The organism is Bacillus sp. DE0042 (assembly GCF_007680225.1).
In the GTDB taxonomy this organism is placed as follows: Bacteria; Bacillota; Bacilli; order Bacillales; family Bacillaceae_G; genus Bacillus_A; species Bacillus_A wiedmannii.
The window spans coordinates 1-48432 of sequence record NZ_VEJP01000014.1; the positions used below are offsets into that span (position 1 = coordinate 1).

At 36.2% G+C, this 48432-nt stretch carries 50 protein-coding genes and 2 tRNA genes; 51 read left to right on the top strand and 1 reads right to left on the bottom strand.

Annotated elements, in window-relative coordinates; genetic code table 11:
- The first annotated feature begins 268 nt into the window (after positions 1 to 268).
- The 9 genes from FS802_RS29335 to rsmI all read left to right on the top strand — a co-directional run bounded on the left by FS802_RS29335 (position 269) and on the right by rsmI (position 6773).
- Positions 269 to 448: a sigma factor G inhibitor Gin gene (locus FS802_RS29335; RefSeq protein WP_000647291.1), complete on the top strand. Its 180-nt coding sequence runs from the start codon at positions 269 to 271 to the stop codon at positions 446 to 448.
- 72 nt (positions 449 to 520) lie between these two features.
- Positions 521 to 1942 carry an aminotransferase class I/II-fold pyridoxal phosphate-dependent enzyme gene (locus FS802_RS29340; RefSeq protein ID WP_098707898.1) on the top strand — a complete coding sequence of 474 codons (1422 nt, stop codon included), beginning with the start codon at positions 521 to 523 and terminating at the stop codon, positions 1940 to 1942.
- 1 nt (position 1943) lies between these two features.
- Positions 1944 to 2570, top strand: coding sequence for a dTMP kinase (tmk, locus tag FS802_RS29345; protein ID WP_098707899.1), 627 nt, complete (start codon positions 1944 to 1946; stop codon positions 2568 to 2570).
- Positions 2571 to 2605: 35 nt separating this feature from the next.
- Positions 2606 to 3589 carry a DNA polymerase III subunit delta' gene (holB, locus tag FS802_RS29350; RefSeq protein ID WP_000169570.1) on the top strand — a complete coding sequence of 328 codons (984 nt, stop codon included), beginning with the start codon at positions 2606 to 2608 and terminating at the stop codon, positions 3587 to 3589.
- Positions 3590 to 3594: 5 nt separating this feature from the next.
- Positions 3595 to 4422: a PSP1 domain-containing protein gene (locus FS802_RS29355; protein WP_000272429.1), complete on the top strand. Its 828-nt coding sequence runs from the start codon at positions 3595 to 3597 to the stop codon at positions 4420 to 4422.
- Between the two features lie 14 nt (positions 4423 to 4436).
- Positions 4437 to 4790, top strand: coding sequence for a DNA replication initiation control protein YabA (gene yabA / locus FS802_RS29360; protein ID WP_000412057.1), 354 nt, complete (start codon positions 4437 to 4439; stop codon positions 4788 to 4790).
- A gap of 121 nt (positions 4791 to 4911) precedes the next feature.
- Positions 4912 to 5652, top strand: a complete 741-nt coding sequence (locus FS802_RS29365; RefSeq protein ID WP_001055375.1) for a tRNA1(Val) (adenine(37)-N6)-methyltransferase — start codon at positions 4912 to 4914, stop codon at positions 5650 to 5652.
- Positions 5639 to 5929, top strand: coding sequence for a GIY-YIG nuclease family protein (locus FS802_RS29370; RefSeq protein WP_098655258.1), 291 nt, complete (start codon positions 5639 to 5641; stop codon positions 5927 to 5929). The genes FS802_RS29365 and FS802_RS29370 overlap by 14 nt, the downstream gene beginning before the upstream one ends.
- A complete protein-coding gene (gene rsmI, locus FS802_RS29375; RefSeq protein ID WP_070169266.1) occupies positions 5898 to 6773 on the top strand; it encodes a 16S rRNA (cytidine(1402)-2'-O)-methyltransferase in 876 nt (291 codons plus the stop codon). Before FS802_RS29370 ends, rsmI begins: the two co-directional genes overlap by 32 nt.
- Before the next feature lie 20 nt (positions 6774 to 6793).
- Here the strand turns inward: rsmI and FS802_RS29380 are convergent, their stop codons facing one another.
- Positions 6794 to 7078, bottom strand: a complete 285-nt coding sequence (locus FS802_RS29380) for a transition state genes transcriptional regulator AbrB (RefSeq protein WP_000843036.1) — start codon at positions 7076 to 7078, stop codon at positions 6794 to 6796.
- A gap of 519 nt (positions 7079 to 7597) precedes the next feature.
- Between FS802_RS29380 and metG the strand changes: the two genes are divergently transcribed.
- The 42 genes from metG to lysS all read left to right on the top strand — a co-directional run bounded on the left by metG (position 7598) and on the right by lysS (position 48055).
- Complete coding sequence (gene metG, locus FS802_RS29385; RefSeq protein WP_098655259.1) at positions 7598 to 9580, top strand: methionine--tRNA ligase; 1983 nt, start codon at positions 7598 to 7600, stop codon at positions 9578 to 9580.
- Positions 9581 to 9745: 165 nt separating this feature from the next.
- Complete coding sequence (locus tag FS802_RS29390; protein ID WP_000895824.1) at positions 9746 to 10513, top strand: TatD family hydrolase; 768 nt, start codon at positions 9746 to 9748, stop codon at positions 10511 to 10513.
- Between the two features lie 195 nt (positions 10514 to 10708).
- Positions 10709 to 11266 (top strand): ribonuclease M5, encoded by a 558-nt coding sequence (gene rnmV / locus FS802_RS29395; protein WP_000692830.1) that lies wholly within the window; start codon positions 10709 to 10711, stop codon positions 11264 to 11266.
- Positions 11263 to 12141 (top strand): 16S rRNA (adenine(1518)-N(6)/adenine(1519)-N(6))-dimethyltransferase RsmA, encoded by an 879-nt coding sequence (rsmA, locus tag FS802_RS29400; protein WP_000651555.1) that lies wholly within the window; start codon positions 11263 to 11265, stop codon positions 12139 to 12141. Before rnmV ends, rsmA begins: the two co-directional genes overlap by 4 nt.
- A 110-nt stretch (positions 12142 to 12251) precedes the next feature.
- Positions 12252 to 13115, top strand: a complete 864-nt coding sequence (yabG, locus tag FS802_RS29405) for a sporulation peptidase YabG (protein ID WP_001173738.1) — start codon at positions 12252 to 12254, stop codon at positions 13113 to 13115.
- 238 nt (positions 13116 to 13353) lie between these two features.
- On the top strand, positions 13354 to 13614 hold the full coding sequence (veg, locus tag FS802_RS29410) for a biofilm formation stimulator Veg (RefSeq protein WP_000044349.1): 261 nt from the start codon (positions 13354 to 13356) through the stop codon (positions 13612 to 13614).
- Between the two features lie 91 nt (positions 13615 to 13705).
- Positions 13706 to 13885 (top strand): acid-soluble spore protein SspF, encoded by a 180-nt coding sequence (gene sspF, locus FS802_RS29415; RefSeq protein ID WP_001985066.1) that lies wholly within the window; start codon positions 13706 to 13708, stop codon positions 13883 to 13885.
- Positions 13886 to 14081: 196 nt separating this feature from the next.
- A complete protein-coding gene (gene ispE / locus FS802_RS29420; protein WP_000772096.1) occupies positions 14082 to 14951 on the top strand; it encodes a 4-(cytidine 5'-diphospho)-2-C-methyl-D-erythritol kinase in 870 nt (289 codons plus the stop codon).
- 54 nt (positions 14952 to 15005) lie between these two features.
- Positions 15006 to 15854 (top strand): pur operon repressor, encoded by an 849-nt coding sequence (purR, locus tag FS802_RS29425; RefSeq protein ID WP_000702481.1) that lies wholly within the window; start codon positions 15006 to 15008, stop codon positions 15852 to 15854.
- 124 nt (positions 15855 to 15978) lie between these two features.
- On the top strand, positions 15979 to 16353 hold the full coding sequence (locus FS802_RS29430; RefSeq protein ID WP_144525657.1) for a RidA family protein: 375 nt from the start codon (positions 15979 to 15981) through the stop codon (positions 16351 to 16353).
- 152 nt (positions 16354 to 16505) lie between these two features.
- Complete coding sequence (gene spoVG, locus FS802_RS29435) at positions 16506 to 16799, top strand: septation regulator SpoVG (RefSeq protein WP_000454042.1); 294 nt, start codon at positions 16506 to 16508, stop codon at positions 16797 to 16799.
- A gap of 325 nt (positions 16800 to 17124) precedes the next feature.
- On the top strand, positions 17125 to 18504 hold the full coding sequence (gene glmU, locus FS802_RS29440) for a bifunctional UDP-N-acetylglucosamine diphosphorylase/glucosamine-1-phosphate N-acetyltransferase GlmU (RefSeq protein ID WP_000071047.1): 1380 nt from the start codon (positions 17125 to 17127) through the stop codon (positions 18502 to 18504).
- A gap of 18 nt (positions 18505 to 18522) precedes the next feature.
- Positions 18523 to 19476 carry a ribose-phosphate diphosphokinase gene (locus FS802_RS29445; protein ID WP_000107420.1) on the top strand — a complete coding sequence of 318 codons (954 nt, stop codon included), beginning with the start codon at positions 18523 to 18525 and terminating at the stop codon, positions 19474 to 19476.
- 72 nt (positions 19477 to 19548) lie between these two features.
- The gene (pth, locus tag FS802_RS29450; RefSeq protein ID WP_078183735.1) at positions 19549 to 20109 is read left to right on the top strand and encodes an aminoacyl-tRNA hydrolase; all 561 of its coding nucleotides are present in this window, start codon (positions 19549 to 19551) and stop codon (positions 20107 to 20109) included.
- 70 nt (positions 20110 to 20179) lie between these two features.
- Positions 20180 to 20404, top strand: a complete 225-nt coding sequence (locus tag FS802_RS29455; RefSeq protein WP_000399441.1) for an anti-sigma-F factor Fin family protein — start codon at positions 20180 to 20182, stop codon at positions 20402 to 20404.
- Positions 20405 to 20509: 105 nt separating this feature from the next.
- Positions 20510 to 24040: a transcription-repair coupling factor gene (mfd, locus tag FS802_RS29460; protein ID WP_064475156.1), complete on the top strand. Its 3531-nt coding sequence runs from the start codon at positions 20510 to 20512 to the stop codon at positions 24038 to 24040.
- A gap of 136 nt (positions 24041 to 24176) precedes the next feature.
- The gene (gene spoVT, locus FS802_RS29465; RefSeq protein ID WP_000648312.1) at positions 24177 to 24713 is read left to right on the top strand and encodes a stage V sporulation protein T; all 537 of its coding nucleotides are present in this window, start codon (positions 24177 to 24179) and stop codon (positions 24711 to 24713) included.
- Between the two features lie 232 nt (positions 24714 to 24945).
- A complete protein-coding gene (locus FS802_RS29470) occupies positions 24946 to 26547 on the top strand; it encodes a putative polysaccharide biosynthesis protein (RefSeq protein ID WP_000444149.1) in 1602 nt (533 codons plus the stop codon).
- 12 nt (positions 26548 to 26559) lie between these two features.
- On the top strand, positions 26560 to 28020 hold the full coding sequence (gene yabN / locus FS802_RS29475; RefSeq protein ID WP_098655261.1) for a bifunctional methyltransferase/pyrophosphohydrolase YabN: 1461 nt from the start codon (positions 26560 to 26562) through the stop codon (positions 28018 to 28020).
- Between the two features lie 14 nt (positions 28021 to 28034).
- Positions 28035 to 28310, top strand: a complete 276-nt coding sequence (locus FS802_RS29480; protein ID WP_001234878.1) for an RNA-binding S4 domain-containing protein — start codon at positions 28035 to 28037, stop codon at positions 28308 to 28310.
- Between the two features lie 58 nt (positions 28311 to 28368).
- A complete protein-coding gene (yabP, locus tag FS802_RS29485; RefSeq protein ID WP_001059106.1) occupies positions 28369 to 28677 on the top strand; it encodes a sporulation protein YabP in 309 nt (102 codons plus the stop codon).
- Positions 28674 to 29327: a spore cortex biosynthesis protein YabQ gene (gene yabQ, locus FS802_RS29490; RefSeq protein WP_000059766.1), complete on the top strand. Its 654-nt coding sequence runs from the start codon at positions 28674 to 28676 to the stop codon at positions 29325 to 29327. The genes yabP and yabQ overlap by 4 nt, the downstream gene beginning before the upstream one ends.
- On the top strand, positions 29324 to 29683 hold the full coding sequence (gene divIC, locus FS802_RS29495) for a cell division protein DivIC (protein WP_001208737.1): 360 nt from the start codon (positions 29324 to 29326) through the stop codon (positions 29681 to 29683). The genes yabQ and divIC overlap by 4 nt, the downstream gene beginning before the upstream one ends.
- A gap of 87 nt (positions 29684 to 29770) precedes the next feature.
- On the top strand, positions 29771 to 30259 hold the full coding sequence (locus FS802_RS29500; RefSeq protein WP_000021454.1) for a S1 domain-containing RNA-binding protein: 489 nt from the start codon (positions 29771 to 29773) through the stop codon (positions 30257 to 30259).
- Positions 30260 to 30419: 160 nt separating this feature from the next.
- Positions 30420 to 30493: transfer RNA gene (locus FS802_RS29505), tRNA-Met, on the top strand.
- A gap of 13 nt (positions 30494 to 30506) precedes the next feature.
- Positions 30507 to 30578 (top strand) — tRNA-Glu (locus tag FS802_RS29510).
- Positions 30579 to 30838: 260 nt separating this feature from the next.
- Complete coding sequence (gene spoIIE / locus FS802_RS29515; protein ID WP_001123525.1) at positions 30839 to 33310, top strand: stage II sporulation protein E; 2472 nt, start codon at positions 30839 to 30841, stop codon at positions 33308 to 33310.
- A gap of 233 nt (positions 33311 to 33543) precedes the next feature.
- The gene (tilS, locus tag FS802_RS29520; protein WP_000655444.1) at positions 33544 to 34974 is read left to right on the top strand and encodes a tRNA lysidine(34) synthetase TilS; all 1431 of its coding nucleotides are present in this window, start codon (positions 33544 to 33546) and stop codon (positions 34972 to 34974) included.
- Positions 34971 to 35513 carry a hypoxanthine phosphoribosyltransferase gene (hpt, locus tag FS802_RS29525; protein WP_000981845.1) on the top strand — a complete coding sequence of 181 codons (543 nt, stop codon included), beginning with the start codon at positions 34971 to 34973 and terminating at the stop codon, positions 35511 to 35513. Before tilS ends, hpt begins: the two co-directional genes overlap by 4 nt.
- A gap of 85 nt (positions 35514 to 35598) precedes the next feature.
- The gene (gene ftsH, locus FS802_RS29530) at positions 35599 to 37500 is read left to right on the top strand and encodes an ATP-dependent zinc metalloprotease FtsH (RefSeq protein WP_001079657.1); all 1902 of its coding nucleotides are present in this window, start codon (positions 35599 to 35601) and stop codon (positions 37498 to 37500) included.
- Between the two features lie 224 nt (positions 37501 to 37724).
- The gene (locus FS802_RS29535; protein ID WP_000578367.1) at positions 37725 to 38513 is read left to right on the top strand and encodes a type III pantothenate kinase; all 789 of its coding nucleotides are present in this window, start codon (positions 37725 to 37727) and stop codon (positions 38511 to 38513) included.
- A 6-nt stretch (positions 38514 to 38519) separates the two neighbouring features.
- Positions 38520 to 39395 (top strand): redox-regulated molecular chaperone HslO, encoded by an 876-nt coding sequence (hslO, locus tag FS802_RS29540; protein ID WP_144525659.1) that lies wholly within the window; start codon positions 38520 to 38522, stop codon positions 39393 to 39395.
- A gap of 113 nt (positions 39396 to 39508) precedes the next feature.
- A complete protein-coding gene (cysK, locus tag FS802_RS29545; protein ID WP_001261726.1) occupies positions 39509 to 40432 on the top strand; it encodes a cysteine synthase A in 924 nt (307 codons plus the stop codon).
- Between the two features lie 220 nt (positions 40433 to 40652).
- The gene (pabB, locus tag FS802_RS29550; RefSeq protein ID WP_144525661.1) at positions 40653 to 42050 is read left to right on the top strand and encodes an aminodeoxychorismate synthase component I; all 1398 of its coding nucleotides are present in this window, start codon (positions 40653 to 40655) and stop codon (positions 42048 to 42050) included.
- Between the two features lie 5 nt (positions 42051 to 42055).
- The gene (pabA, locus tag FS802_RS29555; protein WP_000602298.1) at positions 42056 to 42643 is read left to right on the top strand and encodes an aminodeoxychorismate/anthranilate synthase component II; all 588 of its coding nucleotides are present in this window, start codon (positions 42056 to 42058) and stop codon (positions 42641 to 42643) included.
- Complete coding sequence (gene pabC, locus FS802_RS29560; RefSeq protein WP_000909866.1) at positions 42637 to 43494, top strand: aminodeoxychorismate lyase; 858 nt, start codon at positions 42637 to 42639, stop codon at positions 43492 to 43494. The genes pabA and pabC overlap by 7 nt, the downstream gene beginning before the upstream one ends.
- Positions 43484 to 44344 (top strand): dihydropteroate synthase, encoded by an 861-nt coding sequence (gene folP, locus FS802_RS29565; protein ID WP_002096157.1) that lies wholly within the window; start codon positions 43484 to 43486, stop codon positions 44342 to 44344. Before pabC ends, folP begins: the two co-directional genes overlap by 11 nt.
- Positions 44345 to 44707, top strand: a complete 363-nt coding sequence (folB, locus tag FS802_RS29570) for a dihydroneopterin aldolase (protein WP_000358076.1) — start codon at positions 44345 to 44347, stop codon at positions 44705 to 44707.
- Entirely contained in the window at positions 44704 to 45219 is a 516-nt protein-coding gene (gene folK, locus FS802_RS29575) for a 2-amino-4-hydroxy-6-hydroxymethyldihydropteridine diphosphokinase (protein WP_001059453.1), read from the top strand. Before folB ends, folK begins: the two co-directional genes overlap by 4 nt.
- Positions 45171 to 45374 (top strand): helix-turn-helix domain-containing protein, encoded by a 204-nt coding sequence (locus FS802_RS29580; protein ID WP_000387029.1) that lies wholly within the window; start codon positions 45171 to 45173, stop codon positions 45372 to 45374. Before folK ends, FS802_RS29580 begins: the two co-directional genes overlap by 49 nt.
- 23 nt (positions 45375 to 45397) lie before the next feature.
- Positions 45398 to 46396, top strand: coding sequence for a tRNA dihydrouridine synthase DusB (dusB, locus tag FS802_RS29585; RefSeq protein WP_000912237.1), 999 nt, complete (start codon positions 45398 to 45400; stop codon positions 46394 to 46396).
- Between the two features lie 159 nt (positions 46397 to 46555).
- Positions 46556 to 48055 (top strand): lysine--tRNA ligase, encoded by a 1500-nt coding sequence (gene lysS / locus FS802_RS29590; RefSeq protein ID WP_000369674.1) that lies wholly within the window; start codon positions 46556 to 46558, stop codon positions 48053 to 48055.
- Positions 48056 to 48432 lie beyond the last annotated feature (377 nt).

Sequence of the window (48432 nt, forward strand, 5' to 3'; positions counted from 1 at the left end):
GAACACGGAAGTTAAGCTCTCTAGCGCCGATGGTAGTTGGGACCTTGTCCCTGTGAGAGTAGGACGTCGCCAAGCAATTAAAAACACAAGTCTTTTGACTTGTGTTTTTTTTGTGTTTTCAAACAGTACGAAAAAAAAGAAGTAATGGTAATACAAACACGTTGCCCAAGGGTTAATCATATTATATAAAAGATGGATGTATATTTTTCTGTAAATTGTTAAGGAATAGAAGTATAAAATATGTCCATTGAAATAGGGAGGGAAGGTTATGAAAGCACAAAATGAGGTTTGTATTGTTTGTGAGACAGAAAGAAAAGAAGGGATATATGTTTATAATAATTTAATCTGTTATGAATGTGAAAAAGATATGGTGAATACGGAGACAAATGATCCGAAGTATATATATTATTTAAAACAGCTTCGGAAATTAGAAGTATCATATTTTTAAATAGGCATATGCCTATTATTTTTTTTGTTCTGTATAATAGATAAAGAATGAAATAATAAGGAAGAGATATAGATGAAGCAAAATCGCATACCTTTATATGAGGCATTAACAGAGTTTAAAGAAAGAAAGCCGTTATCCTTTCATGTTCCAGGTCATAAAAACGGTTTAAACTTCCCTCAGGAAGCTATAGGGGAGTTTAAAGATATACTATCTATCGATGTAACTGAGTTGTCAGGGTTAGATGATTTACATAGTCCGTTTGAATGTATAGATGAGGCACAACAGTTATTAGCTGATGTATATGGAGTGAAAAAAAGTTATTTTTTAATTAATGGTTCAACAGTAGGGAACCTAGCAATGATTTTGTCTTGTTGCGGGGAACATGATATTGTTCTTGTACAAAGAAATTGTCATAAATCAATTATTAATGGTTTAAAATTAGCGGGCGCAAATCCAATTTTTTTAGATCCATGGATTGATGAAGCTTATAATGTACCGGTGGGCATTCATGTTGAAATTATTAAGGAAGCAATTGAAAAATATCCAAATGCTAAAGCACTCATTTTAACGCATCCTAATTATTATGGTATGGGGATGGATCTAGAGGCAAGCATCGCTTATGCACATGCACATAAAATCCCCGTTTTAGTAGATGAAGCACATGGAGCTCATTTTTGTTTAGGAGGGGCATTTCCAAAGTCAGCATTAGCATATGGTGCAGATATTGTAGTTCATTCTGCACATAAAACATTACCCGCGATGACAATGGGATCCTATTTACATATAAATAGTCGCCTAGTGAAAGAAGAAAAAGTTTCTACCTATTTAAGTATGCTACAATCTAGTAGTCCATCGTATCCAATTATGACTTCTCTTGATATTGCACGCTTTACAATAGCACGTATAAAAGAAAAGGGACATGATGAAATTGTCGAGTTTTTACGGGGATTTAAAGACGAATTGTGTTCTATTCCACAAATAGCTATTTTACAGTATCCATTACAAGATGAGTTAAAGGTTACTGTACAGACACGTTGTCAGTTATCAGGATACGAATTACAGTCTGTATTTGAAAAAGTCGGTATATATACAGAAATGGCGGATCCATATAATGTTCTATTTATTTTACCCTTGCAAGTAAATAAGGAGTATATGAAGGCTATAGAGATGATCCGAGGGGCATTGCAATATTATGAGGTGAAAGACAAGAAGGAATCTATTCGTTATACTTATAAAGGAGAATTTTCTCCTTTACCGTATACATATAAACAACTGGAAGGATATGAAACAAAAGTAGTATCTGTAGAAGAAGCAGTTGGGATGATAGCGGCAGAAATGGTAATTCCGTACCCACCTGGAATTCCATTGATTATGTATGGGGAAAGAATTACTTCAGAACATAAAGAGCAAATTATGTATTTAGAGCAATCAGGCGCTCGTTTTCAAGGTAGCACGAAATATATGAAAGTGTATGATATAGAAAGTAGGTTTTAGAATGAAGGGATTATTTGTAACAATTGAAGGTCCAGAAGGTTCGGGTAAAACAACGTTAATTAAAAGTTTATTGCCGTACTTTGAACAAAAAGAACAAAAGGTAATGGCGACGAGAGAACCAGGTGGTATTGCAATTTCAGAGGATATTAGAATAATTTTACATAAACAAGAATATACGATGATGGAAGCACGTACAGAGGCGCTTCTGTATGCCGCTGCACGTAGACAACATTTGGTGGAAAAGGTTATGCCGGCACTTAACGAGGACTACCTTGTATTATGTGATCGTTTTATAGATAGCTCTTTAGCGTATCAAGGATATGCAAGAGGGTTAGGTATGGATAAGGTATTTGAAATAAATCGTTTCGCAACAGAGGACTGTATGCCTAGTTTAACGATTTACCTAGACATTGAACCAGAGATTGGTTTAGCTCGCATTGAAAAAGATGCAGGACGTGAAGTGAATCGATTAGATATGGAAGATATCTCTTTCCATAAACGTGTCCGTGAAGGATATTTACAAGTTGTAGAACGTTTCTCAGATCGTATTGTATTGGTAAATGCTGATCAACCAATGGAAAAACTTATAGAAGAAGTTGTTCAGATTATAGAAGATAAATTGTTATAATAGAAGGAAAGAATGAAATAAGTGAGGTATGCATTATGACGAAGACGTGGGAGCAGCTTTCTGCTATACAACCCATCGGTGTAAAAATGTTGATGAATAGCATTGCAAAAGAGCGTATATCCCACGCTTACTTGTTAGAGGGAGGGAAAGGGACTGGAAAGTTTGCAACGGCAATTCAAATGGCAAAGAGTTTCCTCTGTTCTCAGCGGAACGGGGTAGAGCCTTGTCACGTATGTACAAATTGTAAGCGAATTGATTCAGGTAACCACCCTAACTTACATATTGTAAAACCAGACGGATTATCTATTAAGAAGCAGCAAATTCATGATTTACAAGAAGAGTTTTCAAAAACAGGATTAGAAGCAAATAAAAAAGTATATATTATTGAGCACGCAGATCGTATGACAGCAAATGCAGCGAATACACTTTTAAAATTTTTAGAAGAACCAAGTAGTGATACAACAGCTATTTTACTTACCGAACAAAGTCATCAAATTTTAAATACGATTTTATCTCGCTGTCAAGTTGTTACATTTAGACCGTTACCTACGGAATCTTTAATTAGAAGATTACAGGATGAAGGTATTACGGCATCTTTATCGACACTTGCTGCGCAACTCACGAATAGTTTTGATGAAGCTTTAGCTTTATGTAGTGATGAATGGTTTGCACAAGCACGAGCTTTAGTGATAAAATTATGTGAAGCGCTCGAAAAGGATAAAGCCTCTATTTTTTTTGTACAAGAAAAATGGGGAAAACACTTTGGAGAGAAAGAACAATTACAGCAAGGTTTAGATATGTTGCTCCTTATTTATAAGGATTTATTATATGTTCAACTTGGAGAAGAAGATCGTCTTGTTTTTCATGAGCAGAAAGAGATGTTTGAATCTTTCTCCTATGCTCAGAAGCGCATTGTATCAGCTCTCTTTAATATATTAGAGGCAAAAAATAGAATCAACGCTAATGTAAATGCGCAGCTTGTGTTCGAACAGTTAGTGTTGCGGTTGCAGGAGGGATGACCGTTTTGTATGATGTAGTAGGTGTTCGCTTTAAGAAGGCCGGAAAGGTGTATTACTTCGATCCGAATCAGTTCGATATCTCTGAAAATGAGTTTGTAATTGTAGAAACAGTAAGAGGTATTGAGTACGGAAAAGTAGTTATTACCAAAAAGCAAGTTGATGAAAACGACGTTGTATTACCGCTAAAAAAGGTTATTCGTATTGCAAATGAAAATGATCGTACCATTGTTGAAGAGAACAAACATGCTGCGAAAGAAGCATACCAAGTTTGTCAGCAAAAGGTAGTAGAGCATAATCTTGATATGAAACTTGTAGATGTAGAGTATACGTTCGATCGCAATAAGATTATTTTCTACTTTACTGCGGATGGTCGGATTGATTTCCGCGAACTAGTGAAGGACTTAGCGGCAATTTTTAGGACAAGAATTGAACTAAGACAAATTGGTGTTCGTGATGAAGCGAAGATGCTTGGTGGTATTGGTCCATGTGGTCGTATGCTTTGTTGTTCTACTTTTTTAGGAGATTTTGAACCTGTATCCATTAAGATGGCAAAGGATCAAAATTTATCATTAAATCCTGCAAAAATCTCTGGTTTATGTGGTCGCTTAATGTGTTGCTTAAAATATGAGAATGATGAATATGAGGCAGCAAAGGAACAACTTCCTGATTTAGATCAACGTATACAAACCCCGCATGGTACTGGCCGTGTTATCGGATTAAATATTTTAGAAAGATTAATTCAAGTGGAACTAGTAGACAAGGAACGGATAGTAGAATATACGTTAGATGAGTTAGTGAATAAAGGGGTCGTTTCGAGTCAAACCACAGATTAATGAGGTGGGTGCTTGTGGAGAAAAAAGATATTTTTGCATCGGTTTCTAGTATGGAAGAGCAAATTGGACATTTATACAAACAGTTGGGAGAATTAAAACAACATCTTGCAGAGTTGTTGGAAGAGAACCAACATATAAAAATGGAAAATGAAAATTTGCGACATCGCTTTGAAGAAGTGCAGATTAAAGAAAAACAAAAAACTCAAAAACGTAAAGAAGTGAAGCCAAAGACAACTGATATTGGCGAAGGCTACGATAATTTAGCAAGGCTATATCAAGAAGGTTTTCATATTTGTAATCTGCATTATGGAAGTGTACGTAAAGAGGGAGATTGTTTATTCTGCCTGTCATTTTTAAATAAAAAGTGAAATTACCTTTCCAATGATAATTGGAAAGGTAATTTTTTATACATGAGAGTACAATGAAATATGTTTTTTTATTAGTAGAAGATGAAATAGGGTAGGTTAAGTGTAAGAAAAGGAGTAACATATGAATTTATATGAAGATGAACGTTTAGATTACTTATTAGCGCAAGATATGAAGATTGTACAAAGCCCATCAGTATTCAATTTCTCGTTAGATGCTGTTTTACTTGCAGACTTTGCTTGGGTGCCAATTCAAAAAGGTAATGTACTTGATCTGTGTACAGGTAACGCAGTTGTCCCCCTTTTATTAAGTACAAGAACAAAGGGAAGCATTACAGGTGTAGAAATTCAAGAACGTTTATATGATATGGGAATCAGAAGCGTTCAATACAATAAGCTAGAAGAAAGAATTCACTTAATACATGGGGATTTGAAAGATATGCCGGAGAAACTTGGACGTCATCAATATGATGTTGTCACATGTAATCCCCCTTATTTTCAAACACCTGCAACTTCTGAGAAAAATATGAATGAACATTTAGCGATAGCTCGTCATGAAATTATGTGTACATTAGAGGATGTTGTATCTGCAAGTAGTCAGTTAGTAAAGCAAGGTGGGAAAGTAGCATTTGTACATCGTCCAGGTCGTTTACTAGATATTGTTACATTAATGCGTAAATACAAAATTGAACCAAAGCGTGTACGATTTGTTTATCCTAAGGCAGGGAAAGAAGCGAATACATTGTTAATTGAAGGAATTAAGGATGGAAACGCAGATTTGAAAATATTGCCCCCTCTTTTTGTATATGAAGAAAATAATGAATATACAAAGGAGATTCGTTCAATTTTATATGGAGAAGAATAAGCATTGTTTTTATGTAGTAGAGTGCTCTGACGGAAGTTATTATGCTGGATATACAAATCATATAGAGAAGCGGATTCAGACCCATAATAGTGGAAAAGGGGCTAGGTATACGCGTGCTAGACTTCCTGTTGTTTTAAAATACATAGAATTTCATGAAGATAAGCGTACAGCTATGCAAGCAGAGTATTATTTTAAGCAGTTAAATAGAAAACAAAAAGAAGAATATATGCAAAAAGGAGAACACTATGTGGCAACAAAAAAGCTTTCAACAAAATGAAAAGGGAGTTTTATATTTAGTACCAACTCCTATTGGAAATTTAGAAGATATGACATTTCGTGCAATCCGAATTTTAAAAGAAGCTGATTTAATTGCTGCTGAAGATACGAGACAAACGAAAAAACTTTGTAATTATTTCGAAATTGAAACCCCTGTTATGAGTTACCATGAGCACAATAAGGAAGTAAGTGGGAAGAAAATATTAGGGAAGTTAGACGAAGGAAAGACTGTAGCACTTGTTAGTGATGCTGGTATGCCGTGTATTTCTGATCCAGGTTACGATATTGTTGTAGAGGCTGTAGCAGAACAGTATCATGTTATCCCGCTTCCTGGGGCAAATGCAGCCCTTACAGCATTAATTGCATCAGGTCTTGAAACAAAACAATTTTATTTCTATGGATTTTTACAAAGAAATAAAAAAGAAAGAAAAATGGAGTTAGAGAAGCTTCGTTATGTACAAACTACAATGATGTTTTATGAAGCGCCCCATCGTTTAGATGATACTTTAATCTCGATGCAAGAAGTGTTGGGAAATAGAGAAATTGTATTATGTCGAGAGTTAACGAAAAAATTCGAGGAATTTATTCGTGGAACAGTTGAGGAAGCAATTGAGTGGACGAAACAAAATGAAGTTCGTGGCGAGTTTTGTATTTTAGTAGCTGGTTCAACGGAAGAACCTGCCCCAGAAGAACAATGGTGGGAATCTATTTCGGTATATGATCATATTGAACATTATATAAACGAAAAAGGTATGAATTCAAAAGAGGCAATAAAAACAGTCGCTAAAGATCGAGATTTGTCGAAACGCGATGTATATCAAATCTATCATGTCGATAAAAAATAAGCTTCTCATAATTGAGAAGCTTATTTTGCTGTTTCGATATAATCTTGAAGTTCGTTTAAGATTTGCTCAGCGCCTTCTTTGCTTAAGATAATTTTACCTTCAGCTAAAGATAGGTTACCATCAGATACTTCACCAGTTACTTGGCAAGTCATGTTTGGCTTATATTTTTTTAAGATGATTTTCTCGTCATCAACGTAGATTTCAAGAGCATCCTTTTCTGCAATACCTAAAGTACGGCGTAATTCGATTGGAATTACTACACGACCTAATTCATCAACTTTACGAACGATACCAGTAGATTTCATAATTCTTTTCCTCCTAAAGAAATAGTTTATAAGTTTCGAGTCTATTTTCTAGATTCGTCATTTTTCGACAAAATACCCTATGGACATATGATACCAATCATTTACATTTCCGTCAATTCTTTAATTCTATATTTTTTAAAAAGATTTATAGATTTCTTACTTCTTATATATAATAGAATGAGAGTAATTTCTACTATTATTTCACTTTATTTTCAGAAAAAATTATAGATTGTAAGTAAGGACTGTATATTTTCTTGAAATATGAGCAATAGATGATAAAGATATTAAGTATTAACTCGTTTTTATCCCGCATTAACAAGCAGTAAGATTCTAAATTTAAAATTTGGCTGGAGCAAAGAATTTAAGTTGGAGTCGGATTGCTCGTAAAAGCCTGATTGGTGCGGGCTAATAATCCGCGGGAGTGAACAAAACCCCCACAGATTAAAGTTTCACTTTATATATAAGTTTTTGATATACTATTTATAAATACATATGAGGTTATCCGGGAGGTCCAAAACAATGACAGAGGAAAATAAGTCCTTTTATATTACTACCCCAATTTATTATCCAAGTGGAAAATTACACATTGGACATGCTTATACAACAGTAGCAGGAGATGCGATGGCACGATATAAGCGTATGCAAGGATACAATGTTCATTATTTAACAGGAACTGATGAGCATGGACAGAAGATCCAAAAGAAAGCAGAAGAATTAAATGTTACACCACAAGCATATGTGGATAACATTGTTGCAGGAATTAAAGAGCTTTGGGAGAAAATGGATATCTCTTATGATGATTTTATTCGTACAACTGAAGATCGTCATAAAGATGTTGTTGAAAAAATATTCAAGCAACTAGTAGATCAAGGTGATATTTATCTTGATGAATATGAAGGTTGGTATTCTGTACAAGATGAGACATTCTATACAGAGCATCAATTAGTAGATCCAATTATGGAAGGTGACAAAGTAGTTGGAGGAAAAAGCCCAGATAGTGGTCATGATGTAGAACTTGTTCGTGAAGAATCGTATTTCTTTAGAATGGGTAAATATGTCGACAGACTATTAAAATTCTATGAAGATAATCCACATTTCATTCAGCCAGAGTCTCGTAAGAATGAGATGATTAATAACTTCATTAAACCAGGCTTAGAAGATTTAGCTGTTTCTCGTACTTCATTTGACTGGGGAGTTCGTGTTCCAGGTAACCCGAAACATGTTATTTACGTATGGGTTGACGCATTGTCTAACTACATTACAGCATTAGGTTATGGAACAGAAAATGAAGAGATGTATAAGAAATTCTGGCCGGCTGATGTGCATTTAGTTGGAAAAGAAATCGTTCGTTTCCATACAATTTATTGGCCAATCATTTTAATGGCATTAGATTTACCTCTTCCGAAAAAAATCTTTGCTCATGGTTGGATTTTAATGAAGGATGGAAAGATGAGTAAATCAAAAGGAAACGTAGTAGATCCAGTTACATTAATTGATCGTTACGGATTAGATGCATTACGTTATTACTTACTTCGTGAAGTTCCATTCGGATCTGATGGCGTATTCACACCAGAAGGATTTGTAGAGCGTATTAATTTTGATTTAGCAAATGACTTAGGTAACTTATTAAATCGTACAGTAGCTATGATTGATAAGTACTTTAACGGAGAAATCCCTGCATTTAAAGCAAATGTAACGGAATTTGATGAAACGTTAGTAACGTTTGCAAAAGATACATTGAAAAAAGTAGAAGAGGCAATGGAGAATATGGAATTCTCTGTAGCGCTAAGCTCAATTTGGCAATTGGTTAGCCGTGCAAATAAATATATTGACGAAACACAACCATGGGTATTAGCGAAAGATGAGAAGGATCTTGAAAAGTTAGCTTCTGTAATGGCTCACTTAGCAGAAGTACTTCGTCAAACAGGTATTATGCTTATGCCGTTCTTAACAGTAGCGCCAAGTAAGATGTTTGCTCAACTTGGACTTACTGAAGAGGCACATAAATCTTGGGAAAGCCTATCTACAATTGGCTGCATTCCAGCTGGAACAAAAGTAGAAAAAGGAAACCCAATTTTCCCTCGTTTAGAAATGGAAGTAGAAGTAGGCTACATTAAAGAACAAATGAAAAGCTCTGCTCCTAAAGTAGAAGAGAAAAAAGAAGAAGAACCGAAAGCAGAAGAAATCACAATTGATGATTTCTTTAAAGTAGAATTACGCGTAGCTGAAGTACTATCAGCTGAACCTGTGAAAAAAGCAGATAAGTTGTTAAAAATTCAGCTGGATTTAGGTACAGAAAAGCGTCAAGTTGTTTCAGGAATTGCAAAATTCTATTCGCCGGAAGACCTAAAAGGTAAAAAGGTTATTTGTGTAACAAACTTAAAACCTGTAAAATTACGCGGTGAATTATCACAAGGTATGATTTTAGCGGGTGAAGAGAATGGCGTATTGTCATTAGCATCAATCGACCAAAATCTACCAAACGGTACAAAAATCAAGTAATTAAGACAAGAAAAGAGATGTTTCACGTGTAACATGTGTGAAGCGTCTTTTTTCTTTTTACACTCTCTATTTTTGCATTAAAATTATAGTATTGTTATCGTTAAGTTAGTAAAGAGCTTATTTTTTAGAATAAACTTGATTTCAATATAAAAGGAGTTATGTATTATGTTGTTTGATACACATTCACATTTGAATGCAGAGCAATTTGAAGAGGATTTGCAAGAAGTTATTGCACGAATGAAAGAAGCAGGAGTTACCTATACAGTTGTTGTTGGTTTTGATGAAATAACGATCAAAAAGGCAATGGAGTTAGCTGAAACTTATGATTTTATTTACGCTGCGGTAGGATGGCATCCAGTTGATGCAATCGACATGACAGAAGAACATTTAGCGTGGTTAGAAGAACTTGCTTCCCATCCTAAAGTCGTTGCACTTGGAGAAATGGGCTTAGATTATCACTGGGATAAGTCTCCAAAAGAAATACAGAAGGAAGTATTCCGTAAACAAATTGCATTAGCCAAAAAGGTGAAATTGCCGATTATTATACATAACCGCGATGCAACTCAAGATATTGTTGATATTCTAGAAGAAGAGAATGCAGCTGAAGTGGGAGGCATTATGCATTGCTTTAGCGGCAGCGTAGAAGTAGCAGAGCGATGTGTTGATATGAACTTTTTAATTTCGTTAGGCGGCCCAGTTACATTTAAAAATGCTAAGAAACCGAAAGAAGTTGCCACGGAGATTCCATTAGAGAAATTGTTAATAGAGACGGATTGTCCATATTTAACACCACATCCATTTCGAGGAAAACGAAATGAACCGAGTTATGTAAAACTTGTAGCAGAAGAAATTGCGAATTTAAAAGGAATTTCTTATGAGGAAGTAGCAGAGATAACAACAAAAAATGCAAAAGCTTTATTTGGTGTTGAATAAAAAGGAGTGGGAGAACCCATTCTTTTTTTATTTTTGTGAAAAAATAAGGGCGAATGAGGAAGTGTTACAATAAGGAGAGAGAACAAAGTTTTGGACATTCTATTTTTTAAAATGTAAGAATGGGGAAAATAATAATGGAAAAGTCGTCATTTTTTTGTTTTACTAAGTAGAGACGAAACGAGTGTGGAGGCAAGCATGAAAATTAAAGAGATTATCGTTGTAGAAGGTAAAGATGATACAGTTGCGATTAAGCGTGCTGTTGATGCGGATACAATTGAAACGAACGGTTCAGCAATCGGTGATCATGTTATTGAGCAAGTTAAATTAGCGCTGCAAAAACGGGGCGTTATTATTTTCACAGATCCGGATTATCCTGGAGAGCGTATTCGAAAAATTATTTCTGATAAGGTGCCTGGATGTAAACATGCCTTTTTACCGAAGGAAGAAGCACTTGCCAAAAGGAAAAAGGGTGTCGGGATTGAACATGCTTCTAATGAATCAATTCGCCGTGCTTTAGAGAATATACATGAAGAAATGGAAGCTTACACAAGTGAAATTAGTTGGAGCGATTTAGTCGATGCAGGCTTAGTGGGCGGAGAAATGGCAAAGAGTCGCAGAGAAAGAATGGGTAAGCTATTAAAGATTGGTTATACAAACGCAAAACAGTTACATAAACGTTTACAAATGTTTCAAGTTTCAAAAGAATCGTTTGCAGAAGCTTATAAGCAAGTCATACAGGAGGAAAGAAAATGAAGGATATCGCAACGCCAAATCGTACGAAAGACATTGTTGAAAAGTATGGATTTTCATTCAAAAAAAGTTTAGGACAAAATTTTTTAATTGATACGAACGTATTAAATCGTATTGTCGATCACGCTGAAATTGGTTCAGAAAGTGGTGCAATTGAAATTGGACCAGGTATCGGTGCGTTAACAGAACAATTAGCAAAGCGTGCTAAAAAAGTAGTAGCTTTTGAAATTGATCAGAGATTATTACCGATTTTAGATGAGACGTTAGCTCCATATAGCAACGTTACAGTTATAAATAAAGACGTACTAAAGGCAGATGTACATGAGGTGTTCAGTGAGCAATTTGAGGAAGGGCAAGATGTAATGGTAGTAGCGAACTTACCGTACTATATTACAACGCCAATTTTATTTAAATTGCTGGAAGAGAAATTACCAGTTCGTGGATTTGTTGTTATGATGCAAAAAGAAGTTGGAGATCGTTTAGCTGCTAAACCTGGAACGAAAGAGTATGGTTCTTTATCCATTGCTATTCAGTATTATACAGAGGTAGAAACAGTTATGACTGTACCACGTACAGTGTTTGTGCCACAACCGAATGTTGATTCTGCGATTATTCGTCTCCTAAAGCGCCCGAAACCAGTTGTAGAAGTAACAGATGAGACATTCTTCTTTGAAGTAGTAAGAGCAAGTTTTGCACAGCGTCGTAAAACTTTAATGAATAATTTATCAAATAATTTAAATGGTTTCCCGAAAGATAAAGAGCTGTTGGATCGAATTTTAACAGAAGTAGGAATTGATCCAAAACGAAGAGGCGAAACGCTATCTATCGAGGAGTTTGCAACATTAAGTAATGCATTAGTTCTTCATAAATTGTCATAAGAATAGAAAAGGGACAGTTCAACTTGAACTGTCCCTTTTGTCACCTTTCCTCTCCTACATTCATACTTTAAAAACAGGTAAGATGGCCTAACGAGTTTGGAGGTAGGAGAATGGCTTTACATGTTGGAGAATTAGTGGAACGATATTCTCATAATAGGGATATCCTTTTTCGCATTATAGAAATAAAAGGCGAGATAGCTATATTATTTGGAGAGGAAATTAGACTGGTGGCAGATGCGCCACTTGAAGATTTAATTAGTATAGACCAACGAGAACATAAAAAAAGAGCGAAGCGTGAGAAAGAAACGATGGAGCGTACGTATCGTTTGTTTCAACAAGATTATGTATTAATGAAACAAAGGCATGAACACACTTCAACGGGTGGATATACAAGTGAGGTAAATTATTTTCAAATGCCAGGACGTGTATTGCATATAGATGGAGACCCGTTATATTTGCGCAAGTGCTTAGACTTATATAATAAAATTGGTGTTCCTGTACAAGGTATTCATTGTAAAGAAACAGAGATGCATGAAAAGGTAGTAGATTTAATAGATCATTTTCGTCCGGACATTTTAGTTATTACAGGACACGATGCATATACAAAATCAAAAGGGGTAAAGGGAGATTTAGCAGCATATAGGCATTCAAGGCATTTTGTACAGGCTGTTCGAGAAGTGAGAAAAAAATATCCATCATTGGATCAACTCGTTATTTTTGCTGGGGCATGCCAATCACACTTTGAAGCATTAATTCGAGCAGGTGCTAATTTTGCTAGTTCACCATCTAGAATTAATATTCACGCACTAGATCCTGTATATGTGGTTGGAAAAATTAGTTTTACGTCATTTATGGAAAGAGTAAATGTATGGGATGTTGTACGTAATACGATTACCGGCGAAAAGGGACTTGGCGGTATTGAGACGAGGGGAATTTTACGAACTGGATTACCCTTTCAACATTATGAAGAATAAGCAAGGTACATATGTATCTTGCTTTTTTGTATGGAAAGGATTTAAATCAGCTTGGATAAAAAGAGACAAGAACGCGCAGACTACATAATGATACTTTTACAATATAGTATTTCTTCTATCTATTTGAACGCATGATGCTTTTATAATGATATTGTCTGTGAGTTGCGGTTAATAATTGGGATAGATATATCGTGTTTTAAGTGTTCAATCTAAATTACAGCGAGGTGTAACGAAGTATATGTCAAAACGTTTAGATGAAATTAAAAGCGAATTAGATCACCATCTTGGACAGAGACTGATGTTAAAGGCAAATAGTGGGAGAAGAAAAACAGTAGAGCAATCAGGTGTACTTGCAGAAACGTACCGTTCTGTTTTTGTTGTACAATTGGATCAGCAAGAAGATGCGTTACAACGTGTATCATATAGCTATGCGGATGTTTTAACAGAGACAGTAGAGTTAACGTTTTATGGTGAACCTCATAATGAAGTGATTTTATAATTCATGTATCGTTACATATATTCCCACAAATGAAAAGCTATATTATTTTGCATACTAATTATACCGTAGCAAAATAAGGAGGGACTCTGCATTGAGTAGACGAAGAGGTGTCATGTCAAATCAATTTAAAGAAGAGCTTGCAAAAGAGCTAGGCTTTTATGATGTTGTTCAGAAAGAAGGCTGGGGCGGAATTCGTGCGAAAGATGCTGGTAACATGGTGAAACGTGCTATAGAAATTGCAGAACAGCAATTAATGAAACAAAACCAGTAGTTGTAAGATACTTTCTATGCTACGGTAGCCGAGGAGTGATTCCTCGGCTTTTTGTACTCGAAAAGGTGCCATCATTTTACATAAGTAGTTTCATTCTGAATGCTTTTCGTTATAATTAGGGAAGTGTCATCGTCTTACTATAAATTTATGGTAAAATAAACGATAAAAGATTGAGTACATAGAGTGGGTGAATAGATTGAAGCTACTAGTGAAAGCACCAGCAAAGATTAATCTGTCGTTAGATGTACTGGGAAAAAGACAAGACGGATATCATGAAGTGAAAATGATTATGACAACAATTGATTTAGCGGATCGTTTAGAACTAATGGAATTAGCAGAAGACCGTATTGAAATTTTATCTCATAATCGGTATGTCCCAGACGACCAAAGAAATTTAGCTTATCAAGCAGCGAAATTATTAAAAGAGAAGTTTAATGTAAAAAAAGGCGTATCTATTACTATTGAAAAAACGATTCCAGTAGCAGCTGGATTAGCAGGTGGAAGTAGTGATGCAGCAGCGACATTACGTGGCCTTAATAAATTATGGAATTTAGGGCTTACAATTGATCAGTTAGCAGAGCTTGGCGCAAAAATAGGATCAGATGTATCGTTTTGTGTATATGGTGGGACAGCAATTGCCACTGGAAGAGGAGAGCAAATTGAGCACATAAAAACTCCGCCTTCTTGTTGGGTTATTTTAGCAAAACCCCATATTGGTGTATCTACTGCTGATGTGTATGGAAATTTAAAGTTAAATCGAGTTACACATCCAAATGTAGATAAAATGGTTAACGTCATAAATGCTGGGGACTACAAAGGGATTTGTGATACTGTTGGTAATGTTTTAGAAGATGTAACGTTTGCGATGCATCCTGAAGTTGCACGTATTAAGGCACAGATGAAGCGATTTGGGGCGGATGCTGTATTAATGAGTGGAAGTGGCCCAACTGTATTTGGTCTTGTGCATCATGATTCGCGAATGCATCGTATATATAATGGATTAAAAGGATTTTGTGAACAAGTATACGCAGTACGTTTATTAGGAGAGCGAGAAACGCTTGAATAAAGACGTATAATACGTTATGATTTGTTTAGAATATTCGTGATTTGAGGTGAGAGTATGAAAATTAGACGAAGTACAAGATTAGTCGATATGACGTATTACTTGTTACAAAACCCTCGTCAGCTAGTTTCTCTCACTTTTTTTGCTGAAAGGTATCAATCAGCTAAGTCTTCCATTAGTGAAGATTTAGTTATTATTAAGCAAACGTTTGAACAACAAGGGGTCGGCACATTGCAAACGGTACCAGGAGCAGCAGGAGGAGTGAAATATATACCATATATAAGTGAGGAAGAGGCAGATCTAATTATTGGTGAGCTTTGTAGCTTATTTGAAAACCCAGATCGTATTTTGCCTGGTGGTTACTTATATATGACAGATCTTTTAAGTAATCCTCGCCATATTAATGGCGCAGGTCGTTTGTTTGCTTCTGTTTTTGCTAGGCAACCAATTGATGCGGTTATGACGGTGGCAACGAAGGGGATTCCACTTGCTTATGCGGTGGCAAATTACTTAGATGTACCGGTAGTAATTGCAAGGAAAGATAATAAGGTAACAGAAGGCCCAACTGTTAGTATTAACTATGTATCAGGTTCTTCTAAGCGAATTCAAACAATGACGTTAGCAAAGCGTAGCCTTCCAGAGGGATCAAATGTTTTAATTATTGATGACTTCATGAAAGCTGGCGGGACAATTCAAGGTATGATGAGTATGTTAGAAGAGTTTAAGGCTAATGTTGTTGGTATTGGTGTATTAGTAGAATCCACGGATATTGAAGAACGACTAATTAATAATTTTGTATCATTAATTCGTCTATCAGAAGTTGATGTGAAAGAAAAAGCGATTCAAGTGGAAAAGGGAAATTATTCACTGGCACCATTTGATGAAGGGCTTGTAGAGGCTGAGTAAAAAGGTAAAGCAGATCGCTTTATCTTTTTTTTATTCTGTTTATAAATTATAAAATAGATGGACAAACTGCTTTTCGTGCACTATTTTTAAAGAGTAAAAATAAATAATAAAAGGGTGAAAAAATATGAAAGTTGTTCAAACAAGCAATGCACCACAAGCAATTGGACCATATTCACAAGGGATTATTGTAAATAATATGTTTTACAGTTCAGGACAAATTCCGTTAACTGCAAGTGGAGAGCTTGTAGCAGGAGACGTGACAGTACAAACAGAGCAAGTATTTCAAAATTTACAAGCTGTATTAGAAGAAGTAGGTGCTTCATTTGATACAGTAGTAAAAACAACAGTATTCTTAAAAGATATGGATGATTTTAATGCTGTTAATGAAGTATACGGCTCTTATTTCTCTACTCATAAGCCAGCTCGTTCTTGTGTACAAGTAGCAAAATTACCGAAAGATGTTTCAATTGAAATCGAAGTAATTGCCCTAGTTAAGTAATCTTTTGTAAGCGATAACCTCCACTAATCTCTATATTCAATTAAATTAAAAATTTTTATCTTAAAAATTTTTAAAAAATTAAAGGGAAAATAGAAATTTTGTGGAATTTATACAAATATATCGCTTATTTAGAAAAGGGTGGTGAACACAAGATGGAAGTGACTGACGTAAGATTACGCCGCGTAAACACAGAAGGCCGCATGAGAGCAATTGCCTCTATTACTCTAGACCATGAATTTGTTGTTCATGATATTCGTGTAATTGATGGTAATAATGGATTATTTGTAGCAATGCCAAGTAAACGTACTCCAGATGGAGAATTCCGTGACATTGCACATCCAATTAATTCTAATACACGCTCTAAAATTCAAGATGCGGTTTTAACAGAGTATCATCGTTTAGGCGAGTTAGAAGAGGTTGAGTTTGAAGAAGCGGGTGCTTCGTAAAATTCGAATGAAAAGGGCTTTTTAAAGAAATCCCTATAATTTTGCAACAAACTCCTGTAAGCATTTACAGGGGTTTGTTTTTTTTTGTGGTTTTATCTATTTTTTTGCACGGAAAATTCTGAATTCTTTAAAGTGAAGAGGAAAACTTCTAATTTTTTCAAAATCATTTTAAATAGTATAGCTTATTTCTTAAAAAAGATACTAAAGAGTAAAACATCGTATAAGAATTATGGTAAAATTTAATAGTTAAAATGTGTTTCTTGAAATATATGATGATTTAGGATAATATCGTTAATGGATAAATAGGTTGCGATGGAGGGTCTATATGTCAAACAGATTTGCAGTGATTCTAGCTGCAGGCAAAGGCACACGTATGAAGTCTAAGCTATACAAAGTGCTTCATCCTGTATGTGGAAAACCTATGGTACAACATGTTGTCGATCAAGTAACGCAATTAGGATTGCAGAAACTTGTAACAGTCGTAGGACATGGTGCTGAAATGGTACAAGAACAGCTAGGAAACGTAAGTGAGTTTGCATTACAAGCAGAACAACTTGGTACAGCACATGCTGTAGATCAAGCTGCAAGTGTACTTGCAAACGAAGAAGGAACAACTTTAGTTATTTGTGGTGATACGCCGCTAATAACTGCTGAAACGATGGAATCATTGCTTCAGCAACATAAAGAGGCAGGGGCAATGGCAACGGTGCTAACAGCTTACATAGAAGAACCTGCTGGATATGGTCGTATCGTTCGTAATGAGAATGGTCATGTTGAAAAGATTGTTGAGCATAAGGATGCAAATGATAAAGAATTAGCTATTAAAGAAATCAATACAGGTACGTATTGTTTTGATAATAAAGCTTTATTCGCCTCACTTTCTAAAGTTTCAAATGATAACGTACAAGGTGAATATTACCTGCCAGATGTTATTGAGATTTTAAAAAATGAAGGTCATATCGTATCAGCTTATCAAACAGAGCACTTCGATGAAACGTTAGGTGTTAACGACAGAGTCGCTCTATCGCAAGCGGAAATTATTATGAAAAACCGTATCAACCGAAAGAACATGGTAAATGGTGTTACAATTATTGATCCAAGTAACACGTATATTTCTGCTGATGCGATTATCGGTAGTGATACAGTTCTTCATCCAGGAACAATTATTGAGGGGAATACTGTAATTGGTTCTGATTGTGAAATTGGACCGCATACAGTAATTCGCGATAGTGAAATTGGAGATCGTACGACAATTCGTCAATCTACTGTACATGATAGTAAACTTGGTACAGAAGTATCGGTTGGTCCATTTGCACATATTCGCCCAGATTCAGTTATTGGAGATGAAGTACGCGTTGGAAACTTCGTGGAAATCAAAAAAACTGTTTTTGGTAATAGAAGTAAAGCTTCACACTTAAGTTATATCGGGGATGCACAAGTTGGAGAAGACGTGAATCTTGGTTGTGGTTCAATTACGGTGAACTATGACGGTAAGAATAAATTCAAAACTGTGATTGGTAACGGGGTATTTATTGGATGTAATTCAAACCTTGTTGCTCCTGTAACAGTTGAAGATGGTGCTTATGTGGCGGCAGGCTCTACAATTACAGAGAATGTTCCATCAAAAGCATTATCTGTAGCACGTGCACGTCAAGTTAACAAAGAAGACTATGTTGATCAATTGCTGAATAAGAAAAAATCATAATGTGGAGGGTTAATCTAGATGTCGACTCAATATCTAAATTCTAATTTGAAAGTATTCTCTTTAAACTCTAATAAGGAACTTGCTGAGCAAATTGCAAAGCACATTGGAGTAGGACTAGGAAAATGTTCTGTTGATCGTTTTAGTGATGGAGAAGTTCAAATTAACATTGAAGAAAGTATCCGTGGTTGCGATGTATTCATTATTCAATCTACAAGCTTCCCAGTAAACGAACATATCATGGAATTACTTATTATGATCGATGCATTAAAGCGTGCATCTGCAAAAACAATTAATATTGTTATTCCTTACTATGGTTATGCGCGTCAAGACCGTAAAGCGCGTTCTCGTGAACCAATTACATCGAAACTTGTAGCAAACTTGCTTGAAACAGCAGGTGCAACTCGTGTAATCACTCTAGATTTACATGCTCCACAAATTCAAGGGTTCTTTGATATCCCAATCGACCACCTAATGGGTGTACCGATCCTTTCAGATTACTTTGAAACAAAAGGTCTTAAAGATATCGTAATCGTGTCACCTGACCACGGTGGGGTAACTCGTGCTAGAAAAATGGCAGATCGTCTAAAAGCACCAATCGCTATTATTGATAAGCGTCGCCCTCGTCCGAACGTATCAGAGGTAATGAACATTATCGGTAATATTGAAGGTAAAACAGCAATTTTAATTGATGACATCATTGATACAGCTGGTACAATTACATTAGCAGCAAACGCTCTTGTTGAGAACGGTGCTTCTGAAGTATATGCTTGCTGTACACACCCAGTATTATCTGGTCCAGCAATTGAGCGTATCCAAAACTCAAATATTAAAGAGTTAGTTGTAACAAACTCTATCGTATTACCAGAAGAGAAGAAAATCGACAAAGTACATGAACTTTCAGTTGCTCCACTAATCGGAGAAGCAATCATTCGTGTATACGAAGAAGAATCTGTAAGTGTATTATTCAATTAATTGGATAGAATGAGACGTAACCAAGATTGGTTACGTCTTTTCGTATCGAAAAAAGAAAGTAGTGGTACAAGAATGAAATTGATAGTAGGACTTGGGAACCCGGGTAGAGAATATGAATTAACAAGGCATAATATTGGATTTATGGCGATTGATGAACTTGCAAAGCGTTGGAATATTTCTTTAAATGAACAAAAATTTAAAGGAATATTTGGTGCAGGATTTGTTAATGGAGAAAAAGTAATCTTATTAAAGCCACTTACATATATGAATTTATCTGGGGAAAGTATTCGACCACTCATGGATTACTATAAAATTGATGTTGAAGACTTCGTTGTTCTGTACGATGATTTAGACATCCCTGTAGGTAAATTACGCCTTCGTATGAAAGGTAGTGCTGGTGGACATAATGGTGTGAAATCAACAATTTCACATTTAGGAACACAAGAGTTTCAACGTATCCGCATGGGAATTGATCGTCCGAAAAATGGCATGAAGGTAGTAGATTACGTATTAGGACGTTTTACATCGGAAGAAATTCCTGATGTGAGTCATTCTATTGAAAAAGCAGCGGATGCATGTGAAGAATGGTTAAATAAACCTTTTCTTCAAATCATGAATACCTTCAATAGTTAAGGGTATGATTGGGAATATTTTGTCTTGTTTTTACCCATACTAGTAGTAATTGGATTTTTAGGAGGCTAGTATGGAAGGTTATTATTATTGCAGACATTGCGGGAGTAATGTAGGCTCCGTTACTGCAGAAAAAGTGTATAGCGACGTTTTATTTCAACTAACAGAGCAAGAAGTAGTAGAGATGATTCATTTTCATGAGAATGGAAATATATATATAAAAACGATTTGTGAATCGTGTCAAGAAACGCTCGCATCTTATCCTGAGTATTATGAATATGAAAAATTTCTGCAATAAAATGTTGTCGCTTTGGCGTGTCCAAAGCATTTTTCTGTTTTCTTTTTCCAAAATATTTGCATAAAATATAGTGGCTTGCTCTTTATGTTGAGAGGGGTTTTGAAAATGATAGGTTTATTAGAGCAATTTTATAAAAATGAAGAGATCCAATCGGTTATTAATGGACTAGAAGATGGTTTAAAAGAACAACTTGTATCAGGTATGGCAACCTCTTCTCGTTCGTTATTAATGGCGGCCTTATATAAAAAAACAAAAAAATCACAACTTATTGTGACGCATAATTTATATCAAGCACAAAAAGTGCATGAAGATTTAGTGGCGTTACTTGGTGAAAAAGATGTGTGGTTATACCCAGTAAATGAATTGATAGCATCAGAAATTGGTGTTGCAAGCCCAGAATTGAAGGCGCAACGTATTGAAGTATTGAATCGTTTAGCGGCAGGAGAAAACGGGATTATTGTAGCGCCAGTTGCAGGACTACGTAGATTTTTACCAATGAAAGAGTTGTGGAAGCAAAGGCAAATCGAAATCAATCTAGGGCAAGAGATTGATTTAGATACATTCTTGCATACTTTACATCATATTGGTTATGAGCGTAAGTCGATGGTAGAAGCTCCTGGGGAATTCAGTTTGCGCGGGGGAATATTAGATATTTACCCATTAACTGAAGAGTTACCATTTCGTATTGAATTTTTCGATACAGAAGTTGATTCTATTCGATTATTTGATGTGGATGAACAGCGCTCTCAAGATAAAAAAGAAAGTGTTAGATTTGGTCCAGCAACAGAGTTTTTATTTTCACAGGAAGAATTGAAGTCGGGAATTGAGCATCTTGAGGAAGGCTTGACTAAGACGATGCAAAAACTTTCCGATGATAAATTGAAGACTACAGTGCTTGAAACGGTAAGTCATGAAATTGAGATGTTAAAAAACGGGCAAAGTATAGAACAGATGTTTAAATATTTATCTATTTTCTATAAAGAACCTGCTAGTCTGATAGATTATTTACCAGAAGATGGTATTGTGGTTTTAGATGAGATTTCCCGTATTCAAGAAACAGCATCACATCTTGAAACAGAAGAGGCGGAGTGGTATATATCACTTCTTGGTGAGGGAATAATTATTCAAGATTTATCTTTCTCACACTCGTTTGAGGAATTTCTTCATCATAAAAAAAGAAGTTTTGTGTATTTAACGTTATTCTTACGCCATATAGCACATACACATCCACAAAACATTGTGAATGTGACATGTAAAACAATGCAAGATTTCCATGGGCAGATGCAGTTGTTGAAAACTGAAATTGATAGATGGAACGAAGGGCATTTTACGACTGTTGTGCTCGGCACAGATGATGAACGTGTAAAAAAACTACAACATATTTTAAGTGATTATGATATTGAGGCAGATATCGTAGAGGGCACAGATATATTATTGCCTGGAAGGTTACAAATTGCTGTAGGTGATTTACACGCAGGATTTGAAATGCCGATGCAAAAGCTTGTTGTTATTACTGAAAAAGAGCTTTTTCATAAGAAAGTTAAAAAATCACAACGTAAGCAGAAGTTATCTAATGCTGAACGTATTAAAAGTTATTCGGAATTAAAAGTTGGAGATTATGTAGTTCATGTAAATCATGGTATAGGTAAATTCTTAGGTATCGAGACACTAGAGATTAATGGTGTTCATAAAGATTACTTGAATATTAAATATCAAGGTAATGATAAGTTATACGTTCCAATTGAACAAATTGACCAAGTGCAGAAATATGTAGGATCTGAAGGTAAGGATCCAAAAGTTTATAAATTGGGCGGAAATGATTGGAAAAAGGTTAAAACGAAAGTTGAAAAATCTGTACAAGACATTGCGGATGACCTAATTAAACTATATGCTGAGCGCGAAGCCTCAAAGGGTTATGCATATACACCAGATACGGCAGAACAACAAGAATTTGAATCTTCTTTCCCATATCAAGAGACAGAGGATCAATTACGTTCTATTGAAGAGATTAAGAAAGATATGGAACGTGGACGTCCGATGGATAGGCTTCTTTGTGGTGATGTAGGATATGGAAAGACGGAAGTAGCTATCCGTGCGGCATTTAAGGCAATTATGGATGAAAAACAAGTTGCAATTTTAGTGCCGACAACGATCCTTGCACAACAACACTATGAAACAATTCGAGAGCGTTTTCAAGATTATCCAATCAATATAGGATTATTAAGTAGATTCCGTACGAGAAAACAGCAAAATGAAACAATTAAAGGCTTAAAAGATGGTACGGTAGATATCGTAATCGGAACGCATCGTATTTTATCTAAAGATGTTACTTATAAAGATTTAGGTCTTCTTATTATTGATGAAGAACAAAGGTTTGGTGTAACGCATAAAGAAAAAATTAAACAATTAAAAGCAAATGTTGACGTGTTAACATTAACGGCAACTCCGATTCCGCGTACACTCCATATGTCTATGCTTGGTGTGCGTGACTTATCTGTTATTGAGACACCACCAGAAAATCGTTTCCCAGTCCAAACGTATGTAGTAGAGTATAATCCAGCGTTAATGCGAGAAGCGATAGAACGAGAGCTTGCAAGAGGTGGGCAAATTTACTTCCTATATAATCGTGTGGAGGATATCGAAAGAAAAGCAGATGAAATTTCGATGTTAGTTCCAGACGCGCGTGTAACTTATGCGCATGGGAAAATGAACGAAGGTGAATTAGAGTCTGTTATGCTATCGTTTTTAGAAGGGCAGCATGATGTTCTTGTAAGTACAACAATTATTGAGACGGGTGTAGATATTCCGAATGTAAATACGTTAATTGTATTTGATGCAGATCGTATGGGACTATCGCAGCTGTATCAGCTTCGTGGTCGTGTTGGACGTTCTAATCGTGTTGCATATGCATACTTTGCATACAAACGAGATAAAGTGTTATCAGAAGTTGCAGAGAGGCGTCTGCAAGCCATTAAAGAGTTCACAGAGCTTGGGTCAGGTTTCAAAATTGCGATGAGAGACTTATCCATTCGTGGTGCAGGTAACTTGTTAGGAGCCGAACAGCATGGATTTATTGATTCTGTCGGATTTGATCTATATTCTCAAATGTTAAAAGATGCAATTGAACAGCGTAGAGGAACAGATGGGGTTGAAAATACAGTTAATGTTGAAATTGATTTAGAAGTAGATGCATATTTACCAGATGCTTATATTTCAGATAGTAAACAAAAGATTATGATGTATAAACAGTTTAGAGGTGTTTCTGCAATTGAGGATATTGAAGAGTTGCAGGAAGAGATGATAGATAGATTTGGTGATTACCCGCAAGAAGTTGGTTACTTATTGCAAATTGCAAATATTAAAGTATTGGCAATGAAAGAACAAATTGAGTTAATTAAGCAAAATAAATTTGAAGTGACAATTCTGTTCTCAGAACAAGCAAGTCAAAATATTGATGGCGGAAAATTATTCATGCTTGGAAATAGTTTTGGACGTATGATTGGTCTAGGAATGGAAGGATCGCAATTGAAAATCGTTATGAAAACAAATGGTTTAGAGACATCGAAGTGGTTAACAATTGCTGAAAATTTATTAAAAGGCCTACCAGATGTAAAAAAAGAAGTCATAAATGCCTAATATAAGATAAAAAAATACAATTCGGCGTGCATAGAAGAACTAATGTGTAAAATACTATGTCTAACAGTTGGTGATTTTTACATGAACAGGTAAATTCACCACTTTGATCATCAGTAGAAAGTGAGGCAGCATTAGAATGAAAGCAACTGGAATCGTACGTCGAATTGATGATTTAGGTAGGGTAGTAATCCCGAAGGAAATTCGTAGAACTTTACGTATTCGAGAAGGAGACCCACTAGAAATATTTGTTGATCGCGATGGAGAAGTGATTTTGAAAAAATATTCTCCAATTAGTGAACTAGGTAATTTTGCAAAGGAATATACGGAAGCTTTATACGATAGCTTAGGACATAATGTGCTTGTATGCGATCGTGATTCTATTATCGCAGTAGCAGGTGTATCTAAAAAAGAATACTTAAATAAAAGTGTTGGCGATTTAATTGAGAAGACAATGGAAGAGCGTAAGTCTGTAATTATGACAGATGAAAGCGAAATTTCAATTATTGATGGAGTAACAGAAAAAGTGAGTTCCTATACAATTGGCCCGATTGTTGCGAATGGGGATCCAATTGGAGCTGTTGTTATCTTCTCTAAAGAGGCTATTATAAGTGAAGTAGAGCATAAGTCAGTAAATACAGCTGCAAGCTTTTTAGCGAAACAAATGGAGCAGTAAGGCTATATGGAATTTTAGAAGTAGCAATCTTTCCTAATTATGATATTTCTTCTTGAGAAATCAAATATTTGGAGATATATGTATATTGAATGAAGGTAGCGCTTTGCTACCTTTTTTCGTTGAACATTTCTATCGTTGCGCGAACGTATTATTACTCGTGTAGGCAAGGAAGCTTGTCCTTTTCTTTATGATATAATACGAGGGGTGAGAATAGAAAAAGGAGTTTTCTTGTATGGAATCGAAGAAGTATCAAGCCTTTTGGCGTGGGGCTATTATATTAACAATCGCAAGTTTTGTTACAAAGGTATTAAGCGCTTTTTACCGTATTCCATATCAAAATATAGCGGGTGATATTGGTTTTTATATTTACCAACAAATTTATCCGTTTTATGGATTTTGTTTAATTTTAGCTACTTATGGGTTCCCCATTATAATTTCAAAAATGGTTGCGGAACGATTAGAGCGAGGGAAACAACAAGAAGCAGAAGAAATTATCTGTGTATCTTTTTGGTTTTTATTAGGAATTGGTTTCGTAGGCTTTTTTACATTGTTTTTTGGTGCCGAAGCAATTGCAACAGCCATGGGCGATATACACTTAGATAAGTTATTACGTGTTATTTCATTTTCATTCATATTGATGCCGTTTTTATCTGTAGCAAGAGGATATTTTCAGGGATTCAATAATATGATGCCAACAGCTGTTTCGCAAGTGATAGAACAAACGATTCGTGTTTCTATTATTGTATTTTTATCTCTATTCCTAATTGCTCGCGGATTTGATTTATATACAGTCGGTGCAGGTGCTATGTTAGGTTCAATCGCAGGTGGACTGATTGGGATTATCGTACTTGTACTTTATATGCGTCATGACTTTCGTTCTATATTTTTCAAGAGTGTAAAGAGAATTAAGGGAAAAAAGAGGATCATTAAAATTCTGTTTTGGCAGGGATTGGCGATTTGTGTTAGTAACTTAGTACTTATTTTTATACAAATGGCTGATTCTATTTCCTTCTATTCCTTACTTATTGGGGCAGGAGAGCAAGCTGAAAGTGCAAAGGTATTAAAAGGTGTTTATGACAGAAGTATCCCGCTTATGCAATTAGGTACTGTCGTGACAACTTCTTTCTCATTGTCGCTTATTCCAATTATTACAGCGGCGAAGGAAAGAGGAGATCTTTCCTTTATTCGAGAAAAGGTAAAGTTAGCAATGAAAATAACATTTGTTATTGGATTTGCAGCTGCCATTGGATTAACTTGTATTATTCAGCCTACGAATATTATGTTGTTTGAAAATAGTGATGGGTCAGATGTTTTATCCATTTTATCTTTATCTATTTTATTTAGTTCATTGTCGATTACAACTGCGTCTATTTTGCAGGGGTTAGGACAAACATTAAAACCAGCAATATTCGTTATATTTGGGGGTTGTTTAAAGTTAGCTTTAAATTATACATTAATGCCGTATTTTGGTGTGAAGGGAGCTGCAATTGCAACACTAGTTGCGTTAATTGTAATTTCTGTGCTAAATAGTGCATTACTTATGCAAGCTGTATCCGAATCGCTTATCGATAAGCGGAATATGTTAGGTGTAGTTATTAGTGGTATCGGTATGGGGTTTGTATTAATAATATTTATACGTGTGATGCAACTGTCTGGATTAGTAATTGATACAAGGCATAGAGGAATTGCAACACTTGAGGCATTGTTAGGTGTAGCTATCGGTGGATTAACATATGTGTTTTTAATTTTAAAATTACGTGTATTTACAAAAGCGGAAATAGGAACCGTTATGAAAAAAGAGAAAAAAGAAGGTTCATTGAAGAAGAGTGGATAGAGGTGGCAGGTTGTGAGTGGAATCATTACTATTTTAGGATTAGGTGCTGGTGAGTTAGATCAGTTAACGATGGGTGTATATCGAAAAATAAAAGAAGCAGATCACATGTTTGTTAGAACGAAGGAACATCCCGTTATAGAAGAGTTGGAGAAAGAAGGTATACAATATACAGCCTTTGACGATGTATATGAAGCGCATGATACATTTGAAATTGTATATGAAACAATCGCGAATACATTGCTAGAACAAGCTGAAGGCACAGAAATCATCTATGCCGTGCCAGGGCATCCGCTTGTAGCGGAAAGAACGGTTCAGCTATTGTTGGAAAAAGGCGAAGTAGCGAATGTTGAAGTGCGCATTGAAGGTGGACAAAGTTTCCTTGATCCTATGTTTGCGAGTTTAAAGATTGATCCGATTGAAGGATTCCAATTAATTGACGCCACATCATTTGAAAGAGGACAATTAGAATTACGTCAACATTTAATCTTTTGCCAAGTATATGACGCATTCGTTGCATCTGATGTGAAATTAACATTAATGGAGATGCTATCAGATGATAATGAAGTGTATATTGTAACAGCTGCAGGGACTTCATTTGAACAAGTTAAAAAGGTGCCGTTGTACATGTTAGATCATGAAACAGAGTTGAACAATTTAACGAGTGTATATGTACCACCAGTTAAAGAACGTGCGTCCTTGTATCAACAGTTTGATGTGCTTAGAGAAATTATTGCAGACCTTCGTGGACCGAATGGTTGTCCGTGGGATAAAAAGCAAACACATCAATCTTTAAAGAAGTATTTAATTGAGGAAGCTTATGAAGTGTTGGAAGCGATTGATGAAGAGGATGATGATCACTTAGTAGAAGAACTGGGTGATATATTATTACAAGTTATGTTGCATGCTCAAATTGGGGAGGACGAAGGTTGGTTCTCTATAGATGATATTATTCGAACTTTATCTGAGAAAATGGTTCGCCGCCATCCGCATGTATTTGGGAATACGGATGTAAATAATGCTGATGAAGTAATTGCCAATTGGGAAGAAATTAAAAAACAAGAAAAAGGATTCGTGAAAGAATCTGTTTTAAATGGGGTTCCAAAAAGTTTGCCACAATTACTACGCGCCTATGAAATCCAGAAAAAAGCTGGCAAAGTTGGTTTCGATTGGGTTGATGTACAACCGATGATAGAGAAAGCCTTAGAAGAATGGCAAGAGTTCCAGCAAGAAGTTACAAATATGGATGAGGCGAAAATGTTAGGTGAATTTGGCGATTTACTATTTGCGTTTGTGAATATAGCTCGTCATTATAAAATAGATCCCGAAGAGGCGTTACGTTCAACGAATGAGAAATTCGTCGGTCGTTTCTTATACATGGAAGAAAAGGTAGCTGAAATGAATAAAGAGATGCAAGATTTATCATTAGAGCAGTTAGATGTTTTATGGGAAGAGGCAAAACAAACAGAGCGTTAATAGGGGGATTTGATATGCGTCTAGATAAGTTTTTAAAAGTATCACGTTTAATTAAAAGAAGAACATTAGCGAAAGAAGTAGCTGATCAAGGAAGAATATCAATTAATGGTCAAGTGGCAAAAGCGAGTTCAGATGTGAAAGTAGCTGATGAATTAACAATTCGTTTTGGTCAAAAAATAGTAACTGTAAAAATAAACGAATTGAAAGAAACGACTAAAAAAGAAGATGCAACAAATATGTATAGTTTAGTTCGTGAAGAAAAAGTAAAGGCTGAAGAAGGCTTGTTCTAAAATCAATTATCCCTTCATACATTACTATTAGCTAGTATAAATCTATGGGGGGATTTACGTGAATAATGGTTACTCACCTACGTCTTCTAATCAACAAAATGTTTCGGTAGAGCATGATATTATTATGCGTGGCAGGCGTGTAATTGATATTACCGGTGTAAAGCAGGTAGAGAGTTTTGATAGCGAGGAGTTTTTACTTGAGACCGTAATGGGTTTTTTAACAATTCGTGGTCAAAATTTGCAAATGAAAAATTTAGATGTAGAAAAAGGTGTTGTATCGATTAAAGGGAAAGTTCATGAGATGCTGTATATTGATGAGAATCAAGGGGAGAAAACTAAAGGATTCTTTAGTAAGTTGTTTAAATGAGCCTAACAATTCAGTTGTATACGATGCTCTCAATGATCGGAATGGGTGCTTGGATTGGAGCGTCTTTAGATACATACCAACGATTTTTAAAGCGGCAAGAACGTAAACGTTGGCTTGTATTTATACATGATATACTATTTTGGATTGTCCAAGCATTATTCGTTTTTTATGTATTGCTTCTTGTAAATGAAGCTGAACTACGTATATATGTATTTTTGGCATTATTATGTGGTTTTGCGGCATATCAAAGCTTATTGAAAGCAATATACATGAGACTGTTAAATTTTCTCATCTATATTTTTATGCGAACAACACACTTTTTTGTTCAAATTATAAAGCTACTCATGATAAAACCTGTTATTATTATAGCGCAGCTATTTATTGCATTTATATTATTCTTATTTCGTATACTGCTTTCAATTGGACATGTGTTATGGAAAATGGTGATTTGGATATTACTTTTCATATGGAAAGTTTTTTTCTGGCCTGTTCGATTTATTGCTTCGCTCATATGGAAACTTCTCCCTAATCGTGTTAAACTTTTTATAATGAAACATGTAGGGTTCCTGCAATATATAGCAAAATTGAAGGGACACATCTTCCAATTATGGGAGCGTATAAAAAAGAAGTTAGGGGGACCTCGGAAATGAGGGAACTGAGACAAAGAACAATCGAAAAACAGAGTCCAAATCCTGTTAAAGAGCATATAATACAAACGGATGAGAACAGGAAGCGACTTTATCGCCGTTTAGCGGTTTTTCTTGTCTTTGCTTTTACAATTATTGCGAGTATTAGTGTAACGTTTTATCAACAAAACAGTTCCATTAGAGCAAAAGAAGCAAAAGTTAAGGACATGAAAAAAGAACTGGATTCATTAACGAATAAAGAAAAAAGTCTAAAAGACGAAGTTCAAAAGTTAAATGATGAAGAGTACGTATTAAAGATTGCTAGAAGGGATTATTTCTTCTCTGGAAAAGGGGAGATAATTTTTCCTGTTTCTAAGTAGAGTATGTCTTATTGACACTATATTTTAGGATTATATATAATAAAGTAAAATTTGACTTTTTAACCACTAAGGAGGAGCATTTTTTTTATGTCAATCGAGGTAGGCAGCAAGTTACAGGGTAAAGTAACAGGTATTACAAATTTTGGGGCTTTTGTGGAGCTGCCAGAAGGCTTAACGGGTCTTGTTCATATTAGTGAAGTTGCTGATAATTATGTGAAAGATATTAACGATCACTTAAAAGTGGGCGACCAAGTAGAAGTAAAAGTTATTAACGTTGAAAAAGATGGTAAGATCGGTCTATCTATTAAAAAAGCGAAAGAGCGCGAAAAAACAGAAGGAGATCGTCCACGTGGTGAATACCAACGCGGTGGCGGTGGCGATCAACAACGTTCTGGACGTCCACAACGTAATCGTTCTTTCAACAGAGATAACCGTGGCGGCGGTAACGAACGAGCTCCAAAAGAAACATTCGAGCAAAAGATGGCACGTTTCTTAAAGGACAGTGAAGATCGTTTAACTTCTTTAAAGCGTAACACAGAATCTAAACGTGGTGGCCGTGGCGCACGTCGCGGATAATAAGAACGTTTAATTCTTAGCATATAGAGAGGTACCCAGGGCGATTGCTCGGGGTGCTTTTTTATATGTGAAAATATATTTTTAAAAAAGTTTTCAAGATGTGTTGACTTTAAAATATATCTGAGGTAAGATACTAATTGTCCGTTAAATAAGACGACATGGCGGTGTAGCTCAGCTGGCTAGAGCGTACGGTTCATACCCGTGAGGTCGGGGGTTCGATCCCCTCCGCCGCTATATTTAATTTAACGGCCCGTTGGTCAAGTGGTTAAGACACCGCCCTTTCACGGCGGTAACACGGGTTCGAATCCCGTACGGGTCATCCTAAAAAGATCATGCAAATTTGCATGATCTTTTTTTATTAAATAAATTAAGACATACAACACTTCTACAAAATCACCCTATATTTTCTGAATGTTCAATTAAAGTAGTGAGAATAAATTACATACCGTGTATATATGTAGAGTTATTTCGAATAAAAAGTCGAACGATTATAAAAGTGAAAACTGTTGTTTTGACAAAAATCCCAATAATCATCTTTTATAATGACAGTAATTAAACTATGCAGGTGGTGTTAAAAATATGCCTAAAGCAGGAAGGAATACTATGAATACAAGTGCATTGGCAATAAATGAGAGTCAGCTTGGAGCAGTAAAGTGGACGAGTAAGTTGCGAATGAAGTTTGAACAGGTTTTCTTTAGATGGGGATTTATTATTGTTGTTATTGGTTTTCTTTTGGGACGAGCATATATATTAACAAACATTTTACCGTTTGCACTGCCGTTTTTTGCTGCTGTTTATGTTATGAAGCGGGATAAAATGCCGCTCGCGTTCTTGGCTCTTATGGGGGGCGCCCTTTCAGTTTCGATAGATAATTTATTCTTTACCTTTGCATCTATTTTTACATTCTTCATTTATAATATCTTCTTTAGTCGGTTTACACGTAAAACTGTTGGACTTGTTCCATTCCAAGTATTTATCTCCGCATTAACCGCACATTTAGTTGTCGTATATTTCGCGCAACAAACTGTCACCATGTACGATTTACTCGTTAGTACGATTGAGGCAGGGCTTAGCTTCGTATTAACTATGATATTTTTACAAAGTGTTCCGCTTTTAGTGGAACGAAAAGGTAAGCAACAAGCGCTAGAGACAGAAGAAATCGTTTGTTTAATTATATTACTAGCATCTGTTTTAACAGGTACAACAGATTGGTTTGTATATGACGCTTCTATTCAACATATTTTTACTAGGTATTTAGTGCTTGTGTTTGCATTTATCGCGGGGGCTGCTACAGGATCTACAGTGGGGGTCGTCACTGGATTAATATTAAGTTTAGCGAATGTCTCCAGTTTGTCTCAACTTAGTCTACTTGCTTTTTCTGGGTTGCTTGGTGGTTTGTTAAAAGAAGGGAAGCGTTTAGGTGTTAGTTTAGGTTTATTAATTGGGACAAGCTTGATTACGCTATATGTAGATAAGCAAACAAACATTGTGACAACTTTAATTGAATCTGGTGTGGCGATTGTGTTCTTCTTATTAACACCGAAACTTGTTATGGATCGTATTGCTAAATTCATGCCAGGCACACAGGAACATTCGCAAGATCAACAACAGTATTTAAGAAGGATGCGTGATGTTACAGCGAATAAAATTAATCAATTTGCCAATGTATTTGCTGCTTTATCCAATAGCTTTTCTGTATATGGATATGTGGAGGAGGACGATAAAGAGACAGAGGCGGATTTGTTCTTAAGTACAATTACTGCAAAAACATGTCAAACATGCTTTAAAAAGGACCAATGCTGGGTAGTTAATTTCGACAAAACGTACGATTATATGAAACAAATAATGAGTGAAACGGAAGAGGGGACGTTGCAGCATAATCGGAAGTTAGTTCGTGAATGGGACAAGCATTGTGTGAGAGGGAAGAAAGTGACGGATTTAGTAGCGGGTGAATTAGATCACTTCTATGAAGGACAAAAATTACGAAAACAAATGAAAGAAAACCGTAGAATAGTAGCGGAGCAACTATTAGGTGTATCAAAAGTTATGGAGGATTTTGCTAAGGAGATCCAAAGAGAACGAGAAAATCATCAAGTGCAGGAAGAACAGATTATGCAAGCGTTTCGTGATTTTGGCGTAGAAGTAGAGCATGTTGATATATATTGTTTAGATAGAGGAAGTATTGATATTGAAATGTTGATTCCAGTTGCATCTAATGAACATGGAGAATGTGAAAAGTTAGTTGCGCCGATGCTTTCTGACATTCTAAAGGAAAATATTGTTGTTAAACATGAAGAAAAATCTTCTTATCCGAACGGCCACAGCTTAATATCATTTGGTTCGGCAAAAACGTATTCTCTTGATACTGGGTTGGCCACAGCTGCAAAAGGCGGTGGGTTTGTTTCTGGTGACTCTTATGCGATGATGGATTTAAGTGTTGGTAAATATGCACTTGCAATTAGTGATGGTATGGGAAATGGGCAAAGAGCTCATATGGAGAGTAAAGAAACGGTAAAATTATTACAAAAAATACTTCAATCAGGCATTGATGAGGAAATAGCGATTAAATCTATCAATTCTATTCTTTCTTTAAGAACAACAGAAGAGATGTTTACGACGTTAGATTTAGCTATGGTGGATTTGCGGGATGCGAGTGCGAAATTTTTAAAGATTGGATCGACGCCGAGTTTTGTTAAACGCGCGAATAATATTTTGAAAATTGAGGCAAGTAATTTGCCGATGGGGATTATTGAGGATGTTGAAGTTGATGTAGTAGGTGAACAATTAAAAACGGGCGATATCCTTATTATGATGAGCGATGGGATTTTCGAGGGAGCGCAACATGTAGAAAATCATGAACTATGGATGAAACGAAAAATTAAAGAATTACAAACCGAAGATCCGCAAGAAATTGCTGATATCATTATGGAAGAGGTGATTCGCTCTTGTGATGGTTATATAAATGACGATATGACTATCGTTGTGGCGAAAGTGAAGAAAAATATGCCGAAGTGGGCTACGATTCCAATTGTAGGAATGCAGGCACAATAAATTTTAAGTGTGATGTTTCTTTATCACTGTTTCTTTCTAAAAACCTAGGTGGATGCCTAGGTTTTTTTACTTTAAAAGATAATGTTATTATTTTTGTGAATATGTACGGATGATGTAAGATAAAAATGTAATTTTTGTATATCTTTTTTTTGCACAATGTTTGTAAAAGTTGTACCATTATAAACAAGGTAACTAACGTTGCTGTTCTTGTTTAATGAAAGGTGATTACGAAGTTGAAAGATACATTTGTTGAAAAGGTAGATGACTTTGTAAAGCAGCATGATGTATTAAAGGAACGTTCAACAATTGTTGTAGGGGTTTCTGGTGGTCCTGATTCTTTGGCTCTTCTATATTATTTGTTAGAAAAAAGAGCAGCAAAACAGTTCGAAATTGTAGTGGCACATGTGGACCATATGTTTAGAGGTGATGAATCTCATGAGGACCTACAGTTTGTGCAGGATCTTTGTAAAGGGCTGGGAGTTATTTGCGAAACGATAAGGATTAATGTGTCGCAATATCAACAGCAACATGGAATGAATGCACAGGTTGCTGCTAGAGAATGCAGATATGCATTTTTGGAAAGAATAATGAAGAAATATGATGCGAGATATGTAGCTCTTGGACATCATGGTGATGATCAAGTAGAGACGATTTTAATGCGCCTTGTACGAGGGAGTACTCCGAAAGGATATGCAGGAATTGCAGTGAAGCGTCCTTTTCATAATGGATATTTAATTAGGCCGTTACTTGGAGTAACGAAGGAAGAGATTGTTGATTACTGTAATAAGCTAAAAATAATTCCCCGTATAGATCCAAGTAATAAAAAGGAAGTATATACAAGGAATCGATTACGTAAATATGTTCTTCCTCATTTGAAAGAAGAAAATTCACAAGTGCATGAGAAATTCCAAAAATTTAGCATGCAGATGCAAGAGGATGAGGCGTATTTGCAGGAATTAGCTTTTGAGAAAATGAATAAAGTAATTACAAAAAAAAGTGATAAACAAATTAGCTTATCAATTCCTGCCTTTGAATCCATGTCTATGCCTTTACAAAGAAGAGGGATTCAACTAATATTAAACTATCTTTATGAATATAAGATTCCATCTTCTCTTTCCTCTATACATATTGACAAAGTGATCGAGTTTTTTAAGCGGACACAACCTTCGGGTTCACTTGATTTCCCAGGTGATTTAAAAATTGTTCGTGCATACGAGGAGTGCAGCTTTGGATTTAAACAAGAAATTGTTTCTCCTTTTTTACAAGATTTATCAGTGCCCGGGACAATTACGCTATCGAACGGGGATAAGCTTGTAACAGAGGTGAGCGAAGATATACCGAGTAACATGAATGAAACAGTATTTGTTGCTAAGTATAATGATATATCATATCCACTTCGTATTCGTTCTAGAGAAAATGGAGATCGCATGTCAATACAAGGTATGAATGGCACAAAAAAGATAAAAACTATTTTTATTGAAGCAAAAGTACCAAGAGAAAAAAGAGAAGAATGGCCGGTCGTTTGTGATGCAAGTGGGAATATTATTTGGGTACCCTTGTTGAAGCGATCTGCATTTGCTATCTCGAAAGAGACGGCAAAGAAGGATAAATATATGATTATTCACTACAAAAGCAAGGAGTCTTCCGGGAGGATAATGAAATGATGAATCAAGATATCGAAAAAGTATTAATTTCTGAAGAACAAATACAAGAAAAGGTGCGCGAATTAGGTGCGGTTATTGCAGAGGATTATAAAAATACAATACCTCTTGCGATTGGTGTATTAAAGGGCGCAATGCCATTCATGGCAGATTTATTAAAGAGAACAGATACATATCTTGAAATGGATTTTATGGCTGTATCTAGTTACGGTCACTCTACTGTTTCAACAGGCGAAGTGAAAATTTTAAAAGACCTTGATACTTCTGTAGAGGGTCGCGATATTTTAATCGTTGAAGATATTATTGATAGCGGTCTTACGCTAAGTTACTTAGTAGACCTATTCAAATATCGTAAAGCGAAGTCTGTAAAAATTGTTACGTTATTAGATAAGCCGACAGGCCGTAAGGTAGATTTGAAAGCGGATTATGTTGGGTTTACTGTTCCACATGAATTTGTTGTAGGGTATGGATTAGATTATAAAGAGCAGTACCGTAATCTTCCTTATGTAGGAGTATTAAAACCAAGTGTTTACTCAAATTAATTAAATACAGGCGTCACAATTGTATAGGAAAGTTTTTCTATGTTACGATTTACTATAGTGTTTATGCCGTGAGAGGAGGTTAGGAATGAATCGTATCTTCCGTAATACCATCTTTTATTTACTGATATTCCTAGTAGTAATTGGAATCGTGAGCTATTTTAATGGTTCGACACAAAAAACGACATCAGTTAGCTACGATAAATTCATTACTAAACTAGAAAAAGGTGAAGTGCGTAATGTGCAACTTCAACCGAAAAATGGTGTATTTGAGGTAAAAGGACAATTTAACAACTCTAGCCAAGGAGAGCAATTTGTTACTTATGCACCAAATACTGAGGAATTACAAAAGAAAATTAATGACAAAGCGCAAGGTGCTGAAGTTAAGTATCAACCAGCAGAAGAAACAAGTGCTTGGGTAACGTTCTTTACTTCTATCATTCCGTTTGTCATTATCTTCATTTTATTCTTCTTCTTATTAAACCAGGCTCAGGGCGGCGGTAGCCGTGTTATGAACTTCGGGAAAAGTAAGGCGAAGTTATATAATGACGAAAAGAAAAAAGTTCGTTTCAGAGATGTTGCTGGAGCGGATGAAGAGAAACAAGAGCTTGTTGAGGTAGTTGAATTCTTGAAAGATCCTCGTAAGTTCGCTGAAGTTGGTGCCCGTATTCCGAAGGGTGTTCTATTAGTAGGACCTCCAGGTACAGGTAAAACTTTACTAGCACGTGCCGTTGCAGGTGAGGCAGGCGTTCCATTCTTCTCTATCAGTGGTTCTGATTTCGTAGAGATGTTCGTCGGTGTCGGTGCATCACGTGTACGTGATTTATTCGAAAATGCAAAGAAAAATGCTCCTTGTATCATTTTCATTGATGAAATTGATGCAGTAGGACGTCAACGTGGCGCAGGTCTTGGTGGTGGCCATGATGAGCGTGAGCAAACGTTGAACCAATTACTTGTTGAAATGGATGGATTCGGTGCAAACGAAGGTATTATTATCATCGCTGCAACAAACCGTCCTGATATTCTTGATCCAGCGTTATTACGTCCAGGTCGTTTTGACCGTCAAATTACAGTAGATCGTCCAGATGTAAATGGCCGTGAAGCTGTGCTGAAAGTACATGCTCGTAATAAACCGCTTGATGATCATATCAACTTAAGAGCAATTGCAACTCGTACACCAGGGTTCTCTGGTGCGGATCTTGAAAACTTATTAAACGAAGCTGCTTTAGTGGCTGCGCGTCAAGATAAGAAGAAAATTGATATGAGTGATATTGATGAAGCAACGGATCGTGTTATTGCAGGTCCAGCTAAGAAAAGTCGTGTTATCTCTGAAAAAGAACGTAATATCGTTGCATTCCATGAAGCTGGCCATACTGTAATTGGTGTTGTCCTTGATGAAGCAGATATCGTTCATAAAGTAACAATTGTCCCTCGTGGTCAAGCTGGTGGATATGCAGTAATGCTTCCGAAAGAAGATCGTTACTTCATGACAAAACCAGAGTTACTTGATAAAATCACTGGTTTACTTGGTGGTCGAGTAGCTGAAGAGATTGTGTTTGGTGAAGCAAGTACAGGTGCTCACAACGACTTCCAACGTGCGACTGGTATTGCAAGACGTATGGTTACGGAATTCGGTATGAGTGATAAGCTTGGACCGATGCAATTCGGTAGCTCACAAGGTGGTCAAGTGTTCTTAGGAAGAGACTTCCATTCAGAACAAAACTACAGTGATGCAATTGCACATGAAATCGATGTGGAAATGCAAACTATTATAAAAGAATGTTATGCTCGCGCGAAACAAATTCTTACTGAAAAACGTGATAAGCTAGATATTATTGCGAAAACGTTACTTGAAGTAGAAACGTTAGATGCAGAGCAAATCAATCATTTATATGATTACGGCAGATTGCCAGAGCGTCCAACATCTTCAGATGATGTGAAAGTAAACATCAATATGAAGAAGGACGATGAAGAATCAGAAGATAAGTAAGAGATGAAGGAGTGACGATGGTCACTCCTTTTTTTATTTGTGGAACGAAATGAAGTAGAAAAAAATTTAAGTAAATCTGGTATTAAAAATTGAAATAGAGTGTAATCTTTTTGTAAAATGATGAGGATAGAAAAGCTGATTATATAAGTATGTGTGATATGATGTTTTTATAAGTTTTATACATATTGCACAAATATAGATTAAATAAGATAAGTGGTGAGAATATGATTTTTGTATTGGATGTAGGGAACACAAATGCTGTGCTAGGCGTGTTTGAAGAGGGGGAACTTCGTCAACATTGGCGCATGGAAACAGATCGTCATAAGACAGAAGATGAATATGGAATGCTTGTAAAGCAGTTGCTTGAGCATGAAGGTCTTTCGTTTGAAGATGTGAAAGGTATTATCGTGTCTTCAGTCGTACCACCAATTATGTTTGCTTTAGAGCGCATGTGTGAGAAGTATTTTAAAATTAAACCGCTTGTAGTAGGTCCTGGAATAAAAACGGGGCTAAATATTAAATATGAAAATCCACGTGAAGTAGGCGCGGACCGAATTGTAAATGCAGTAGCAGGAATCCACTTATATGGAAGTCCGCTTATTATTGTCGATTTCGGTACGGCTACTACATATTGTTATATTAACGAAGAAAAGCATTATATGGGTGGAGTTATTACGCCGGGAATTATGATTTCAGCAGAGGCTTTATATAGTAGAGCGGCAAAACTTCCTCGTATTGAAATTACAAAACCAAGCAGTGTTGTTGGAAAGAATACGGTAAGTGCGATGCAATCTGGTATTCTTTATGGTTATGTTGGACAAGTGGAAGGTATTGTTAAGCGTATGAAAGAGGAAGCTAAACAAGAACCGAAAGTTATCGCAACAGGTGGATTGGCGAAATTAATTTCAGAAGAATCGAATGTAATTGACGTTGTAGATCCATTTTTAACATTAAAGGGTTTGTATATGTTATACGAGCGTAATGCAAATTTACAGCATGAGAAAGGTGAATAAATGAGTATGAAAGATTATTTAGTAAAAGCGTTAGCGTTTGATGGGGAAGTGCGTGCATATAGTGTACGTACTACAAACACAGTAAGTGAGGCGCAAAGACGTCATGATACATGGAGAACAGCTTCAGCGGCACTTGGTCGTTCTTTAACTGCAGGTACAATGATGGGCGCGATGTTAAAAGGTGACCAAAAGTTAACGATTAAGGTAGAAGGTAATGGTCCGATTGGTCCCATCTTAGTAGATGCTCATGCGAATGGGGATGTACGTGGCTATGTAACGAATCCACATGTTGATTTTGAAGGAACGGAACAAGGGAAATTACGTGTATATCAAGCGGTAGGTACTGAAGGATTTGTAACAGTAATTAAAGATATTGGTATGCGTGAGCCGTTTATTGGTCAATCTCCAATTGTTTCAGGAGAATTAGGGGAAGACTTCACGTATTATTTTGCAGTTTCTGAGCAAACACCTTCTTCTGTAGGAGTCGGCGTTCTTGTAAATGGAGATGACAGCGTATTAGCGGCAGGTGGATTTATCCTTCAAATTATGCCAGGTGCACAGGAAGAAACAATTTCATTCATTGAAGATCGTTTGCAGAAGATTCCTCCTGTATCAACGTTAATCGAACAAGGGTTTTCTCCAGAAGAGTTACTGTATGCAGTTCTTGGAGAAGATAAAGTAAAAGTATTAGAAGTGATGGATGTTCAATTTAATTGCACATGCTCACGCGAACGTATTGAGAGTGTGTTAATTAGTTTGGGTAAAACAGAGTTAGAGCAAATTCGTGAAGAAGAAGAAGAGACAGAAGTTCATTGTCATTTCTGTAATGAGCGATACAAGTTCTCTAAAGAAGATATTACAAATTTAATTGAGAGTTTGTAATAAGGGAAGTGAGGGAATCCGTCCTCTAAATAGATTGACAAAAAGGGAATTTTCTGACAAAATCTAAATATAGATAAAACCAATAAAAATACTCGGTGTTAGGAGTGACAGGAATGCGAGTGGCACAATCAGTTTCAGAATTAATCGGGAAAACGCCGATCGTTAAGTTGAACCGCATCGTAGAATCAAACAGCGCAGATATATACTTAAAATTAGAATTTATGAATCCAGGGAGCAGTGTTAAAGATCGTATTGCATTAGCTATGATTGAAGATGCTGAAAAAAAAGGATTATTAAAAGAAGGCGATACAATCATTGAGCCGACAAGTGGTAACACAGGAATTGGTTTAGCGATGGTAGCGGCCGCTAAAGGATATAAGGCAATTTTAGTAATGCCAGAAACAATGAGTATTGAGCGTCGTAATTTGTTACGTGCTTACGGTGCAGAATTAGTATTGACTCCAGGGCCTGAAGGAATGGGTGGAGCGATTCGTCAAGCGACTGAATTAGCAAAAGAGCATGGATACTTTATACCACAACAGTTCAAAAACCAATCGAATCCAGAAATTCATCGTTTAACAACAGGGCCAGAAATTGTTGAACAAATGGGTGACCAATTAGATGCGTTTATTGCAGGTATTGGTACAGGTGGAACGATTACTGGTGCTGGTGAAGTACTGAAGGAAGCGTATAAAGATATTAAAATTTATGCAGTAGAACCTGCGGATTCACCAGTACTATCTGGTGGGAAACCGGGTCCACATAAAATCCAAGGAATTGGGGCGGGATTCATCCCAGAGACATTGGATGTAGAGGTATATGATGAAATTGTTCAAGTAAAAGCAGAGCAAGCATTTGAATATGCAAGAAGAGTGGCTAAAGAGGAAGGTATTTTAGTGGGTATCTCTTCTGGAGCAGTTATTTATGCAGCAACAGAAATTGCGAAAAAGTTAGGTAAAGGGAAAAAGGTACTTGTTATTATCCCAAGTAACGGTGAACGTTATTTAAGTACACCGCTGTATCAATTTGAGTCTTAATTATATGTGATTGAAAAAGCATCCTTGAAAAAGGATGCTTTTTCTTTTTGGATTGGAAATAGGAAAAGAGTGAATGACTAGAAAACTTCATGTAAAATAAGAGGTAGTATAATTAATTTATTTTCACTAGCCTTCGAGTATAACCACTTTATATATATAACGAATGTAGTTTGAGGTGGTTAATCTAAGAGGGTGGGATAAAAGAAGACGGGGTGTTGATATGCAACGAAGAAAATCTTTAGCGCTTTCTATTCCATATCAGTTAGATTTCTTTAAGCAGTATAAATTTCTTTCTAAGGATAAACCGCAACATATTTTGTTAGAGAGTGGACGTGGCGGTCGTTATAACATTGTGGGGTTGAACCCAGTAGCGGTAATCCGAGGGAAGGGTGAAACGTTACATATAAGCGAAAGTGGTAAGGAAACAATAAAACAAGGAAACCCATTAGATTTAATGCAGGAATATATGGAGCGATGGGAAACGGACTATAATCCGGAATACCCTCCATTTCAAGGTGGTGCAATTGGTTACTTTAGTTATGATTGCATCCGTTATATTGAAAAACTCCCTTCCCATGCGGAGGATGACATTAATATACCTGATATATTCTTTTTATTATTTGATGATGTGTTTGTGTATGATCAAAAAGAAAAAGTATTATGGATTATTACACATTATGTAGATAAGCATGAAGAGGCAAAAGAGCGATTAAATGAATGGAAGATTCTTTGGGCGACAGAAGCGCCAGAAGTGAATATACCTTTTGCATGCCCTGAAGAGAAAAGTGAAACAGTTGCTTTTACAGAAGAAAGCTTTATGAAGGCGGTTGAATGTATTCAAGAATATATTGGGGCTGGTGATGTGTTCCAAGTAAACTTGTCGACAAGGCAAGAAAGAACGTTACAAACACACCCACTAAAAATCTATACAAGTCTTCGTGAGATTAATCCATCTCCATATATGGGTTACTTGGAGCTCGGGGATTTTCAAATTGTTAGTGGATCGCCAGAGTTGCTAATTAAGAAAGAGGGAACCGAAGTAAGTACAAGACCGATTGCTGGAACGAGATCTAGAGGGGCGAATGAGCAAGAGGATGAAGAATTAGCAAAAGAATTAATTGAGAACGAAAAAGAAAGAGCAGAGCACGTCATGCTTGTGGATTTAGAACGAAATGATTTAGGGCGTGTTTGTAAATATGGCACTGTAGAAGTAGATGAATTTATGGTAATTGAGAAATACTCACATGTTATGCATATTGTTTCTAATGTGCGTGGTGAGGTGGAAGAAGATAAAGATGCTTTTGATTTAGTGAAGGCTGTATTCCCTGGGGGAACAATTACTGGTGCCCCGAAAATACGTACGATGGAAATTATTGAAGAATTAGAACCTGTTCGCCGAGGGATTTATACAGGTTCAATCGGGTGGATCGGTTATTCTGGAGATACAGAATTGAATATTGTAATTAGAACACTGCTTGCTAAAGATGGAAAAGCGCATGTACAAGCAGGAGCGGGGATTGTAATTGATTCGAATCCGGAAAATGAATATAAAGAGTCGTTAAAAAAGGCGATTGCTTTATGGCGTGCAAAAGAACGTAGCGAAGAAACGGTTAGGTGAGAGAAATGATATTAATGATTGATAATTATGATTCTTTTACATTTAATTTAGTGCAGTTTCTTGGAGAACTTGGACAAGAGCTTGTTGTTAAACGTAACGATGAAGTGACTATTTCAGATATTGAGAATATGAAACCAGACTTTTTAATGATTTCGCCAGGTCCGTGTAGTCCTAATGAAGCAGGTATTAGTATGGAGGTTATTCAATACTTTGCTGGAAAGATTCCGATTTTTGGGGTCTGTCTTGGACATCAATCCATTGCACAAGTGTTTGGTGGAGAGGTTATACGTGCGGAGCGCTTAATGCATGGGAAAACGTCGCTTATGCATCATGACGGAAAGACGATTTTTTCGGATATCCCTAATCCGTTTACTGCGACACGTTATCATTCCCTTATCGTTAAGAAAGAGACGTTACCTGATTGCTTAGAGGTAACATCTTGGACAGAAGAAGGGGAAATTATGGCGCTCCGTCATACAACATTACCGATTGAAGGTGTACAGTTCCATCCGGAATCAATTATGACTTCCCACGGGAAAGAGTTGTTGCAGAATTTCATCCGTAAATACAGTCCAAGTGTGACATCATGTTAATTTACGTAAATGGTGAGTATGTAGAAGCAAGTGAAGCGAGAATTTCTCCTTATGACCATGGTTATGTATATGGTCTTGGGGTTTTTGAGACGTTTCGTATTTATAATGGTCATCCTTTCTTATTGGATGATCATTATGATCGTTTAATAGATGCACTGCATACATTGCAAATTAAATGGACAATGACGAAAGATGAAGTACTGCTTATTTTGAAGAATTTACTCGTTAAGAATGAATTAGAGCATGCATATGTACGTTTTAATGTATCAGCGGGTATAGATGAAATTGGATTGCAAACGGAAATGTATGAAGAGCCGTCTGTTATTGTTTTTATAAAACCTTTGGCAGCCCCGGGAGATGTAGTTGAAAAAGAAGGGGTTGTTTTAAAGCAAGTGCGAAATACACCAGAGGGTGCGTCTCGCTTAAAGTCTCATCATTATTTAAATAACATTTTAGGAAAACGTGAAATTGGAAATGTTGTGAATAAGGAAGGTATTTTCCTTACTGAAACAGGTTATGTTGCAGAGGGTATTGTTTCGAATCTCTTTTTCGTGAAAGGTGATATTTTGTATACACCTTCGTTAAAAACAGGGATTTTAAATGGTATCACTCGTGCGTTTATTATAAAGGTTGCTGAAGAGCTGGGCATCGAAGTAAAGGAAGGTTTCTTTACAAAAGATGAATTACTTTCAGCTGATGAAGTTTTCGTAACGAACTCGATTCAAGAAATTGTTCCACTTTATCATATAGAGGGACGAGATTTCCCGGGTAAAGTAGGTATGGTTACAAAAAGGTTTATGAATCTTTACGAAATGCAGAGAGAGAAATTGTGGAGCAGAAATGAATTGTGAAGAGGAGATGTGTAGTTTGAAGTGGGATTATGATTTGCGCTGCGGCGAATATACATTGAACTTAAATGAAAAAACTTTAATTATGGGGATTTTAAATGTAACACCAGATTCGTTTTCCGATGGTGGGAGTTACAACGAAATAGAGGCTGCGGTGCGCCATGCGAAAGAAATGCGAGATGAAGGTGCTCATATTATTGATATCGGCGGTGAATCTACTCGCCCGGGTTTTGCTAAAGTATCAGTGGAAGAAGAAATCAAGCGAGTTGTTCCGATGATTCAGGCGGTTGCAAAAGAAGTGAAATTGCCTATTTCTATCGACACGTATAAAGCTGAAGTTGCAAAACAAGCAATCGAAGCGGGCGCTCATATTATTAATGACGTTTGGGGAGCGAAGGCGGAACCAAAAATCGCTGAAGTTGCAGCTCATTACGATGTACCTATTATCTTGATGCATAATCGAGATAACATGAATTACCGCAATTTAATGGCTGATATGATTGCTGATTTATATGACAGTATTAAAATTGCTAAAGATGCTGGTGTGCGAGATGAGAATATCATTTTAGACCCAGGCATCGGTTTTGCTAAAACACCTGAACAAAATTTAGAAGCGATGCGTAATTTAGAACAGTTAAACGTATTGGGTTATCCAGTTCTCTTAGGTACTTCAAGAAAGTCCTTTATTGGACATGTGTTAGATTTACCGGTAGAGGAACGTCTTGAGGGAACGGGAGCTACCGTTTGTCTTGGCATTGAAAAGGGCTGTGAGTTTGTTCGTGTTCATGATGTGAAGGAAATGGCACGTATGGCTAAGATGATGGATGCGATGATTGGTAAGGGGGTAAAGTAATTGGATAAAATTTATGTTCATGATATGGAGTTTTACGGTTATCATGGTGTATTCCCAGAGGAAAATAAATTGGGGCAGAGATTTAAAGTGGACTTAACGGTGGAGTTGGATTTGAAACAGGCAGGAGAAAGTGATGACTTAGAGCATTCTGTCAATTATGGAGAGCTTTTCGAGTTATGTAGAAAAGTTGTTGAAGATAGAACGTATAAGCTTGTAGAGAGTATCGCTGAAAATATTGCTGCAGATATATTGAAACAATATGAGAGTATTTTCCGTTGTACAATTAAAGTAATTAAACCAGATCCGCCGATACCTGGGCATTATCGTGCTGTAGCAGTGGAAATTACGAGAGAACGTCCATGAATAATATAGCTTACATTGCATTAGGTTCAAATATCGGAGAACGTTATACGTATTTAACTGAAGCGATTCAGTTTTTAAACAAAAACCCGTATATCCAAGTTAACGATATTTCATCTGTATATGAAACAGAGCCAGTTGGCTATACTGACCAAAGTTGCTTTTTAAATTTAGTTATAAAAATTTCTACCAATTTATCACCGCAAGAATTATTGAAAATTACACAAAGAGTAGAGAATGATTTAGGAAGAAAAAGGGAAATCAGATGGGGTCCGAGGACCATCGACCTTGACATTTTACTATATAATCAAGAAAATATTGAAGCAGAGAATCTTATTGTTCCGCATCCGCGGATGTTCGAAAGAGCTTTTGTTATCGTTCCGTTGTTAGAGATTAATCAAGATATAAAACAAAACATTTCACGTTCACAAGTAGAAGAAATGAAAAGGCGAGAGGGAGTAACGGTATGGAAGCAGAAAAATGGGGAAGACGCATTCGTGCTTTTCGAAAGCTAAAAGGTTATACACAAGAAGGTTTTGCGAAAGAGTTAGGGGTATCTGTATCTGTTTTAGGTGAAGTTGAGAGAGGGAATCGATCGCCTTCCCAAGATTTTGTAGTGGAAGTTGCTAAGGCATTAAAGGTTTCAGTGGAGGAATTAATGCCGAAGTGACTATGAAGGAAGGAGTAAGTCGAGTGTTAAAGATTGCAAATATTGAGATGAAAAACCCGGTTGTATTAGCACCGATGGCGGGAGTGTGTAACTCTGCATTCCGTTTGACAGTAAAAGAATTTGGTGCAGGTTTAGTTTGTGCTGAAATGGTAAGTGATAAAGCGATATTACTTAATAACAAAAGAACATTAGATATGTTATATATTGACGAAAGAGAAAAGCCATTAAGTTTACAAATTTTTGGTGGAGAGAAAGAAACTCTTGTAGATGCTGCGAAATACGTAGATAAATATACGACAGCAGACATTATTGATATTAATATGGGTTGCCCAGTACCGAAAATCATTAAGTGTGACGCGGGAGCAAAGTGGCTTTTAGACCCAAATAAAATATATGAAATGGTAGCGGCAGTTGTAGATGCTGTTGAAAAGCCGGTTACAGTTAAGATGCGTATTGGTTGGGATGCAGATCATATTTTTGCAATTGAGAATGCAAAAGCTGTTGAGCGTGCTGGCGGACAAGCAGTAGCAGTTCATGGACGTACACGAGTACAAATGTATGAAGGGAAAGCGGATTGGGATATTATTAAACAAGTAAAGCAAGCTGTAAATATCCCGGTTATCGGAAATGGTGATGTCGAAACGCCACAAGATGCAAAGCGTATGCTTGATGAAATTGGTGTAGACGGTGTTATGATTGGTCGCGCTGCCCTTGGGGACCCGTGGATGATTTATCGTACGGTAAAGTATTTGGAAACAGGTGAATTAATGCCGGAACCGACAGTGCGTGAGAAAATTGACGTATGTATGTTGCATCTGGATCGTCTTATCGATTTAAAGAACGAAAATGTCGCTGTAAGAGAGATGAGAAAGCATGCAGCTTGGTATTTAAAGGGTGTTCGTGGTAATGCAACTGTACGTAATGGTATCAATGCTTGTAATACGCGTGAGGACCTTGCGAATGTATTAGGTGCATTTGTAGAAGAAGTAGAAGCGAAACAACAAACAATTCACGTTGGTTAATAATAGATAGGGAAGATTGACATTCTTCTATACACTTCCTATAATTACGTGAAAGAAAGAAGAACTGCCAGCTAGTTGCTGGCAGTTTTTCTAGTTGAGTAGAAAATGCTATACTGTATATATTGTAAAAATTAATAGAGCTGGAGTGATATCAATACCATGGATAACATGAACCACGAAGAATTAAACGACCAATTGCTTGTTCGTCGTGAAAAGTTACATAACTTACGTGAGCAAGGAATCGATCCGTTCGGTAAACGATTTGAACGTACAAATGCAACAAATGACTTATTAAGCTTATATGGAGAGTTCTCTAAAGAAGAATTAGAAGAGAAAGAAATCTCTGTTTCTATCGCTGGTCGTATTATGACAAAACGCGGTAAAGGAAAAGCTGGATTTGCACATATTCAAGATTTACATGGACAAGTTCAAATTTATGTTCGTAAAGATGCTGTTGGAGATGAAGAGTACGAATTATTTAAAACAGCAGATTTAGGTGATTTAGTAGGTATTGAAGGTAAAGTGTTCAAAACGAACGTTGGAGAACTTTCGGTGAAAGCAACGGGCTTTACACTATTAACGAAATCTCTTCGTCCATTACCGGATAAATATCATGGATTAAAAGATGTTGAACAACGCTACCGTCAACGTTACTTAGACTTAATCACAAGTATGGAAAGCCGTGAAACATTCGTTACTCGCAGTAAAATCATTCGTGAAATGAGAAGATACTTAGATGACAATGGTTATCTTGAAGTGGAAACACCTATGATGCATGCAATTGCAGGTGGAGCTTCTGCGCGTCCTTTCATTACGCACCATAATGCGTTAGATATGGAATTATACATGCGTATCGCAATTGAACTTCATTTAAAACGCCTTATTGTGGGTGGATTAGAAAAAGTTTATGAAATCGGTCGTGTATTCCGTAATGAGGGTGTATCAACTCGTCATAATCCAGAGTTTACAATGATTGAATTATATGAAGCGTATGCTGATTATAAAGATATTATGAAACTAACAGAAAATATGGTTGCTCATATTGCGAAGCGAGTACTAGGTACAACAACAATCCAATATGGTGATTATGAAATTAATCTAGAACCAGAATGGACACGTCTTCATATGGTAGATGCAATCAAGGAACATTCAGGAGCAGATTTCTGGAATCCAATGAGTGTAGAAGAAGCGCGTGAACTTGCAAAAGAACATAATGTAGGTATTAAGGATACGATGGAAGTTGGTCATATTATAAACGAATTCTTCGAACAAAAAGTAGAAGATAAATTAATCCAACCAACATTTATTTACGGTCATCCGGTAGAAATTTCGCCACTTGCGAAAAAGAATGACGAAGATCCACGATTCACAGATCGTTTCGAATTATTTATCGTTGCACGTGAACATGCAAATGCATTTACTGAGCTAAATGATCCGATTGATCAAAAAGAACGTTTTGAAGCGCAATTAAAAGAGCGCGAACAAGGTAATGATGAAGCTCACATGATGGATGATGATTATATTGAAGCTCTTGAGTACGGTATGCCTCCTACAGGTGGACTAGGAATTGGTATTGATCGTCTTGTTATGTTGTTAACGAATGCACCATCTATTCGTGATGTATTATTATTCCCTGCTATGCGTCATAAACAAGACTAAGCTTTGGAGATTTCTCCAAAGCTTTTTTTATTTGAGTATGAGCTACGTGGGGATAGTAGTTCTTGATGGTGCGAGAAATTATATTTATATAGAAGAAATGTGCTGTTTTTATACTTTTTTACTAAGTTAAAGATTTTATTAGAAAAACTATTGCATTTTAATAATCAAACTGGTATATTTATATTCGTTGCCACGAAAGGTAACAAGTAAAACAAACGAAAAACAACTTATTGAAAAAAAGTTGTTGACGAAAATATAACGAAATGTTATATTAATAAAGTCGCTTCTGAGCGACAGACGAGTTCTTTGAAAACTGAACGAAACAAACAACGTGAAACGTCAATTTTTATTTTTAGATGCTAGACAAACTAACTTTA

What these genes read in the sequence shown, in the direction of transcription:
- FS802_RS29335 (WP_000647291.1), top strand. Translation starts at nt 269, where the DNA reads ATGAAAGCACAAAATGAGGTTTGTATTGTTTGTGAGACAGAAAGAAAA.
- FS802_RS29340 (WP_098707898.1), top strand. Translation starts at nt 521, where the DNA reads ATGAAGCAAAATCGCATACCTTTATATGAGGCATTAACAGAGTTTAAA.
- tmk (WP_098707899.1), top strand. Translation starts at nt 1,944, where the DNA reads ATGAAGGGATTATTTGTAACAATTGAAGGTCCAGAAGGTTCGGGTAAA.
- holB (WP_000169570.1), top strand. Translation starts at nt 2,606, where the DNA reads ATGACGAAGACGTGGGAGCAGCTTTCTGCTATACAACCCATCGGTGTA.
- FS802_RS29365 (WP_001055375.1), top strand. Translation starts at nt 4,912, where the DNA reads ATGAATTTATATGAAGATGAACGTTTAGATTACTTATTAGCGCAAGAT.
- FS802_RS29370 (WP_098655258.1), top strand. Translation starts at nt 5,639, where the DNA reads ATGGAGAAGAATAAGCATTGTTTTTATGTAGTAGAGTGCTCTGACGGA.
- rsmI (WP_070169266.1), top strand. Translation starts at nt 5,898, where the DNA reads ATGTGGCAACAAAAAAGCTTTCAACAAAATGAAAAGGGAGTTTTATAT.
- FS802_RS29380 (WP_000843036.1), bottom strand. Translation starts at nt 7,078, where the DNA reads ATGAAATCTACTGGTATCGTTCGTAAAGTTGATGAATTAGGTCGTGTA.
- metG (WP_098655259.1), top strand. Translation starts at nt 7,598, where the DNA reads ATGACAGAGGAAAATAAGTCCTTTTATATTACTACCCCAATTTATTAT.
- FS802_RS29390 (WP_000895824.1), top strand. Translation starts at nt 9,746, where the DNA reads ATGTTGTTTGATACACATTCACATTTGAATGCAGAGCAATTTGAAGAG.
- rnmV (WP_000692830.1), top strand. Translation starts at nt 10,709, where the DNA reads ATGAAAATTAAAGAGATTATCGTTGTAGAAGGTAAAGATGATACAGTT.
- rsmA (WP_000651555.1), top strand. Translation starts at nt 11,263, where the DNA reads ATGAAGGATATCGCAACGCCAAATCGTACGAAAGACATTGTTGAAAAG.
- yabG (WP_001173738.1), top strand. Translation starts at nt 12,252, where the DNA reads ATGGCTTTACATGTTGGAGAATTAGTGGAACGATATTCTCATAATAGG.
- veg (WP_000044349.1), top strand. Translation starts at nt 13,354, where the DNA reads ATGTCAAAACGTTTAGATGAAATTAAAAGCGAATTAGATCACCATCTT.
- purR (WP_000702481.1), top strand. Translation starts at nt 15,006, where the DNA reads ATGAAAATTAGACGAAGTACAAGATTAGTCGATATGACGTATTACTTG.
- FS802_RS29430 (WP_144525657.1), top strand. Translation starts at nt 15,979, where the DNA reads ATGAAAGTTGTTCAAACAAGCAATGCACCACAAGCAATTGGACCATAT.
- spoVG (WP_000454042.1), top strand. Translation starts at nt 16,506, where the DNA reads ATGGAAGTGACTGACGTAAGATTACGCCGCGTAAACACAGAAGGCCGC.
- glmU (WP_000071047.1), top strand. Translation starts at nt 17,125, where the DNA reads ATGTCAAACAGATTTGCAGTGATTCTAGCTGCAGGCAAAGGCACACGT.
- FS802_RS29445 (WP_000107420.1), top strand. Translation starts at nt 18,523, where the DNA reads ATGTCGACTCAATATCTAAATTCTAATTTGAAAGTATTCTCTTTAAAC.
- pth (WP_078183735.1), top strand. Translation starts at nt 19,549, where the DNA reads ATGAAATTGATAGTAGGACTTGGGAACCCGGGTAGAGAATATGAATTA.
- FS802_RS29455 (WP_000399441.1), top strand. Translation starts at nt 20,180, where the DNA reads ATGGAAGGTTATTATTATTGCAGACATTGCGGGAGTAATGTAGGCTCC.
- mfd (WP_064475156.1), top strand. Translation starts at nt 20,510, where the DNA reads ATGATAGGTTTATTAGAGCAATTTTATAAAAATGAAGAGATCCAATCG.
- spoVT (WP_000648312.1), top strand. Translation starts at nt 24,177, where the DNA reads ATGAAAGCAACTGGAATCGTACGTCGAATTGATGATTTAGGTAGGGTA.
- FS802_RS29470 (WP_000444149.1), top strand. Translation starts at nt 24,946, where the DNA reads ATGGAATCGAAGAAGTATCAAGCCTTTTGGCGTGGGGCTATTATATTA.
- FS802_RS29480 (WP_001234878.1), top strand. Translation starts at nt 28,035, where the DNA reads ATGCGTCTAGATAAGTTTTTAAAAGTATCACGTTTAATTAAAAGAAGA.
- yabQ (WP_000059766.1), top strand. Translation starts at nt 28,674, where the DNA reads ATGAGCCTAACAATTCAGTTGTATACGATGCTCTCAATGATCGGAATG.
- divIC (WP_001208737.1), top strand. Translation starts at nt 29,324, where the DNA reads ATGAGGGAACTGAGACAAAGAACAATCGAAAAACAGAGTCCAAATCCT.
- FS802_RS29500 (WP_000021454.1), top strand. Translation starts at nt 29,771, where the DNA reads ATGTCAATCGAGGTAGGCAGCAAGTTACAGGGTAAAGTAACAGGTATT.
- spoIIE (WP_001123525.1), top strand. Translation starts at nt 30,839, where the DNA reads ATGCCTAAAGCAGGAAGGAATACTATGAATACAAGTGCATTGGCAATA.
- hpt (WP_000981845.1), top strand. Translation starts at nt 34,971, where the DNA reads ATGATGAATCAAGATATCGAAAAAGTATTAATTTCTGAAGAACAAATA.
- ftsH (WP_001079657.1), top strand. Translation starts at nt 35,599, where the DNA reads ATGAATCGTATCTTCCGTAATACCATCTTTTATTTACTGATATTCCTA.
- FS802_RS29535 (WP_000578367.1), top strand. Translation starts at nt 37,725, where the DNA reads ATGATTTTTGTATTGGATGTAGGGAACACAAATGCTGTGCTAGGCGTG.
- hslO (WP_144525659.1), top strand. Translation starts at nt 38,520, where the DNA reads ATGAAAGATTATTTAGTAAAAGCGTTAGCGTTTGATGGGGAAGTGCGT.
- cysK (WP_001261726.1), top strand. Translation starts at nt 39,509, where the DNA reads ATGCGAGTGGCACAATCAGTTTCAGAATTAATCGGGAAAACGCCGATC.
- pabB (WP_144525661.1), top strand. Translation starts at nt 40,653, where the DNA reads ATGCAACGAAGAAAATCTTTAGCGCTTTCTATTCCATATCAGTTAGAT.
- pabA (WP_000602298.1), top strand. Translation starts at nt 42,056, where the DNA reads ATGATATTAATGATTGATAATTATGATTCTTTTACATTTAATTTAGTG.
- pabC (WP_000909866.1), top strand. Translation starts at nt 42,637, where the DNA reads ATGTTAATTTACGTAAATGGTGAGTATGTAGAAGCAAGTGAAGCGAGA.
- folP (WP_002096157.1), top strand. Translation starts at nt 43,484, where the DNA reads ATGAATTGTGAAGAGGAGATGTGTAGTTTGAAGTGGGATTATGATTTG.
- folK (WP_001059453.1), top strand. Translation starts at nt 44,704, where the DNA reads ATGAATAATATAGCTTACATTGCATTAGGTTCAAATATCGGAGAACGT.
- FS802_RS29580 (WP_000387029.1), top strand. Translation starts at nt 45,171, where the DNA reads ATGGAAGCAGAAAAATGGGGAAGACGCATTCGTGCTTTTCGAAAGCTA.
- lysS (WP_000369674.1), top strand. Translation starts at nt 46,556, where the DNA reads ATGGATAACATGAACCACGAAGAATTAAACGACCAATTGCTTGTTCGT.